Annotated in this window: 48 protein-coding genes, 2 pseudogenes and 1 riboswitch (1 of these 51 running past the window's edge); of the genes and pseudogenes, 22 read left to right on the forward strand and 28 right to left on the reverse strand. The window is 56.2% G+C overall.

Going from position 1 to position 57,671, the window contains the following annotated elements; translation table 11 throughout:
* A pseudogene (locus IQ273_RS00640) lies at positions 1-260 on the forward strand (IS4/IS5 family transposase); the annotation flags it as partial.
* Between the two features lie 152 nt (positions 261-412).
* Here IQ273_RS00640 and IQ273_RS00645 read toward each other — a convergent pair.
* From IQ273_RS00645 to IQ273_RS00655, 3 genes are all read right to left on the reverse strand, one after another.
* Complete coding sequence (locus IQ273_RS00645) at positions 413-2,032, reverse strand: 2-isopropylmalate synthase (protein ID WP_194021073.1); 1,620 nt, start codon at positions 2,030-2,032, stop codon at positions 413-415.
* 213 nt (positions 2,033-2,245) lie between these two features.
* Positions 2,246-3,583 carry an SLC13 family permease gene (locus IQ273_RS00650; RefSeq protein WP_194021074.1) on the reverse strand — a complete coding sequence of 446 codons (1,338 nt, stop codon included), beginning with the start codon at positions 3,581-3,583 and terminating at the stop codon, positions 2,246-2,248.
* A 108-nt stretch (positions 3,584-3,691) separates the two neighbouring features.
* Positions 3,692-3,845, reverse strand: a riboswitch (cyclic di-AMP (ydaO/yuaA leader).
* 113 nt (positions 3,846-3,958) lie between these two features.
* Entirely contained in the window at positions 3,959-5,383 is a 1,425-nt protein-coding gene (locus tag IQ273_RS00655; RefSeq protein ID WP_194021075.1) for an MFS transporter, read from the reverse strand.
* 312 nt (positions 5,384-5,695) lie between these two features.
* Here IQ273_RS00655 and IQ273_RS00660 point away from each other — a divergent pair, with 312 nt between their 5' ends.
* A complete protein-coding gene (locus IQ273_RS00660; protein ID WP_194021077.1) occupies positions 5,696-6,220 on the forward strand; it encodes a phosphoribosyltransferase in 525 nt (174 codons plus the stop codon).
* Here IQ273_RS00660 and IQ273_RS00665 read toward each other — a convergent pair.
* From IQ273_RS00665 to gloB, 6 genes are all read right to left on the reverse strand, one after another.
* Positions 6,192-7,376 carry a tetratricopeptide repeat protein gene (locus IQ273_RS00665; protein ID WP_194021079.1) on the reverse strand — a complete coding sequence of 395 codons (1,185 nt, stop codon included), beginning with the start codon at positions 7,374-7,376 and terminating at the stop codon, positions 6,192-6,194. The genes IQ273_RS00660 and IQ273_RS00665 overlap by 29 nt on opposite strands.
* 167 nt (positions 7,377-7,543) lie before the next feature.
* The gene (locus IQ273_RS00670) at positions 7,544-8,206 is read right to left on the reverse strand and encodes a hypothetical protein (protein WP_194021081.1); all 663 of its coding nucleotides are present in this window, start codon (positions 8,204-8,206) and stop codon (positions 7,544-7,546) included.
* Positions 8,207-8,308: 102 nt separating this feature from the next.
* Complete coding sequence (locus tag IQ273_RS00675) at positions 8,309-9,949, reverse strand: CHAT domain-containing protein (protein WP_194021083.1); 1,641 nt, start codon at positions 9,947-9,949, stop codon at positions 8,309-8,311.
* 57 nt (positions 9,950-10,006) lie between these two features.
* Positions 10,007-12,277 (reverse strand): protein phosphatase 2C domain-containing protein, encoded by a 2,271-nt coding sequence (locus IQ273_RS00680; RefSeq protein ID WP_194021085.1) that lies wholly within the window; start codon positions 12,275-12,277, stop codon positions 10,007-10,009.
* 338 nt (positions 12,278-12,615) lie between these two features.
* A complete protein-coding gene (locus IQ273_RS00685; protein WP_194021087.1) occupies positions 12,616-12,963 on the reverse strand; it encodes an NAD(P)H-quinone oxidoreductase subunit M in 348 nt (115 codons plus the stop codon).
* Positions 12,964-13,088: 125 nt separating this feature from the next.
* Positions 13,089-13,862, reverse strand: a complete 774-nt coding sequence (gene gloB, locus IQ273_RS00690) for a hydroxyacylglutathione hydrolase (RefSeq protein WP_194021089.1) — start codon at positions 13,860-13,862, stop codon at positions 13,089-13,091.
* Positions 13,863-14,099: 237 nt separating this feature from the next.
* Here gloB and IQ273_RS00695 point away from each other — a divergent pair, with 237 nt between their 5' ends.
* Together IQ273_RS00695 and IQ273_RS00700 are read left to right on the forward strand one after the other, a co-directional pair.
* Entirely contained in the window at positions 14,100-14,306 is a 207-nt protein-coding gene (locus IQ273_RS00695) for a hypothetical protein (RefSeq protein WP_194021091.1), read from the forward strand.
* 177 nt (positions 14,307-14,483) lie between these two features.
* Positions 14,484-15,539 (forward strand): potassium channel protein, encoded by a 1,056-nt coding sequence (locus IQ273_RS00700; RefSeq protein ID WP_313897989.1) that lies wholly within the window; start codon positions 14,484-14,486, stop codon positions 15,537-15,539.
* A 65-nt stretch (positions 15,540-15,604) separates the two neighbouring features.
* On the opposite strand, the gene ileS is transcribed toward IQ273_RS00700, so the two are convergent.
* From ileS to IQ273_RS00725, 5 genes are all read right to left on the reverse strand, one after another.
* Entirely contained in the window at positions 15,605-18,487 is a 2,883-nt protein-coding gene (gene ileS, locus IQ273_RS00705) for an isoleucine--tRNA ligase (RefSeq protein WP_194021095.1), read from the reverse strand.
* Between the two features lie 160 nt (positions 18,488-18,647).
* A complete protein-coding gene (locus tag IQ273_RS00710; protein ID WP_194021097.1) occupies positions 18,648-19,670 on the reverse strand; it encodes a Ycf66 family protein in 1,023 nt (340 codons plus the stop codon).
* Positions 19,671-19,811: 141 nt separating this feature from the next.
* Entirely contained in the window at positions 19,812-20,837 is a 1,026-nt protein-coding gene (locus IQ273_RS00715; RefSeq protein ID WP_194021099.1) for an anti-sigma factor antagonist, read from the reverse strand.
* Positions 20,838-21,050: 213 nt separating this feature from the next.
* On the reverse strand, positions 21,051-23,744 hold the full coding sequence (gene acnA / locus IQ273_RS00720) for an aconitate hydratase AcnA (RefSeq protein ID WP_194021101.1): 2,694 nt from the start codon (positions 23,742-23,744) through the stop codon (positions 21,051-21,053).
* A gap of 119 nt (positions 23,745-23,863) precedes the next feature.
* Complete coding sequence (locus IQ273_RS00725; RefSeq protein ID WP_194021103.1) at positions 23,864-24,808, reverse strand: J domain-containing protein; 945 nt, start codon at positions 24,806-24,808, stop codon at positions 23,864-23,866.
* Between the two features lie 171 nt (positions 24,809-24,979).
* Here IQ273_RS00725 and IQ273_RS00730 point away from each other — a divergent pair, with 171 nt between their 5' ends.
* From IQ273_RS00730 to IQ273_RS00740, 3 genes are all read left to right on the forward strand, one after another.
* Entirely contained in the window at positions 24,980-25,348 is a 369-nt protein-coding gene (locus IQ273_RS00730; protein WP_194021105.1) for an NINE protein, read from the forward strand.
* Positions 25,349-25,407: 59 nt separating this feature from the next.
* Positions 25,408-25,938 carry a ComEA family DNA-binding protein gene (locus IQ273_RS00735; RefSeq protein ID WP_313897990.1) on the forward strand — a complete coding sequence of 177 codons (531 nt, stop codon included), beginning with the start codon at positions 25,408-25,410 and terminating at the stop codon, positions 25,936-25,938.
* A 233-nt stretch (positions 25,939-26,171) separates the two neighbouring features.
* Positions 26,172-26,654 (forward strand): cupin domain-containing protein, encoded by a 483-nt coding sequence (locus tag IQ273_RS00740; protein ID WP_194021107.1) that lies wholly within the window; start codon positions 26,172-26,174, stop codon positions 26,652-26,654.
* 48 nt (positions 26,655-26,702) lie between these two features.
* On the opposite strand, the gene IQ273_RS00745 is transcribed toward IQ273_RS00740, so the two are convergent.
* Positions 26,703-27,728 carry an NAD(P)-dependent alcohol dehydrogenase gene (locus tag IQ273_RS00745; protein WP_228052190.1) on the reverse strand — a complete coding sequence of 342 codons (1,026 nt, stop codon included), beginning with the start codon at positions 27,726-27,728 and terminating at the stop codon, positions 26,703-26,705.
* Positions 27,729-27,870: 142 nt separating this feature from the next.
* Here IQ273_RS00745 and IQ273_RS00750 point away from each other — a divergent pair, with 142 nt between their 5' ends.
* Entirely contained in the window at positions 27,871-28,554 is a 684-nt protein-coding gene (locus IQ273_RS00750; protein ID WP_194021109.1) for a TetR/AcrR family transcriptional regulator, read from the forward strand.
* Positions 28,555-28,623: 69 nt separating this feature from the next.
* Here the strand turns inward: IQ273_RS00750 and IQ273_RS00755 are convergent.
* A pseudogene (locus tag IQ273_RS00755) lies at positions 28,624-28,839 on the reverse strand (anthrone oxygenase family protein); the annotation flags it as partial.
* 555 nt (positions 28,840-29,394) lie between these two features.
* Between IQ273_RS00755 and IQ273_RS00760 the strand changes: the two are divergent.
* From IQ273_RS00760 to IQ273_RS00770, 3 genes are read left to right on the forward strand one after another with little or no spacing between them, the layout of a single operon-like run.
* Entirely contained in the window at positions 29,395-31,662 is a 2,268-nt protein-coding gene (locus tag IQ273_RS00760) for an ATP-binding protein (protein WP_194021155.1), read from the forward strand.
* Positions 31,659-32,138, forward strand: a complete 480-nt coding sequence (locus IQ273_RS00765) for a response regulator (RefSeq protein ID WP_194021111.1) — start codon at positions 31,659-31,661, stop codon at positions 32,136-32,138. Before IQ273_RS00760 ends, IQ273_RS00765 begins: the two co-directional genes overlap by 4 nt.
* Positions 32,135-35,818: a response regulator gene (locus IQ273_RS00770; RefSeq protein WP_194021113.1), complete on the forward strand. Its 3,684-nt coding sequence runs from the start codon at positions 32,135-32,137 to the stop codon at positions 35,816-35,818. The genes IQ273_RS00765 and IQ273_RS00770 overlap by 4 nt, the downstream gene beginning before the upstream one ends.
* 79 nt (positions 35,819-35,897) lie before the next feature.
* Here the strand turns inward: IQ273_RS00770 and IQ273_RS00775 are convergent, their stop codons facing one another.
* The 3 genes from IQ273_RS00775 to IQ273_RS00785 are packed head-to-tail and all read right to left on the reverse strand — an operon-like array spanning position 35,898 to position 40,517.
* Positions 35,898-37,034, reverse strand: a complete 1,137-nt coding sequence (locus IQ273_RS00775; RefSeq protein WP_194021115.1) for a CO2 hydration protein — start codon at positions 37,032-37,034, stop codon at positions 35,898-35,900.
* 18 nt (positions 37,035-37,052) lie between these two features.
* On the reverse strand, positions 37,053-38,672 hold the full coding sequence (locus IQ273_RS00780) for an NADH-quinone oxidoreductase subunit M (protein ID WP_194021117.1): 1,620 nt from the start codon (positions 38,670-38,672) through the stop codon (positions 37,053-37,055).
* Between the two features lie 9 nt (positions 38,673-38,681).
* Entirely contained in the window at positions 38,682-40,517 is a 1,836-nt protein-coding gene (locus IQ273_RS00785) for an NAD(P)H-quinone oxidoreductase subunit F (RefSeq protein ID WP_194021157.1), read from the reverse strand.
* 680 nt (positions 40,518-41,197) lie between these two features.
* On the opposite strand from IQ273_RS00785, the gene IQ273_RS00790 reads away from it, so the two are divergent.
* From IQ273_RS00790 to IQ273_RS35625, 6 genes are all read left to right on the forward strand, one after another.
* Entirely contained in the window at positions 41,198-41,506 is a 309-nt protein-coding gene (locus IQ273_RS00790; RefSeq protein WP_026072292.1) for a carbon dioxide-concentrating mechanism protein CcmK, read from the forward strand.
* Positions 41,507-41,657: 151 nt separating this feature from the next.
* On the forward strand, positions 41,658-41,996 hold the full coding sequence (locus IQ273_RS00795; protein ID WP_017296879.1) for a carbon dioxide-concentrating mechanism protein CcmK: 339 nt from the start codon (positions 41,658-41,660) through the stop codon (positions 41,994-41,996).
* Positions 41,997-42,002: 6 nt separating this feature from the next.
* Positions 42,003-42,305, forward strand: a complete 303-nt coding sequence (locus IQ273_RS00800; protein WP_194021119.1) for a EutN/CcmL family microcompartment protein — start codon at positions 42,003-42,005, stop codon at positions 42,303-42,305.
* A 167-nt stretch (positions 42,306-42,472) separates the two neighbouring features.
* On the forward strand, positions 42,473-44,482 hold the full coding sequence (locus tag IQ273_RS00805) for a ribulose bisphosphate carboxylase small subunit (RefSeq protein ID WP_228052191.1): 2,010 nt from the start codon (positions 42,473-42,475) through the stop codon (positions 44,480-44,482).
* Positions 44,483-44,510: 28 nt separating this feature from the next.
* Positions 44,511-45,188 (forward strand): hypothetical protein, encoded by a 678-nt coding sequence (locus IQ273_RS00810; RefSeq protein ID WP_194021121.1) that lies wholly within the window; start codon positions 44,511-44,513, stop codon positions 45,186-45,188.
* A gap of 36 nt (positions 45,189-45,224) precedes the next feature.
* A complete protein-coding gene (locus tag IQ273_RS35625; RefSeq protein ID WP_194021123.1) occupies positions 45,225-46,100 on the forward strand; it encodes a BMC domain-containing protein in 876 nt (291 codons plus the stop codon).
* A gap of 147 nt (positions 46,101-46,247) precedes the next feature.
* Here the strand turns inward: IQ273_RS35625 and IQ273_RS00820 are convergent, their stop codons facing one another.
* The 3 genes from IQ273_RS00820 to miaA all read right to left on the reverse strand — a co-directional run bounded on the left by IQ273_RS00820 (position 46,248) and on the right by miaA (position 47,847).
* Positions 46,248-46,586 carry a type II toxin-antitoxin system PemK/MazF family toxin gene (locus IQ273_RS00820; RefSeq protein ID WP_194021126.1) on the reverse strand — a complete coding sequence of 113 codons (339 nt, stop codon included), beginning with the start codon at positions 46,584-46,586 and terminating at the stop codon, positions 46,248-46,250.
* A complete protein-coding gene (locus tag IQ273_RS00825) occupies positions 46,573-46,797 on the reverse strand; it encodes a ribbon-helix-helix domain-containing protein (RefSeq protein ID WP_194021128.1) in 225 nt (74 codons plus the stop codon). The genes IQ273_RS00820 and IQ273_RS00825 overlap by 14 nt, the downstream gene beginning before the upstream one ends.
* A 72-nt stretch (positions 46,798-46,869) precedes the next feature.
* Positions 46,870-47,847 carry a tRNA (adenosine(37)-N6)-dimethylallyltransferase MiaA gene (gene miaA / locus IQ273_RS00830; RefSeq protein WP_194021130.1) on the reverse strand — a complete coding sequence of 326 codons (978 nt, stop codon included), beginning with the start codon at positions 47,845-47,847 and terminating at the stop codon, positions 46,870-46,872.
* Positions 47,848-47,972: 125 nt separating this feature from the next.
* Between miaA and gyrB the strand changes: the two genes are divergently transcribed.
* Complete coding sequence (gyrB, locus tag IQ273_RS00835; protein ID WP_194021131.1) at positions 47,973-49,913, forward strand: DNA topoisomerase (ATP-hydrolyzing) subunit B; 1,941 nt, start codon at positions 47,973-47,975, stop codon at positions 49,911-49,913.
* A gap of 135 nt (positions 49,914-50,048) precedes the next feature.
* On the opposite strand, the gene IQ273_RS00840 is transcribed toward gyrB, so the two are convergent.
* A complete protein-coding gene (locus IQ273_RS00840) occupies positions 50,049-50,870 on the reverse strand; it encodes a fatty acid desaturase (protein WP_194021132.1) in 822 nt (273 codons plus the stop codon).
* A gap of 142 nt (positions 50,871-51,012) precedes the next feature.
* Between IQ273_RS00840 and IQ273_RS00845 the strand changes: the two genes are divergently transcribed.
* Entirely contained in the window at positions 51,013-52,218 is a 1,206-nt protein-coding gene (locus IQ273_RS00845; protein ID WP_194021133.1) for a methionine gamma-lyase family protein, read from the forward strand.
* 89 nt (positions 52,219-52,307) lie between these two features.
* Here the strand turns inward: IQ273_RS00845 and IQ273_RS00850 are convergent, their stop codons facing one another.
* The 3 genes from IQ273_RS00850 to IQ273_RS00860 all read right to left on the reverse strand — a co-directional run bounded on the left by IQ273_RS00850 (position 52,308) and on the right by IQ273_RS00860 (position 53,617).
* Positions 52,308-52,793, reverse strand: a complete 486-nt coding sequence (locus IQ273_RS00850) for a photosystem I reaction center subunit XI (protein WP_194021134.1) — start codon at positions 52,791-52,793, stop codon at positions 52,308-52,310.
* Positions 52,794-52,938: 145 nt separating this feature from the next.
* Positions 52,939-53,064: a photosystem I reaction center subunit IX gene (psaJ, locus tag IQ273_RS00855; RefSeq protein WP_017301046.1), complete on the reverse strand. Its 126-nt coding sequence runs from the start codon at positions 53,062-53,064 to the stop codon at positions 52,939-52,941.
* 52 nt (positions 53,065-53,116) lie between these two features.
* Positions 53,117-53,617 carry a Photosystem I reaction center subunit III gene (locus tag IQ273_RS00860; RefSeq protein ID WP_194021135.1) on the reverse strand — a complete coding sequence of 167 codons (501 nt, stop codon included), beginning with the start codon at positions 53,615-53,617 and terminating at the stop codon, positions 53,117-53,119.
* 194 nt (positions 53,618-53,811) lie between these two features.
* On the opposite strand from IQ273_RS00860, the gene tsaD reads away from it, so the two are divergent.
* The 3 genes from tsaD to IQ273_RS00875 all read left to right on the forward strand — a co-directional run bounded on the left by tsaD (position 53,812) and on the right by IQ273_RS00875 (position 55,839).
* The gene (tsaD, locus tag IQ273_RS00865) at positions 53,812-54,933 is read left to right on the forward strand and encodes a tRNA (adenosine(37)-N6)-threonylcarbamoyltransferase complex transferase subunit TsaD (RefSeq protein WP_194021136.1); all 1,122 of its coding nucleotides are present in this window, start codon (positions 53,812-53,814) and stop codon (positions 54,931-54,933) included.
* A 47-nt stretch (positions 54,934-54,980) separates the two neighbouring features.
* Positions 54,981-55,385, forward strand: coding sequence for a hypothetical protein (locus tag IQ273_RS00870; RefSeq protein ID WP_194021138.1), 405 nt, complete (start codon positions 54,981-54,983; stop codon positions 55,383-55,385).
* A 106-nt stretch (positions 55,386-55,491) separates the two neighbouring features.
* Positions 55,492-55,839, forward strand: coding sequence for a metal-sensitive transcriptional regulator (locus IQ273_RS00875; RefSeq protein WP_313897992.1), 348 nt, complete (start codon positions 55,492-55,494; stop codon positions 55,837-55,839).
* 6 nt (positions 55,840-55,845) lie between these two features.
* Here IQ273_RS00875 and IQ273_RS00880 read toward each other — a convergent pair whose 3' ends face one another.
* Positions 55,846-56,259, reverse strand: coding sequence for a hypothetical protein (locus tag IQ273_RS00880; protein WP_228052192.1), 414 nt, complete (start codon positions 56,257-56,259; stop codon positions 55,846-55,848).
* 237 nt (positions 56,260-56,496) lie between these two features.
* Positions 56,497-57,671, reverse strand: partial view of an adenylate/guanylate cyclase domain-containing protein gene (locus IQ273_RS00885; RefSeq protein WP_194021140.1) — the 3' portion only. Its footprint extends 406 nt past the window's final position; the window shows 1,175 of its 1,581 coding nt (coding positions 407-1,581); the start codon falls outside the window, past its right edge; the stop codon is at positions 56,497-56,499.

Below are 57,671 nucleotides of genomic sequence, written 5' to 3' on the forward strand. Positions count from 1 at the left end.
ATTTCTACGTGGTCAATGAATTGCCAGGCACCTATCAGGGCATGATGATCGCCATTCCACCTCACCTCTGGCAAGGCTTTGCCGGAATGCCGGTCGTTGAGTTAGCCGATTTCCTCCAGGTCTTAGCCGCCAAGGTCAAGCTCAAACGCTTTCTCAAAGCCCCTCCGCAAAAGAAGAAGAAAAAGAAAAAGAAGCCATCGCCCAAGTATGACCCGAAACACCCTCATGTCTCGACGGCTAAGCTTTTATCTGGCGACTAAATAACACCTAGACAGAAATCGTTCAAAAGCCCTATAAAAATTACGGTGCGGTAGATGAAGGCGATCGCTCCCCTAAACTGGGGTAGGAGGCTGAAACGGTGCTATTGGAAACGTCTTCCAACCATGAATCAGCCTCTGATACTCGGAAGGTTTTACAGCGACGCCGTTACCGCATCGCGCTGAGGGTGAATCACCTTTTCGCCCTGCAGCGAGGCGTACAGCCGATTGAGGGCGTGGAGGTAGGCATGGGCCGAGGCCACCACAATGTCGGTATTCGCGGCGTGACCCAAAAACACCCGGTCCTCATGGCGAACGCGGATGGTGACCTCGCCCAGGGCGTCGATGCCCGCTGTCACTGACTGCACCGAGAACTCAATCAGCTCGTTGGGAATATCCACCACCCGGTTGATCGCCTTGTACACCGCATCCACCGGGCCGGTACCGATCGCCGCATCCATCAGCTCCTGCCCATCGGGGGTGCGCAGGGTAACGGTAGCGGTGGGCTTGGCGCTGTCGCCGCAGGAGACCTGCACCAGATCGAGGTGGAAGTGCTCGGGAGCCTGCTGGGTTTCGTCGTTGACAATCGACTCGATATCCCAGTCGGTGATTTCTTTTTTCTTGTCGGCCAGCTCTTTAAAGCGCAAAAAGGCGCGGTTGAGAGCTTGGTCATCTAGCTCGTAGCCCAGCTCGCTCAGGCGAGTGCGAAAGGCGTTGCGGCCCGAGTGCTTGCCCAGCACGATCTGGTTATCGGTGAGGCCAATGGAGGTGGCATCCATGATCTCGTAGGTGAGCTTGTTTTTGAGCACGCCATCTTGGTGAATGCCAGATTCGTGGGCAAAAGCGTTGGCCCCCACGATCGCCTTGTTGGGCTGCACAAACATGCCGGTTAGGTTCGACACCAGGCGTGAGGTCTTGTAGATTTGGCGGGTGTCGATGTTGGTCAGCGGCTCTTCCGAGTCGGCGGGGCGACCGAGGAAGGGGTTGTAGAAGGCGCGGCGCACGTGCATGGCCATCACCAGTTCTTCCAGGGCCGCGTTGCCCGCCCGCTCGCCGATGCCGTTGATCGTGCATTCGAGCTGGCGAGCACCATTTTTGACGGCTTCAAGGAAGTTTGCTACCGCCAGGCCCAGGTCGTTGTGGCCGTGGACAGAAATTACCGCCTGGTCGATGTTCGGCACGTTTTCTTTAATGCCGCGAATCAGGCCGCCAAATTCGGTGGGGGTGAGGTAGCCCACGGTGTCGGGAATGTTGACGGTGGTGGCACCAGCTGCGATCGCGGCCTCTAGCACTTGATACAAAAATTCAGGGTCAGAGCGACCCGCATCCTCAGGCGAAAACTCGACATCGTCGGTGAAGGTTTTGGCGTAGGCCACCATCTCAGGGGCGATCGCCAGCACCTCCTCCCGGCTCTTGCGCAGCTTGTACTGCATATGAATGTCAGAGGTGGCGATAAAGGTGTGAATGCGCCCCTTGGCGGCGGGTTTGATTGCCTCTCCGGCTCGCTCGATATCGCCTTTGGTGGCGCGGGCCAGACCGCAGATGGTGGGGCCAGTTTCGCTGCCCACCTCACGGGCGATCTTCTGCACCGCTTCAAAATCGCCGGGGCTAGCGAAGGGGAACCCAGCCTCAATGATGTCTACTCCCAACCGCGCCAGCTGCCGCGCGATCGCCAGCTTCTCTTCGACATTTAGGGTCGCTCCTGGCGACTGTTCGCCGTCGCGCAGGGTGGTGTCGAAGATGAGAATGCGATCGGGGCTGGGCGGGTTGCTCATGGTGACTCCCACAAAGTAGACAACGAGGGTGTTAGATCGAGATTAGGGCCTTTCTCAGACAATGACTACCAAAGGCAGTTCCAGCGCTGGAATAGACCCGATAAATGTATCAATTCTAACCATTCTACCCGCCTCCAAGTCGGATTCGCTACGACTTGGGCGGGAGTATTTTGAGCGATCGCTGACACGACTCAGGCCGTGCCCTAGCCTCACCTATAGCAAAAACCGGATGCCTACATAGGCGCTAATTACCACCAGCTGCAGCGCCATCAGCGGTAGGCCATAGGTCAAAAACAGGCGAAAGGAGATCGGCTTGCCGTGCTGTTCGGCAATACCCGCCGCCACAATGTTTGACGACGCCCCCACCAGGGTGCCGTTGCCGCCCAGGGTGGCCCCAAACATCATGGCCGCAAACAGCGGCAAAATCTCCGGCGGAATTTGCCCGGCGAAATCGGGCGACAGCAGCTCTGGCCCTACCAGGTTCACGTTCACCAGGTATTCCTTCAGCAGGGGCACCATGGCCACTACCAGGGGAATGTTGGGGATCAGGCTGGAGAGAATGCCGGTGATAAACAGGAGAAGCATGGCCCCTAGCGCGATGTTTTGGCCGATCACCACCCCCAGTAGACCTGACGCAGCACTGATTACCCCAGTTTCCTGCAGCCCACCGATCAACACAAACACGCTCATGAAAAACACCAGGGTGCTCCAGTCGACATCGCGCAGAATGTTTTGCACGGTGTCGATGCCGCTGTGATGGGTCAGCAACAGGCAGAGGGCCGCCCCCAGCAGCGCGATCGCCGCAGGCGAAATGGGCACTGGCAGACTCTCACCCACCACAAACAGCACCAGCACCATAGCCACGATCGCGCCGCCCAGGGCCAGCATGCGGGGGTGGTTGACCACAGGGCGGGGCAGGTGGTCGAGGTCATCCAGCTTTTTGTTCCAGGTGTTGGGAAAGAGAATGGGCAGCATGACGACAATGGTTGCGATCGCCACTACGCCCCCCAAACTCAGCTTCAGCAAATAGTCCAAAAAGCTCATGTTGATCGAGCTGCCCACGATAAAGGTAGCCGGATCGCCCACAATGGTGAGCAGACCAGCGCTGTTGGCCACAAACACCATCAAAATGAGCAGCGGCACAAAATTGATATTTAGCTCTGCCGCCATCGGGGGAATCAGCGGGGCCAGCAGCATCACCGTAGTAGCGTTGGGCAGCATGGCGCAGATCGGGGTCGTAATCGCCACAATGCCGAGCAGCAGTCGTTTGCCCTCGCCCCTCGCCATAATTACCATCTGGGTGGCCAGGTACTCAAAAATTTTGGTGGGCTCAAAGGCCCGCACCATCACCATCACCCCAAAGAACAGCGCCAGCGTAGCATGACTCTGGCTGATGTAGGCGATCGCCTGCTCCAGCGTCAGCACATGCAGAAAAATCAGCAGCATTGCCCCCAAAAAAGCGGCAATAGTCAGATGCAGACGCTCGGTAGCGATCAGGGCCAATACCCCAAAAAAGACCACCGACGCGGTGATCTCAGACCAGGTTTCCATAGCCTGTCTCCTGTTGTAGTGCTAAACAAAATCCCTCCGATGAAAGTCATTCACCGAGGGTTAACTGTTGTAGGAGAACTACGGATAGCGCTAGAAAATGCTTCCAGTACGTTCTCTCCCAAGGCCGACGGAGTTAGCTGACGGGCGAGGGGTGAGAGATCCCCTTCTCTAGCGATGTGATTCGCCCTGAGATAAGCCCCAAAAAGTGGTTCCTCCGCTCCAGCAGACCTGTAGCAGGTGCTGAATTAGGCAGCGTATCTATTGTATTGAATGCGAATTTAGCACATTTTGCCCTTGACCACCACAGGTTGACCTACACCTCGATCGCCGGACTGGGCCACGCCTGGATATTCGGCTGTGAATTCAGCGTAGAGCCTAGGACTCTGATACGTCTGAGTCCTGTTGTCTTTGGCGCTCGGCCAGCTGCAGCAACATTTCTTCGTGCATTTGCCGAGTAATGGGGTAAAACCGGGTTAGCGCGATCGCCGCCAGCAGCAACACCATCGGTACCGGGCCAATAAATACGCGAATAGCCAGTAACGCCTGGGGAGACTGCTCTGTAGCCTCGCTGACAAATCCCGAAAACTGCAGCGCCAGACTGACCAAAAACAGCCCCAGGGCCAGCCCCACCTTTTGCAGCAGGGTCATAAAGGCGTAGAAAACGCCCTCCCGCCGCTGGCCAGTTTTCAGCTCGTCGAGTTCGATCACGTCGGGCAGCATGGCCCAGGGCACCACATAGGCCGTGGCCACCCCAAAGCTAATCACAACGCACAACAGATATAGAAACGCCACCTGCCCCGGCTGCACAAAAAACAGCGCGATTTGGGCAATAATCCAGACGCCAATGCCGATGTAAAACGCTTCCTGCTTGCCCAGACGGCGGCTGAGCTGGTTGACCACCACCATCATCAGAATGGCGGTACCCTGCACCAGCAGCGCCGCCAAAAAGTAAGAATCCAGCCCCATCCAGAAGGTGGTGTAAAACGGGATAATGCTGGCGGTCATTTGCAGAGCCAGCCAGGCGAATAAATAAATGCCGACCACAAACAAAAAGGCCCGGTTGGCAAAGACGACCTTAATTTGGGCCGGAAACGACAGGGCAACTTCGTCTGTATCGGCGGGCTGGAGCGCGTTGCGCTGCACCGCGTAGGGGTAGGTACCCCACACGCACCACAGCAGCGGCAGCACCGACAGCACCGAGCAAATGCCCCCCAGCACCAGGTATTGCTGGCGCAGATCGTCGATCGATTGGGTAATCACCAGGCCTAGGCCCAGGGCAGCGATCGCCCCAAACAGCGACGACCCCAGCCGAAAGGCCGTCAGCTCGGTGCGCTCGTCGTAGTCTTTAGTGAGTTCGGCGGTGAGGGTGGTGTAGGGCAAATTCACCACCGTATAAAACACCTGAAACAGCAGCGAGATCACCACGTAGTACCAAAATTTGGCGGCCTCACTCTCCCACCCTGGCACTATCCAATTCAAGAAAAACGTCACCCCAAAGGGAATCGCTCCCAGCAAAATCCAGGGGTAGCGGCGACCCCAGCGGGTGCGAGTTTTATCGCTCAAGTAGCCAATAAAGGGGTCATTTACCGCATCCCAAATTCGCCCGATCGCCAGTACCGAGCCTGCGGCTACCGGGCTTAGCCCCGCCGCCGTCGTTAGAAAGATTAAGTATGAAAAGGCCAGCAGGTTGGCCGTCATGCCCGGCCCAATGTCTCCGGCACCAAAGGCCAGCTTGCCCCAGAGCGAAAACGCTTTAGGCTCAGGGCGGCCAGCACGGTTAGACGGAGCATTGGAATCCATAGGTTGAGTGCTCGGTAAATGGAGAAATCAAAGGCGGTGCTATCAATGGTTGATGTACAAACCATTTCAAGTCCAGAAGTAGAGTTCTGCTGTTGGGAAAACTCCAGATCCCAAGCTGGACTTGGTATAACAATTCAAACGGCGTCCTCAGTGTATTATTTCCCCATCGCAAAACGCCCTACACTGAGTCCAGCTTAGGAACTGTAGCGCTTCTCTGGACAAAACTCTAGCTAGATAGAGAGTTGGCTTAAAGAGCTGGGCAAACGCAGGACAGCAGTTGGTACGCTAGGGCGATCGCCTAGGAGAATGGCTATGGCTGATTTTTATGTAAGCTGGGACGATTATCACCGCGATATTGAAAAGCTGGCCGTCCAGATTTACGAATCGGGCTGGGAGTTCAACCAGATTGTTTGCTTGGCCAAGGGCGGGCTGCGGATTGGCGATACCCTCTGCCGCCTGTTTGACGTGCCGCTGGCTATTTTATCTACAGCCTCCTACGGCGGATCCGATGGTCGCACTCGGGGAGCTATCACCTTCTCCCGCGATTTGAGCATGACCACCCCTAGCCTGGGCAGTCAGGTGCTGATCGTTGACGACCTGGTCGACTCGGGCTACAGCCTGAAGAAATCGATGGACTGGCTACGCCACAAGTACGGCTTCTACATTGAAGATCTGCGCACGGCGGTGCTGTGGTACAAGGCCGAATCCATTATCAAGCCCGACTACCACGTGGTCTACCTGCCCGACAACCCCTGGATTCACCAGCCCTTTGAGCGCTACGAAACCATGACCCCGGCTGAACTGGCAGCTAATTATCAACCGGAACCTGCTTCCTGAGTGGGGCAAGCTGGGCTGGAGACTGAACTGGGGCCGCCGAAGCCTCTGGCTCTCCGTAGAGACGCTGGTAGCCCCAGTAACCCACCAGCAGCGTGACCAGCGTGAGGGAGGCAATTCCCCCGGCGCGGCACAGGCCCTGAATGGCCTTGGAGGCCCGCAGCGCGGTCAGGTAGTCGCCACGCTGGTAGGCCTGGCGCAGGTTCATAGCGCAGGCCAGAGCGGGAATGCCCAGCGGCGGAAAAATCACGAAGGCTGTCAGCAGTACCCGATGCCAACGAGCCGGAGGGCAGGGCTGTCCCTGAAAGAGCTTGTAGCTGCCCCGCCACTCGACCACCGTCTGGTCCTGCACCTGCCCGGTGAGTTCAAAGCTTTGCACTTCGTCTAGCTGCCATTTGATAATTAAGGTGCGAATTTGGTCGGGCAGGGTGAAGTAGTTGATGCCGACCCCCACCGGGCGGTACACCTGAATCCGCAGGCTGTCGTCCTGGTGCTGGGCTACAACAGCAATCTGCCGTAGGCCTAGCTCTGTCTGCAGGCGCTGGGAAAGGGCGCGATCGCGGTGGGCCTGGTACTGGTGCTGTAATTTTAGCCGCGCCTGATCGAGGTTGAGATCGTTACAGAGCACCAGTTCCCAGTCGTTGGCAGCGGCGGCGGGCTGGCCTAGCTGTTCGTGGGTGTAGCCTCGGTGAAGGTAGGCCTCAGCCAGATTGGGGTTAGCGGCAATGGCGGCATTAAAGTCAGCCAGGGCAGCGGTGTAGTGTTGCTGCCGAAAATACAGCAGCCCCCGGTTGTAGTAAATCAGGGCGTGGCCAGGCTGCTGTTCCAGACCCCGTTGCCAGTCGGCCAAAGCCAGGTCATCCTGCCCCTGGTGGCAGTAGAGCAGGCCACGGTTGCCGTAGGCGCGCACACTGGTGGGGTCGAGGGCGATCGCGGCGGTAAAATGGTCTAGCGCCGACGCCGTATTCCCCATGTGCCAATGGGCCTTACCCAACTCAATATGAATATCGACCGGACAGGGATAACCGTCTAGCGCCTGGGACAAAATCGCCAGTGCCGCATCGACGTTACCCTGACGAATCAGGGTAAGAGCCTGCCGATAGCGATACCGAGCCTGCTGACGGCGCAACCAGGGGGTAAGGTAAAGTCCCATGAGCATTGAAAATTATTTATGCAAAGAAGCTAATCATTCTCATGATTCCCCGAGAATCTTGCCTTGTCAGTGAAGCGTTACGAGATCGTAACGTGCCGCTCAATTGATTTGGTGCAATTTGGTGACTGGTGCCGCTGATTAATGCTATCGGCATCGTCTGCTCACCTGCCTAGTTAGCAGAGGGGGGGATCGCTAGCCCTTTCGTCAATCTCAGCTGCCTTGAGGGCTACCGAGGCAATCGTTAGGGTTAACCTTGCCTGCTCTAGGTCAGACAGCGAGGCCCATTCGGTAGCCGGAATCGCCCGCAGGTTTAGCTCTAAAATTTCGCCCCGGCCATCGCGCAGCGAGTAGGCCAAGGGCCGGGCCAGCACCGCCAGGTCGTCGATGTTCCAGCCAGGTAAGATATCGCCCACGCACTGCACCAGCTGATCGATTAGGGGCTGACCGCTACGGGCCAGGGTAGTAGCTGACGTAGCCAGGCTTTGTAATAGCTCACCGGGTAGCCGTCCCTGAAACTGACGCAGCTGATCGAGCACCGAGGTAGCTGCTGCCAGGGCCAGGCCTGGCGTGGATTGAGCAGCGACTTGAGCCCCGTTCATTTGAGTCGTGATTTGGGCCGCTAGGGTTTGCCATCCCGCTGCGATCGCGGTATTGAGGTCATCATCGGCCAGAGCATCAAACTCGGTCTCTAGGCCAGTTAGATAGCCCTCTGCCTCTGGAGCTAGCGGCTGCCAGGGGTACGCCGGTTCAGCATGAAGAATCGTGGCAAGCAAATCGTGTTCGGCGGCCATAGCGGGCTCAGAGGCAGAATTGGGGTTGTGGGATGGCTGGGTCATAGCATTATCTATAGATGCACGAGAGGATAACAGTACCTGATGTCAGTGGATACATTGTGCCGCTGGAGGATTCCGTACGGCGTGAACAATTTGCCGTTTTTACTAGCAGGGTGGGGGAGAGTTGGGGCTACCCTCCAGGGTAAATTCCATCAGTTCGCCATCTTGACTACCAAATCGCAGCGCCGTACCCAGGGCCAGGGGCACCTCGCTCCGGTGTACAAGCTGCCAGGAGCCACCATCACCGTAGTAGTAGGAGCCGTTGCGCGACATATCCCGCAGGTAATAACATGTCTCCGGTACCCCCTGCTCAAATTGGGTGCGGCTGAAAATTTCGGCATGCTGCCCTGACACCCAAGGCTCTAAAATCACCAGGTCATTGTCAGGTAGCCGCCCCACCCGCAGATAGCCATCATAGAGTCGCCACATTCGAGACGGATTGTTTAGGCAGCGCAGCACCACCGACTGAGTCGACTGTAGATCTTGACCCGGCAGCTGGGTCACCGCCAGCCCAACCTCGTGCAGCAGGTGTCCGTCAAACTGAGGATGCTGATAGAGTACCGGCAACGTCCAGGCAGTATGGTTAAACCGATAGGCCGTCAGCAGGTGCTGTCGGGCCAGGGCAACGGCCTGGGCGATCGGCTGCCGCTCGGCCAGGCCCCGAGCCAGCACCTGAATAAAGCTCAAGGCCTCGTGGTCGGCGATCGAGTCGCGCATCGCCAGTACCGCTGGCACACCGTGGTGCAGCAGCACCTCCGCCAGGCTGCTGCGGGGAATCACCTGCTGCTGAAGCAGGTCGGGCTGGGCTCCCCAGCAGGTGTTAAATACCGCCAGGCGAATGCCGTTGGGAGCTAACCCTTGGGCCAGTTCAGTGCCACTCAGGCTGCCCCCCTGGCGCAAAAACAGCAGTCCCCCATCGGGGGCGGGTACCCCATGCCCCGCATAGAAAAATACGTTAAAGTACCCGGTTTCTAGGGCTTTTAGCAGCGTTTTGGCATCGGGTTCGATCAGAGTTTGCACTTGGCAAACGACTGGGTTAGCCCCCTGATAGCTAAGGCGAGAGGCGCTGAGCTCTAGCAACTGCTTGAGGGCTTCGGCCTCCTGGGGCAGCTGCAAGACGTTCTTAGCACCCTCTGCGCTGCCCGGATCATCCTGCCCTAGCACCAGCAAAATGCGCAGAGAGGTGTCTGGTTCAGCCTCCAGCAGCGGACCTACAGCGCTGGCGGTACGGCTGAACAGCACCTGCGGCCCCAGCGATAGGGCCGGGCAGCCAGGCTGAGGCTGCATAATTTCCCAAGGCAGGCTAATTAGCTCGTGGGGACGCACTTCTAGCCGTAGTTTGAGCGGACGTTTTTGGCCAATGGCCATGCCCAAGCTGCGCTCTAGGGTCTGGCGAATCGGGCCGTCAAACAACCATTCCCACAGGCTTACCCCTAACCCCTGCATCAATCGACCGGTTTTGCCCCCCGTCTCCGCCGCTGGGGCAACCCGGTCGAGCAAATCATCAAGGTGGAACTCTGGGACGTAGGCCGAGGGCACGTGGGGCACCTGAGGCAGTCCCCGCAGCGAAAAAAACTGCTGCCAGTTCTCCCAAAGCTGGGCCATCTGGCTATCCCATAGGCGATCGTGGTGGGCATAGCCGCCCGGAAACGGGCTTTCTAACACCCAAATGGCATAGTGATTAGACTCGACCTGGGTGAGGCGATCGATGGCAAGGCTGAGGGTGAGAGCATCGGACGACAGCATAGGCAGGCCGAAATCAACAGGGCCAAAAAGGTGGATTTAGGAACTGAAGCAAGCCGGTTAGGGCAGGCAGCGGCCCGATTGGGCTGGGGTAACCAACTCTAAAAAGGCCGCTGCTCTGTAAAGTTGGCGGGTCTGTACCCAGCCTTCATCGCCGGGGGCTAGGAGCTGCTGGCTTAGGTTGGGGTTAGCCGCTGATATGGGGGGCTGGCTAGTCTCCTGGGGACGCTGATCTAGCGATGCCCCGGAAGGAATAGAGCAAACCCGTAACCGTACCCAGTCGACATTGTCAGCTGTGGTTTGGCGACTGACAACCCTAAGAACACTACCCGTCGCCACTGAGGCGTTAGCCACCCCAGCGTCGGCTGGCGGCCCTGGCTGCGATCGCAGCAGCAGGCCGTTGGTCTCAAGGCCAGGGGTTGCAGCCTGCTGTGACTGCCAATACGACCCCACAGGCACGTCAACGGTAGCGGCCAGAGCGGTGGCGGGCAGCGGTTGTCCCGCTAGGGCCGCGATTGACCAGCTTGTTTGCAGGGGCTGTAGCGCCACTGGGGCTTGGGGCCGTCGGTCCCAGGCCAGGGCCACTGCCCCCAAACCAGTCAGCACCACGGCTATACCCCCCAAAAACGGACCCCAGGCCATGCCTGAGCGGGCAGGCCTGACATTGGCCTGTGTCGTTGGGGAAACAACTGGAGTGGATGGCGGCACGGTCTTTGGAAACGCAGCGGGGACGGTATCCGAATCGTGATCAAGAGTCGGATTGGCCTGCCGCAGCGGTCCGGGAGGGAGGGTCGGTAGGGCACCCGGCTGCGGGATAAACCGCATCAGCCCAACGGTGACATTGTCGTGACCATTGAGTCGATTGGCTTGCTGTATAAGGGCTTCGACCGTAGGGCTAATCGGGCCAGGGGCGCTTGTCAGGGGCGCAACTAGGTAGGGGGCCAGGGCTTCAACGCGATCGTAATCGCTCAGTCCGTCAGAGCACAGTAGTAGCACTGCTCTGTCGTCAAGCAGCAGATGCTGCACCGTGGGGTAAAGCAAGTCAGAGTCACTAATGCCTAGGGCCTGAATCAAGGCCCCTCCACTGGGTAGCTGCGCCGCTTCAGAGTAAAGGGCATAGCCCATCTGGGCTTCACGCGAAGCGACATCATCGTCGACGGTAATTTGGTAGCAGGTGCGGGGGCTAACGCGATAGGCTCGACTATCGCCCACGTGGGCAATGGAAACGTAGGGGAAATGCACCAAAGCCACTACTACCGTCGTACCCATGCGGGCTCGGGCCGATCGCTGTTCGTCGTTGTTGCGAGCTGCGATCGCGTCGTTGGCCAAAATTAGCGCCTGTCTGAGGCGCTGGGCGATCGCAGCCAGAGACAAATGGGGCTGCTGAGTCAGCGGTTCAAGCTCCTGCTGTAGCAGCTTGATTGCGGTTTGCGAGGCCACATTACCCTGTTCGTGACCACCGATGCCGTCGCACACCAGCAGCAGGGGCGGCGTCTCAACCCCCTCTGTCTGCCCAGTCAACCGCTGCTGGCGGGGATCCTTTTCTGGGTAGCAGGCGTCTTCATTGCGATCGCGGGTAGGCCCCTGGTCAGTATCGGCTGCCCAGTCTACCGTCACCAACAGCCCCTGGCCCAGGGTTTGAATCGCTCCCTCAATCTCGGCCAGCAAATCTTTGGCAGAGGCTATGTGCCCGTCCTTGAGAGCCTTGACTAGCCACTTCAAGTAAGGACGCACCGACGGCTGGGCTGTCGCTACCAAGTCATGCCACCGCTGGCCAAGCTGGGTCAGCGTAGGGCTAGCGCCATCGGCCACCAGGGTCGTGAGCCGCAGCAGGGCTCCATCGGCCCGAAGTCCGTCTAGATCTAGCAGGGTTGCAACCACCCGCTCGGTGGCCAGTACAGGCCATAGACTGGCAACCTGCCGTAGCCAATTCAGCTGCTGCAAGGCCGATCCCTGAGTCCAGATTTGGGCTAGGGTGGGCAAAAATACCGCTTCGATCTGCCCCCCTGAGGTTGAATCTAGGGAAGAGCCTGCATTTTCAGCCGCCGGATACGTGATCCGAACGCCAATGGGAGCCATGTCGAGCATCAGGACGGGCGTCGACAGCCCCGTTTGTTCTGGAGTCAGGTAGGCATAGGGCCGAGGAATATGCTGAGCCAGAGAAAATAGCTTTAGATAGTTCAGCACCGAAGCTGGAATCTGCTCCAGAGACGGGGTGGGATGATCGGGCCGAGTGTCTAACCAGATCTGATGCCCGGCTGGAGTTGATTTTGAACCGTCATTCCAAACCAAAAATCGGCCTGCAATCAGTGAGCCAGAATGGGTTGCCACAGGCCCATCGCCCACCGCTAGCAAAAAGCGGTATGGCAAAGGAGTCTGGCAAACCTTACAGTGGCTGGCAGGTGGGGTCGAGATCGACCGACAGGATGGATTAGAACACTGGATCACGATCCTCGGGGGTAGATAAACAGCTTATAGTTTCTACTGGTATATCTCTAAATGGTATCTAACCCCCGAGGACCTAACCCTAGTTTGAACCGCTTGGAGACCCTAATCCCTAGCTCTAAAAGCATTTGCCAAACAAAACTAGTCAGACAAAATCAGTTGCTACCACCGTTTCTAATTATCAAGGCAGCCTGATCTGGGCTAGAGGCCAGTTGCAATCGGCCTTAGCTAGCCGACTCCTCGGTTTCAATTCGGGGTAGGCCCATGCTGTAGTTGAGGGCACGGCTTTTAAGGTTGTAGCTAATCTCTCCCTTCTGCAAAAGCTGGCGCACAAAATGCTCTAAATCGGAGCCAATGCGGCGTAAGTTGTAGTCGGTCAAATCTTCTCCAGCAGCGGCATCGACTAGGCGGTCAAACTCGGCGTAGACGGCTTTAAGCGCGTCTTCGGACCAGTTGAACTCATTATCGGGGTCGATGTCTAAGGTGAGTTTATCGTCGCTAGGCACCAGTTCGTTGTTAGCAACGATGGCGGTATAAATATGGACGTGCCGGGTCGTTGATTTGAGCATCATAGCCAGGTTTTGCCCCTTGTGTAGTCTGTCTAAGGTGGTTTGCCCCAGAATAATGGTTCATCCTGGGGCTGCTCTTGTGATTGTATAGCACCCGCTCCCTAGAGTAGGAAAGATAGTAGAAGGGCCTAAAACAGGTCTTTTTTACCTCGCAGTCGGGCAAAGGTCTGCACACCTGATGTGCTGCCGGTAGTCTGCTGTAGGGCAGCAGTGTCCCATCTGAGAAAGGGGTTGGTCTGCTTCTCAAGGCCTAGGTCAGTGGGCACCGTGGGCTGGTCTTGGGCGCGGGTCGCCTGTACCTGCTTCAGGCGATCGCGCAGGGCAGCATTGTCACTATCGACCGTAATGGCAAACGTGAGGTTGCTGAGAGTGTACTCGTGGGCACACCACACGCGGGTGGCGTCGGGCAGCCGCCGCAGCTTGCCCAACGACTCAACCATTTGCTGGGGGGTACCCTCAAACAGTCGACCGCAGCCCCCAGCGAACAGCGTATCGCCGCAAAATAGCTCGCCCCAGCCGGTATCAGTCGTAGGGGCAAAGTAGTAAGCAATGTGGGCGCGGGTATGGCCAGGCACAAAGAAAACCTCGGCTTGGCGATTGCAAAACTGCACCCTATCTCCCTCCTGCAAAAAGTAGGTTTGTTCTGGAATGCGGCCCCGGTCTTCGGCCCCGCCATAGACCAAAGCTGCCGGAAACTGCTCTAGCAGCTGCCGGTTTCCCCCTACGTGGTCGCTGTGATGGTGGGTATTAAAAATAGTGGTTAGCGTGGCCCCCAGGTGTTCTAAGGTTTGGAGGACTGGAGCAGCATCGCCAGGATCTACCACGGCCGCCTGGGCAGAGGTGGCGTCGTAGAGCACAAAGATATAGTTGTCGCGAAAAGCCGCTACTCGATAAATTTCCATAGTATTTCTCTTGATCTGCACTGTTTTTTGGAATGACTCCGTAACTTCTCTGTGGAAGATCTACCCTTAACCAGGCTTTAATACAAGTTTACTGAATCTTTACTGGCGGCTCAACCGTAAGGTTTAGGGATTGGGCATGCTTAAGGAAGATGAAAATGTAGCGATCGCTACAACATCTCCCATGAGCTTTGGCCTGGGCCTCTACTATCGTCACTCCTGCATCGAGGATTTGCAATCATGGTGTCGTCTCTACCCCAAAACCCTGCTTCAACTATTCAAGCCCTCGTCAGCACCGTCATACAACAGGGTACGTTGAGCCGTCGTGACCACCTCATTCTATCGACGGCCATGCTCAGCAACCCGGCGCTCACCCCCAGCGATCGCCAGCACATCAACCAGGTGTTCGACAGTATTCGAGCTGGGCGAGTGCGGCTGACTGACTAGGTTTACCTCCAGAATAGGGGATCCGCGCTCTGGTTCACCCCAGGGCGCTTTTTGCGGCTTCAGCTTTTTGCTCCTACAATTTAAAGCAGTCCATAGGGCAGCTATGGCCGCCGATGGGTGATGTCACTGCGTCGTCGGGTCAAGTTTCAGAGGGCCAAGTTTCAGGGGTTAACACCTGTGCGTCAAAAACGCCCTCGCTATGGCGAAACCGTTGTTGAAGAAAACTATCGACGCACCCGACTACATCTGATTCGCGGCGCGATCGCCTTGGTCGGTGTGCTGCTCCTGGGGGTGATGTGGTATCGCCTGGTTGAAGGGTGGAGCTGGCTCGATGCCACCTATATGGCGGTGATTACCCTCTCAACCGTGGGCTTTGGTGAGATCAATCCGCTTAGCCCCAGGGGAAGGTTATTCACCATCTTGCTAATCATGATGGGTGTGGGTGTGATTGCCTACATTCTCAATAGCCTTACCGATGCCATTGTGCAGGGACACTTTCAGGCTGGGTTTCGATTACTCAAGCGGCGCAGGCTGATGGAATCATTGCAGGATCACTATATTATTTGCGGGTTTGGGCGCACTGGCCGCCAGGTGGCCGCCGAGTTTTCTGCCGAAGCGATTCCGTTCATTGTGGTTGACTCCGACAATGCAGTGATTCAGACGGCGCAGCAGTTGGGGTATAACGCCCTCGAGGGCGATGCGACCCAAGATCAAATATTGCTCCAGGCCGGGGTAGAGCGATCGCGCTGTCTGGTAGCGGCCCTCCACTCCGACGCTGAGAATCTCTACATTGTGCTCTCGGCCAAAACCCTGTCGCCTCAGATTCGCGCTATTGCCCGAGCCAGCAGTGAAGAGGCCATTATCAAGCTCCAGCGGGGTGGAGCCGATGTGGTCGTGTCGCCCTACATCACCGGCGGCAAGCGCATGGCCGCCTCGGCGGTGCGGCCTCAGGTCGTAGACTTCTTAGACGGCATTTTGACCGGGGCCGAACGGTCAGTCTATGTGGAAGAGTTTTTGCTGCTGCCCGAGAGCTGCCCTGTGATTGGCAAGACCCTGGCCGAGGCCCAGCTAGGCCGTCAGTCGGGGGCGCTCATTTTAGCCATTCGCCGGGCCGACAGTACGCTGATTTTCGGCCCCACTGCCGACACCCGCCTCTACCCTGGCGATATGGTGATCACCATGGGCAACGCCGACCAGCTGCGGCTGCTCAGCCAAATCTTGAGCCCCATTTAGCGGCAGGTCAAAGAAAATCAGGGTAACCCGCTGACGACCTATACTGCACTGCTGTACGACAAAATCTAGAACGTTCCGGCTAGAGCCTCGATGCAGCGATCGCAGATCGTCGGGTCTTCGCTACTCTTGCCCACATAGGTGGAGTAGTTCCAGCAGCGATCACACTTTTTACCCTCGGCATCTACCACGCCAATGCCCAGGGCATCTGACTCGGCGCTGCACTTAATGCCCGCTAGCGGATCGGGCGAGTCTAAGATCTCGACTTGAGAGACCAGGAACAGGTAGCGCAACTCATCTACATGGTTTGCACCGGAGGCGATCGCATCGGCAGGATTCATCGCTGCCAGCTGTGCTCGTAGGTCAGGGTCAGCCACATACAGCAGCGCTTTAGCCTCCAGGGATGAACCGATATCCTTGGCCGTGCGGGCCTGTTCTAGCACCCGGTTCACCTCCTGGCGGATGGTGCGCAGCTGGCTCCAGAGATCTAATATGGCGGGCTGCTGCCACTGGTCGTCTAGTGTTACCCAGCCCGCCTCAAAGACCGATTTGTGGGCCATGGGGTAGGGCAGGTTTTGCCAGATGTCTTCGGCCATATGGGAGAGCACCGGGGCGATCGCACGGGCCAGGTTTTCGATCGCGATCGCCAGCACCGTCTGGCAGCTGCGCCGCCGAAATGAGTCTGCCGCGCTGATGTATAGCCGATCCTTAGCGATATCTAGGTAGAAGTTCGACAGATCGACTGCGCAGAAGTTTTGCACCGTTTGAAAGAACCGGAAGAACTGATAAGTCTCGAAAGCATCGGTGATGTCGGCAAACACCTCGGTCATGCGGTGTAGCATGTAGCGATCCAGCTCCGGCAGCTGGTCGTAGGGTACCGCATCTTTAGCGGGGTCAAAGTCGTGCAGGTTGCCCAGCAAAAACCGCGCCGTGTTGCGGATTTTGCGGTACACATCCGACATTTGCTTGAGGATATTGCCGCCCAAAGGCACATCAGAGGAATAGTCCACCGAGGACACCCACAGGCGCAGTACATCAGCCCCATAAGGTGGATCCTGCTTTTGGTTTTTGCCGCCGTTGATCACAATGGCCGGGTCGACCACGTTGCCCACTGACTTGCTCATTTTGCGTCCCTGTTCATCCAGGGTAAAGCCGTGAGTGAGCACGGTTTTGTAGGGAGCGCAGCCATTCACCGCTACGCTGGTCAGCAGGCTCGACTGGAACCAGCCCCGGTGTTGGTCAGAGCCTTCCAAATAGATATCTACGGGATATTTCAGTTCGTCGCGCTGCTGGGCTACCGCCGCCCAGGATGAGCCAGAGTCGAACCACACATCCATCGTATCGGTGCCCTTGCGGTAGGTGCGGCCATTGTTGCGGTACTGCTCCGGTAAGAGTTCCGCCTCCGACAGCTCCCACCAGGCATCGGAGCCTTTGTCGGCAAAGATAGCTTTGATGTGGGTCAGAATATCTTCATTCAGCAGCGGCTCGCCGGTCTCAGTATCGTAGAACACTGGGATTGGCATGCCCCAGGTGCGCTGACGCGAGATGCACCAGTCGGAGCGATCGCTCACCATTGAGGTAATCCGGTTTTCACCCGTAGCCGGAATCCACTGTACGCCCTGGATGGCCTTCAGCGCCGCCTCGCGGAAACCCTCTACCGAGGCAAACCACTGCTCAGTAGCGCGGTAAATTGTCGGTTGCTTGGTGCGCCAGTCGTAGGGATATTTGTGGCCATAGGGCTCGTGCTTAAGTAGAGAACCCGCCTTTTCCAGCGCTTCAATGAGGGCGGGGTTGGCGTCCTTGAGCACGTTGAGACCCGCGAAAGGACCGGCGGCGGCAGTCATGTCGCCCTTTTCATCCACCAGGCTGAGTATCGGCAGGCCGTAGCGCTGACCAACCTTAAAGTCTTCCTCCCCGTGGTCAGGGGCAGTGTGTACTAGACCGGTACCGGATTCGGTGGTGACATAATCGCCACCAATCAAAATGGAGCTATCGCGATCGAACAGAGGGTGGCGATAGGTAGAATGTTCCAGGGCTGCGCCCTTGATTTCGGCTTTGAGGGTGAGTTTTGAGCCCAGCACCTGAGCCATGCGATCGCACAGATCTTTTGCAATGATCAAGTACTTGAACGGTGTTCCAGAATCCACTTCCACCACGGCGTAGGTCAACTCTGCGTTCACTGCTACGCCCAGGTTGGCTGGGATCGTCCAGGGAGTTGTGGTCCAGATCGCCACGCCCAGCTCGTCCAGGTAGGGTTCCAGCGCGTCCTTTGCCTCGGCAGACGCGCTCACCATTGGGAAGGCCGCGTAGATGCTGGGGGACGTGTGGCCTTCAGGATACTCCAGCTCGGCCTCGGCTAGAGCCGTTTGGGAGGTCGGGCTCCAGTGCACAGATTTCAGGCCACGATAGATGTAGCCCTTCAGGTACATCTGGCCAAACACCTCGATCTGGGCCGCTTCGTAGTCGGGGGTCATGGTCAGGTAGGGGTGTTCCCAGTCACCCCAGATACCGTAGCGCTTGAAGCTCTCCCGCTGGCGATCGATAGTTTTGAGCGCAAAGGCCTTTGCCTTATAGCGCAGCTTGATGGGGGTAAGGTTGGCCCGCGCTTCTGGGTCCATGGCCTGGAGCACCTTCAGCTCAATCGGTAGGCCGTGGCAATCCCAGCCGGGCACGTAGCGCACCCTGCGACCTTTAAGCAGCTGGTACTTGTTAATCGTATCCTTCAAAATTTTATTGAGGGCGTGACCAATGTGTAGGTCACCGTTGGCGTAGGGCGGCCCATCGTGCAGCACAAACACCTCACCGGGGTTGCTGGTCGACAGGGTTTCATAGATTTTGCTCTCGGCCCAAAAGGCTTGAATTTCGGGTTCGCGCTTAGTGGCGTTAGCCCGCATATCAAAGCTGGTCTGGGGCAGAAGAACGGTATCTTTGTAGCTTTTAGAGTCTGTCACAGCCTGAGGTCGACTAAGGGTGAAGGATGATTGAAAGATTCTCGCGCCATTATGGCAGAAGGCGTATTGAGCCATCTATATACATTAGGCCAGGTTGAGGGCAATTGCAGGGCTAATCTGGTTAATCGGGGTCAGCGGTGGCAGAATCTTCGCTGTCGGCCTAATTTTCGTCATCGGCCCAGTTGGTGTCCTCAGTATCTGCCCAGACCTCAGCACCACGGCTGGGTGAGCCAGTTGGGGTTTCTGTTATGGTCTCTTCGACGGGGCTAGACTGGTCCTCGGCGGCAGCGGTCTCGTGGCGATCGCTCGGTTCAGGCTCGTCAAAACTCTCGGTCGCCTCGGTATCGACAATGGTGATACCTGGCGGCTGATCTAGGCTAGCTCTCTCTTTGGCAAGGGCATCGGTTTTAGCCGCAGGTTGAGCCTTATTTTTAGCAAGCGGCGAGGGACGCGGCGGAATTTCGATCACCGCCCGCTTGGGTTTAGGCGCGGTCTTGGCTTTTACCACATCCCCCACCCACGCTTTGAGACCGGCCAATCTGGCTCCAAAGCTAACGGGCTTTTGCTTTGCTGCGATCGGCGGCGGCGGCTGTGGGGCTGGCGGTCGAGGCAATCGTTTAGCTCTGACAGGTGGCGAAGCTAAGGCCTGATCTGATTCTACAATGGCAGGCTCGGGAGCCTGGCCTGCGGTAAGGGTAGATCGACGGGGGCTGGGTACCAATTCGTCTACGAACTCGTAGTCCACATCTTTGAGGGATGAAACTCGAATCTCGCTGATGGCGATCGCCGGATCACCCGGTTGTCTTTCTGCTTCCGTTTCAGGTAGCCAGCGGCCTAAAGGCGTTGCGTTAAGCAGGCTCAACGCCGACTGCTTGAGCTGTCGACCAAAATCAGGCCAGGAGTCGGGCGTCAGGGGAGTTTGTAGATCTAGCGGGGTGCGCTTGCGGCGCAGGGTCAGGGTTTGCCAGCCCAGCCAGCCCAGCAGCACAATACTGGCCAGGTGCCCCAGCAGCTCGGTGGGCGATGTCTGAACGGCGCTAAACCACAGCACCAGGCCATAAAATGCGCCTACCCCGCTCCAAAAAAAGTCGTGGCGACGATGCACTTCCGGAAAGAAAAAGGCGGCTCCGTACAGGGCAACACTGCCTAGCCAAACCGCGATCGCCAGAACCTGTACCCCCATGCCGCTGGTGTATCCGCAATCTCAATACCACTACTCTATCGCGGCTTGCCAAGACCGAATCCTAATTTGGCGATCGCGGAACAGATCCCTCTCACCTATCCACTTACCGACGCACCCATCAGCTCTCTGCCAACTCACGGGTTAAGACGCCCCTGCTTTCTTAGAAAACAGCACCAAAACAGTTTTGATAATCAGCTGAATATCGTAGGCCAGACTCCAGTTCTTCTGGTAATCCAGATCCATCCGAATCACGTCCTCAAACTTTTTCACCGTAGAGCGACCGTTCACCTGCCACTCGCCAGTCATGCCGGGCTTAACGTCCAAACGCTGCCACTCGGGCACATTGTACTGCTCAATTTCATCCGGGGTGGGCGGGCGAGTGCCTACCAGGCTCATGTCGCCTTTCAGTACATTCCAGAACTGAGGCAGCTCATCTAGACTGGTGCGACGTAGAAAACGGCCTACCTTGGTAATGCGAGGGTCGTTTTCATTTTTAAATAGCGGCCCTTCGACCTCGTTTTTAACCTGGGCCTTGAGCGCTTCGGCATCGATTACCATCGAGCGAAACTTCCAAATTTCAAAGCGCTTGCCCATCCACGAGCACCGCACCTGCTTAAAGAAAATAGGGCCACCGTCTTCGAGCTTGATAGCTAGCACAATCGGCACCGACAGCACTGCGGTGATGACTAGCCCGACTAGAGCGCCCAAAATATCTATAATGCGCTTGCCCTTAGAGGTCACTGACGGGTGAGCGGTCAGCGCCACAAACCGCATTTCGGGTTTGGGGGCAGGGGCCTCTGGCTCCCCTGGCACCGCCTCAAAGGTGAACAGCTGCTCTAGGTCGGTGAGAGCGAGTACCATGCGCACCTGTTCCTGCACGCCACGCAGCACCATATCCATGCTTTTAGCTTTGCAGGTACGGTAGCAAATGACTAAAGCACCCAGGCCGCTACTGTCGATAAATTCGGTTTGGCTGAGGTCAATGATGATGGACTTAGGGACTGGCTGACTGAGGCAGTGGCGCTTGACCTGTTGCTCAAACTCAACCGCCTCAACAACGGTTAGGGTAGATGGCACTCCAACGACACAAACGGTGTCTAGATCCTCGGTGGCAGGCTGATGGGCAGCTACTTGTGGATCGTGATCTGGAGCAATGGATGAGGTCATACCGGCATCCCTGGTAATGGTTAGTGCAGTGGTTACTGTGAGGGTTCCCCCAACAATGGAAACTATAGAAGCCTCTCCCAGGGGTTGCCCTGCCTCCGGCCTCAACTTCAACGAGTCTTAATGAGTCGTTGAGGAGTTGGTTAGGAACAGCTTTGTGTTCCTTCCCTTGACGGAGGCAGGGCATTACGGTTCCAGATTACGCCCTGTTGCTCCCTAAGCTACCAACAACTGCCGCAGTACGTAGGGCAAAATGCCGCCGTGGCGGAAGTACTCTACTTCATCCAAGGTGTCGATGCGGCACAGCAGAGGCACCTTGGTGGTGTCACCCTCGGCTCGGTGAATTACGAGATTGACCGTCATTCCAGGTTGAATGCCGCCGCTCAGGCCGGTCAGGTCAAAGGTTTCGCTGCCATCTAGGTGCAGCCCACCCCGATGTACCCCATCAACAAACTGAAGCGGCAGTACGCCCATGCCCACCAGGTTAGAGCGGTGAATGCGCTCGAAGCTCTCGGCTACCACGGCTTTGACACCCAGCAGCAGGGTGCCTTTAGCGGCCCAGTCACGGGATGACCCGGTACCGTACTCTTTACCTGCAATTACCACCAGAGGAATACCGCTGGCCTGGTACTTCATGGCTGCATCATAAATGGACATATCGGTGCCGTCGGGCATATACCGAGTGACTCCGCCGGAGGAACCGGGCACCATTTCATTTTTAAGACGAATGTTGGCGAAGGTGCCGCGCATCATTACCTCATGGTTGCCCCGCCGTGACCCGTAGGAATTGAAATCAGTAGCCGTCACGTTGTTGCCCACCAGATAGCTACCCGCTGGGCTGTCGGTCTTAATCGCCCCGGCCGGGGAAATGTGGTCGGTAGTAATGCTGTCGCCCAGAATGGCCAGAGGGCGAGCGCCAATGATATCGGCAAAGGCCTGGCCGTTGACGCTGGGGGCCATATCGGCAAAGTAGGGCGGGTTTTGGACGTAGGTGCTGTCGCCGCTCCAGGTGTAGGTTTGGCTTTCTGGGGTGGCGATCTGCTGCCAGTCGGCGGTGCCGGTAAACACATTGCCGTAGCGGCTGCGGAACATCTCGGGGGTGAGTGCCTCAGCCATCACGGACTGGATTTCAGCGCTGGTGGGCCAAATATCTTTTAAGTAAACTGGGCGGCCTCCGGTATCTTGGCCAATCGGGTCGGTTTTGAGGTCGATGGCCAGGCTGCCTGCGATCGCATAGGCAACGACCAGCGGCGGCGAGGCCAAATAGTTGGCTTTGGTGTGAGGGCTTACTCGGCCCTCAAAGTTGCGGTTGCCGGAGAGCACAGCTCCTACCACCAGGTCATTTTCTTCGATGGCGCTGGCAATGGGGGCAGGCAGTGGCCCCGAGTTGCCAATGCAGGTGGTACAGCCGTAGCCCACTAGGTTAAAGCCCAGGGCGTCTAGGTCACTTTGTAAATTCGCCTGTTCTAGGTAGTCAGATACGACTTGGCTACCGGGGGCTAGGGAGGTTTTGACCCAGGGCTTGACGGTCAGCCCTTTTGCTCGTGCTTTGCGAGCGACCAGACCAGCGCCAATCATTACCGAGGGGTTGGAGGTGTTGGTGCAGCTGGTGATAGCGGCGATTACCACATCGCCGTCGGTAAGGGCATAGTCGGTACCGGCTACCGGTACCGACTGCTTTTCGCTGTAGTCTTTGCCGCTAAAGCCGGGGAAGTCAGAGGACTTGAACTGATCGGCCAGTGCCGCTAGAGTGACGCGATCTTGGGGCCGCTTTGGCCCAGCCAAAGACGGTTCCACCGTGGCCAGATCCAGCGCCAGGGAATCGGTAAAGACTGGGTCGGGAGCGTTGGCCTCGCGCCAGAGGCCCTGGGCCTTGGCGTAGGCTTCGACCAGGGCCACTCGCTCAGGGTCACGCCCTGAGAACTCTAAATAGCGAATGGTTTCGCTATCGATGGGAAAGAAGCCGCAGGTAGCACCGTACTCAGGGGCCATATTGGCGATGGTGGCGCGATCGGCCAGGGTGAGGTGGTCAAGGCCATCGCCGTAGAATTCGACAAACTTGCCGACGACACCTTTGGCCCGCAGCATTTGCACCACGGTGAGCACCAGGTCGGTGGCGGTGGCCCCCTCGGGCAGCTGTCCGGTGAGCTTAAAGCCCACCACTTCGGGGATGAGCATGGAAATGGGCTGGCCCAGCATGGCGGCCTCGGCTTCAATGCCGCCCACGCCCCAGCCCAGCACCGAGAGACCGTTGATCATGGTGGTGTGGCTATCGGTGCCGACCAGGGTATCGGGGTAGGCGACGGTTTCGCCATTTTCGTCCTTCGTCCACACCACCTGGGCCAGGTATTCGAGATTGACCTGGTGGCAAATGCCGGTACCTGGCGGCACTACCCGAAAGTTGTCGAAGGCGCTCTGGCCCCAGCGCAAAAAGGCGTAGCGCTCAAAGTTGCGCTGAAATTCTTTCTCAACGTTTTCGCCAAAGGCGTCAGCGCTGCCAAAGGAATCTACCATCACCGAGTGGTCAATGACCAAATCTACGGGGGAGAGGGGATTAATTTTGTTGGGATCGCCACCCAGGTTCACCATGGCGTCGCGCATGGCGGCCAGATCGACTACGGCAGGCACGCCAGTAAAATCTTGCATCAGCACTCGGGCAGGCCGGTAGGCAATCTCGCGCGAGGAGGATTGGGTCTGAAGCCAGTCGGCCACGGCCTGCACGTCTGCCGCCGTGACCGATCGCCCGTCTTCGTAGCGCAGCAGGTTTTCGAGCAGTACCTTCAGGCTAAAAGGCAAACGACTGACGTCCCCCAGGGTAGTAGCAGCGGCAGGCAGGCTGTAGATGGTGTAAGTGGTGCCGCCGACGGTGAGGTGGGTTTTGGCGTCGAAACTATTCACAGGGCTGTTCACAGGGCTTGGGCTCTCCGAATCACGACAGGCATCATGGTTAGCGTTGCGATCTTATTACATCCACTGCCCCGCTGTGCTGTAGGCTGTGTTGCCAATCGCGCCCCAGGGAACAATCTGCCCTAGCGGCTTATGCCTTTAGAAAAGAGACCGCCAAACAGCGATCGCTTCTCAGGCGTGGGTACAGTTGTTGACCCAGAGCCCTTAACCTGGCGAGGCTGAGTGTCTGTTACCGTCACCTTGAGCTGCTGGGCATACTTGAGGGCGACGGCGTTTTTAGGGTTGAGGCGCAGGGCCTGCTTAAAGTGCACCTTAGCCATGCCCGTCAGTTTACTGAGTAGATAAGCCTGCCCCATTAGGCAGTGGTAGCTGCTGTTTTGAGGATCAATTTTGAGCGCGTCTTTGAGTTCTTGAATAGCAGCCTGGACATTTTTACCCTTGAGATACTCTTGGGCGCGGCCATAGTGGCGGTCGGCGTACATTGCCTCTGAGGCCGCCTTGCCGTTGGAGGGCGCGGCAGCCAGCGATTCAGATGCGAGGGTAGCGGTGGTGATCAGCCCAGCGCGCTTTTCGCGAATGACGGGTGCTCCCATTTTGCGGCGCAGGTAGACCAGATTCAGCTCACTGAGCTGCTGGGTACAAGCCTCAAAATCAGACACCGACTCATACTGGCGATCGCACAATTGGTCAACCGCCTGCTCGTAGAACACATCAATCTCGGGCTCGGGCAGCGCCAGCAGCTTTTTACTTTGCTTACCTGTGGGGTTGAGCTGCTGGTCGCGGCTCAGGCGACGCACCTTGAAGCGCAGCATGGCCAACACTTCATTGCGGCTCTTGTCTTGCTTCAAACGCTGGTAGGCGGGGTTGACCAGCTTCGGCAAAACCTGATCGGCAAACTGGCGCAGATCTGGTGCCACATTCATCAACGCATCGGGATGGAGCTGTTTAGCTACGGTTCGATAGCGCTTGAGAATACGGCGCTCGTCTGCAGCTATTGATAGCCCCAGCAGTGCGTAGGGGTCGGTGAAACGTTTTAGCCACTCAGGGGAGAAGGCAGCGTGGGACATTCAGGGGCAGAACTAGGGGGCTCTTTGTTATCTTTACGGATCAATGCTAACCCCATACTAGAATCCGGAGGTCAATGTCGATTCTTTACGCCGGGCTTATACTGGTTTCACAAGCTGGTTCAAAGTCGGTTCAAAGGTTTAAATTTCACGGGCTTCAAAGGTGGCGAAGCAATGTTGGCACAGCGTTCCCGTCGAACAGCCGTTTTTCTAGCGTGGGCTGGGGTTTTCACCCCGGTGTCAGGCTTTCATAAGTTTTACCTGGGACAGCCCTTTTGGGGTGCTCTCTATCTACTACTCAGCTGGACGCAGATTCCTCGGGTTGCCTGCGCCATTGAGGGTTTTCTGCTGATGACTCAGCCCGCCGACGCTTTTGGCGCGATCGATGTTCCGGCTAAAGAGGCTAAGGCAGGTCTTGATCCGAAGCAAATCAACGCCTTGGCAGGAGCCCTGCGAGAGCTAGATACCCTGCGCCAGGAAGGACTGATCTCAGAGCTTGAGTTTGAGCAGAAGCGCCGCCTGCTGCTCGATCAGGTAACCTAGCCAGAACATACAGGCAGAGAACACAAGCAAAGATCAGTCGGTAAGTGGGTAGGTACTTTGTGCTGAAGCGTTGGCAAATTCTGAGGGCGCAGCTCGATCCCCTCGCTAGTCGCCTGAGCCAGGACCCAAACTATCGGCTGCGGTCTTACCAGGAGGTAGAACAGGCGGCCCAACTGGGTTTTAACATCGACGTGAACCGGGCCACGGTAGACGACTGGCTGCGCTTGCCGGGGCTATCGATTCGCCAGGCCCAGGGGTTGGTGCGCCTGCGTCAGGCTGGGGTCCAGTTCCACTGTTTAGAGGATGTGGCGGCGGCACTGGGGGTAGCTTCAACCCAGCTTGCGCCGCTGGTTTCAGTTCTGACGTTTTGCTACTACGACGACTACAGCGGTGCCCTACCCTGTCTCAGCCTGAACCAGGCGACGGCGGCCCAGCTCTGTGCGGTGCCGGGGATGCCTCCGGGGCTGGCCCAGGCGGCAGTGCAGGAGCGATCGCGCCATGGACCCTACCAAGACCTAGCCGACTTGCAGCGCCGGTTAGGTCTAGCCCCCGATCTAGTTCAGGCTTTGATTTATTACCTGCGCCCCTAGCAGATTTGCCTGCAAGACTTTAATGAAAAAGCCCAATTGACGCTCAAAATGTTGCATGCGGCCTTCTAATTCTAAATCCTGTTGGGTTACCCTCAGTACCTCTGGGCGAACGCAATTCGCCCCTACAGTTTTGCCTTTTGGAAATCGGGAATGTGTGATTCGGATTTGAGATAAGACATAGCAAGGTGCTGCTAGGTTTTCAACTATGCGTCACCTTTAGAAAGGATTTTAGTATGGATAAATACGTCGTTACCCACGAAGAAATTGAAGCTTATGCCGGTTTAGCTAAGACTCACTTTCTAAATGAGAATGCAAAACGCATCAATAAATCGCTTGGCGATCTAACTGGGTTAACCGGGCTAGGCTTTCACATTATTGAGATCGCACCGGGGTACGAATCGACCGAACTCCATCAGCACTATCACGAAGATGAGTGCGTTTACATTCTAGATGGAGAAGCAGAAGCCACTATTGGAGATGCCAAATACTCCGTTAAAAGCGGTGATTTTATCGGGTATCGTGCCGGTGGCGAACCTCACACGCTCAAAAATATTGGTAATGATATCCTCAGATGTATTGTCGTTGGTCAACGACTAGAGCATGATGTGGCAGATTACCCGCTGAAACAAAAACGGATTTATCGGAACCAAGGATTGAAATGGAATCTCGTCGATTTAGACCATATTTCTGAACCAGCTGCCGGCAAAAAGGCTTAAAGCCTTCTAAACCCAGCTGTTGAGGAATGGTCGCTATTCGACTCTTAATTAAATGCTGATCGCCACTTTTCCCTGCACCTGTCGCTGTTCGAGATAGCGAATCGCCTGGGGAACGTCTTTGAGGGGATAGGTGCGATCGATATAGGGAGTGATCTTGCCTGCTGCCAAGAAATCGCTCAATGTCTGTAAGTCTGCCTGATTGGGCTTTGACTCTAGAAACTTCACGCGGCGATCGCGGGTTTTGCTAACCCAGGGGCCGAGCAGCATCGCCTGAAAAAATCCAGCCGTGGAGCCCCCCACCATGACGTAGGTGCCCCCAGCGGTCAAGGCGGGTAGAAAATCAAAAAACGGGCGGTAGGCGGCCGCGTCCACAATCAGGTCGTAGGGCTGCCTCGGTTGAGTAGGGTCTGTCTGGGTGTAATCGACGATGTGATCAGCGCCGAGCGATCGCACCATATCTACCTTTTGCGGGCTGCATACCCCTGTCACCTCTGCCCCCAATGCCTTGGCTATTTGCACCGCAAACGACCCCACCCCACCGGAAGCCCCATTTACCAAAACCCTCTGACCGGGCTGAACCTGGCCTACATCCCGCAGGGCCTGGAGGGCGGCAAGTCCAGATACCGGCACGGTAGCCACCGATTCAAAAGAAATATTAGCGGGTTTGCGCACCAGGGCCGATTCCGGTGCACAGACATACTCAGCAAACGTGCCAAACCCCGATTCTGACAGGTCGCCAAACACCTCATCTCCCGGCTTAAATTGGGTGACCGCTTCGCCTACGGCTTCTACCTCGCCAGCCATATCTGTCCCAAGAATTTTGATGGCGGGTTTGCGTAGACCACCAAAGATCAGGCGAATCAGAAAGGGAGTGCCGCGCATCAGGTGCCACACGCCTGCATCTACGGCAGCGGCGCGAACTCGCACCAGAACTTCGTTGGCCTGGGGCACGGGCTTATCCATTTCTTCCAGCGTCAGTACATCCGGTGAGCCGTACTCGGTTTGAGCGATCGCTTGCATCTGGCCACTGCTTTGGGTGTTCTCTGGCATCGGGGCGAAGGCATTCGTCATCATACAGTTCTCCCACGTTAAGAGGCCTTGGCCAGGCACAAGCTCGGCTTCCGCACCTCAACTTACACTGTAAGCTTAACTTACGGCGTAAGTTTGTCAAGATGAATGACAGACTTTATCTGCTGTAGACACCAGGAAAGCATTAATGGCTAAGGCAGTCGGCTCAGAACCAGCCCCGCAGCTCCCCCTGAGTCGGGAACGGGTGTTGCGGGTCGCTTTGCGTCTGGCGGATCAGGGTGGAATTGAGGCCCTGTCTATGCGCAAGCTGGCCGAGGAATTGGGGGTGAAGGCGATGTCGTTGTACAACCACGTCGCCAATAAGGAAGACATTGTTGACGGCATTGTCGATGCTGTGGTTGGCGAAATTGAGCTGCCTACGCTCAAAACAGACTGGAAAACGGCCATGCGGCAGCGGGCGCTTTCGGCCCATACCGTGCTGTTGCGCCACCCTTGGGCAACGATGGCGATCGTGTCGCGGGTCAATGTGGGGGTGGCAATGCTGCGCTATGTGGATGCCACGCTGGGCTGTTTAGTAGAAGCAGGCTTTTCCTATGCTATGGCGGATCGTGTTTGGAATGCGATCGATAGCCACATCTATGGGTTCACCCTCCAGGAACTAAACTTTCCGTTTGAGGCGGCGGAGTATTCAGCTGTGGCAAAAGACTATGTAGCCATGATTCCGGCAGATCAATACCCCTATTTGAATCAACTTACCCACCACGTTATAGAAGGGCGGCACGATGGTTTACATGATTTTGAGTTTGGCCTAAATTTACTCCTCGATAGTTTGGAGAAATGGTGTATTCAGGCCCAAGAATCGATCGCCTAGATCCGCCCAGAGAGTTGATCGGCCGGTGAGTTAAATGACGGTCAGCCCAACTTTGATCGGATCAAATTCTCAGTTGGGTATCCCCCATCGCTGAAAGAACGAGAGGGTAAACAGAACAGCGGCCAAAACAGCAGCAGCGGTGCGGATATGATTCCAAAATGTCCAATCTGTCAGGTACTTAGCCCAGAGGGTTGCCCCTTCTGCACTATCAGGATTGACCACGGCCAGGGCATCATTCAGCGGAATATTGCCCGCGATCGTCACGCCGATAGTGCCGATAACATATCGTTGAAGTTAGAAAAACCATTTGCTCGGGCAGGTATAGTCGTCGCCACAAGGGTTAGGACATTCTTTACAGCGGCCTACTAGCGATGGCTATAGGCCAGGTCGCCGCCCCAGTTTGGCGGTTGGCAGTTGAACTGTCCTAAGCGAACTGGCTAAAGCTATAACTCCATACTTAGACAACACGGCACCAGACCGCGTAGCCCGAAAAACCCTGAGAAACTATGGAAGCTCTCTTGGGGAGAAGCAAGCTCCCGCCATTTTTGGCAGCAATTCTCATTTTGGCAAAAAGCTGTTCCAGCCCTAGGAATGCCGGTATGGTAATGACATCTGAGCAACCCAACAGCAGTTGAACTTCCAAAATAAGAATTGCTGCATTTTGGTCAGATGTGACTGTTTCGAGCCCACTGCGATCGCTGCAAACGCGTCACCTTATATCCTCTTACATATGCCAAGATCTATCTTTGGATGGATTTCTGCCTTTAGGTAGACTCTAAAACCGCTCTGATCATGGCTACATGAGAGAGAGATATGGCCCCATGCAAAAAGCTGACCATAATGGTAGACCCGATTGATCTAACAAACTGCGATCGCGAACCCATTCATATTCCTGGGGCCATTCAGCCCCACGGGGTGCTGCTGGTATTACACGACCCCACCCTAGAGATCTTGCAGGTGAGTAGCAATACTCGAACGCTACTCGGCTTAGCACCCGAAGATCTGCTAGGCCAGTCCCTTTCCAAGCTGTTTAGCGCCGGCCAGATTCAACAAATTCGGCAGGGCTTAGCCGAAGACTTTGAAAGTCTTAACCCCCTCCAACTCTCCGTCGATCAGGGGGAGCGATCGCGGCATTTTGATGGCATCGTTCACTGCATTGACAGCGTTATTATTTTAGAACTGGAGCCCAGAGGCGACCTCCAAAGCCCAGACTTTATTGATTTTTATCACCAGGTCAGGGGCGTCATTACTCACATTCAAAAAGCGCCATCACTACAGGCTATGGGCCAGGTGGTGGTGAAAGAAGTGCGGCGGATGACCGGGTTTGACCGGGTAATGGTGTATCAGTTTGACGAAACCGGCGCTGGTAGCGTGATCGCCGAAGATACCCATCAAGACGAGCCCTATCTCGGACTGCGCTATCCTGCGACAGATATTCCCAATCAAGCACGGCATCTCTACACCCTAAACTGGCTGCGGCTGATTCCCCAATCGCAGTATGAACCGGTGCCGTTAGTACCAGCCCTCAACCCTGTTACCCAGGCCCCGCTCAACTTAAGCCTTGCGGTACTGCGCAGCGTTTCGCCCCTGCATAGGGAGTACCTGCGAAACATGGGGGTAGCCGCCTCTATGTCTATTTCTTTAATTAAAAATCAGCAGGTTTGGGGCTTAATTGCCTGCCACCACAATGAGCCCAACTATATTCCCTACGACATCCGCACCGCCTGCGAATTTATTGGGCAGGTAATGTCGGTCGAATTGGACAATAAAGCCGCCAGTGAAGACATTGACTACAAAATGCACGTAAAGTCGCGGCTAACCGAGTTCGTCAACGCCTTGTCCCAGGCAGACCATTTTTTAGACGGTATGGCGCGGCTCGATACCCAACTGCTGGGGCTAGTAAATGCTACCGGGGCGATCGTCTGTAGCGGCAACCAGTGTATTGGCTTTGGCCAAACCCCCCATGACGATGACATTAACGCCCTGCTCGACTGGATTAAACCTCGCTTTGACCAGGGTCTGTTTAAAACCCAGTGCTTGATGCAGGACTATCCTGCCGCCGCCGCGTACAAAGACATTGCTAGCGGGGTTTTAGGCCTAGAAATTTCGAGTATTCATCGGAATTTTATGCTTTGGTTTCGACCAGAGGTAATTCAAACGGTGAACTGGGGCGGCAACCCCAACAAGCCCGTCGAGATTGCTGCCGATGGCAGTTTGCGCCTGTCGCCGCGCCAATCCTTTGAGCTGTGGCAAGAGACAGTGAAGGGCACCTCTCTGCCCTGGAAAGCCAGCGAAATTGAGGCGGTGCAAGAGTTACGCAACCTGATCGTTGGCATTGTGCTGCGGCAGGCGGACGAGTTGGCGCTGATGAACTACAAGCTACAGCGCAGCAACGAAGAGCTAGACTCCTTTGCCTATATTGCCTCCCACGATCTCAAAGAACCGCTGCGGGGAATTCACAACTACGCCAACTTTTTGATGGAAGACTATAGCGAAGTTTTGGATCAAGATGGGGTGGCTAAGCTGCAAACCCTGGTGCGGCTGACCCAGCGGATGGAGGACCTGATCAATTCTCTGCTCCATTTCTCTCGCCTAGACCGGGCCGAGCTGCAGCCTCAACCGGTGGATTTGAATGACCTGGTGCAGCAGGTCACCGCCACCCTAAAGATTGCCCGATCGCAAAACGACATCGAGTTTCGGATTCCTCAGCCCCTGCCGCAGGTACCCTGCGATCGCACTCAGGTCACCGAACTCTTCACCAACCTGATCAGCAACGCTATCAAGTACAACGACAAAGCCCACAAATGGATTGAAGTTGGGGCGATTGACCCCTCCGAGGCTCCCCCTCCCGATAGCAGCCCGATCACCGCTAGCCCTGTGTTCTACGTGCGCGACAACGGCATTGGCATTCCGCCGCAGTTTACAGACAAAATTTTTCAGATTTTTCGCCGTTTGCACGGGCGCGACGATTACGGCGGTGGCACCGGGGCGGGGCTGACGATCGCCCGCAAAGTGGTCGAGCGCCACGGGGGCCGCATTTGGGTCAAATCTACCCCAGGGGAAGGCAGCACCTTTTTCTTAACGCTATCGCCGGAGAAAACAATATGACCTTGAGTTCGACGGTTTCTTTAGCGCCACAACACCCGATGCTCGTGGTCGAAGACAGCGACGAAGACTTTGAAGCCATTCAGCGGTTTGTGCGGCGATCGCCCATCTCCATTCCAGTGCAGCGGTGCGTTACTGGCGAACAGGCTCTGGCCCAGTTGTCTCAGACCGTTCTAACCGATGGGCCTACAGCGGCTCAGTACCCCGGCTTAATCGTCTTAGACCTGAACCTTCCGGGTACCGACGGCAGAGATGTCTTGCGCCAAATCAAACAGGATGCCACGCTGAAAACCATTCCCGTGATCATTTTCACCACCTCCAATAATCCTCAAGATATCCAGGATTGCTACCACCTGGGAGTGCGCCGCTATATTGTCAAACCGATTGACTATGATCAGCTGAAACGAGATATCCAATCCCTGATTGATTACTGGTTTGAAGTTACCCATCGACCTGAGTCGCCGGAGCCATCGTCATGACACAAGCGCCTCTCACTCTCCTGGTTGTGGAAGATTCTCCCGAAGATCGAGAGCTTTATCGGCGCTGCCTCAAGCGAGATCAGAACCATACCTACACGATTTTAGAAGCTTCCCTGGGCCAGCAGGGCCTAGAAATGTGGCGGCAGCATCAGCCCGATGTAATTTTGCTGGACTATCGGTTGCCCGATCTCGATGGTCTTGACTATTTGGCCCAGCTCACCGCAGAGTCGCCGCAGCCCTGCCCGGTGATTGTGACCACCGGGCAGGGCGACGAAACCATTGCCGTTAAGGCGATGCGAGCGGGTGCTCAAGACTATTTAATCAAAGGTCAAATTACCCCAGAGGGGTTGCGACTGGCGATCGAGGGGGCGATTTCCCGAGTCCAGCTACAGGTTCAGCTGCAGCAGCGCATCGATCGCCAGCGGGTCGTCTCTGAAATTACTGGCAAAGTGCGGCAGTCCCTCGATCTTCACGAAATTTTGCAGACCACTGTAGATGAAGTGCGGCAGTTTCTGCAGGCCGATCGCGTATTTGTGTACCGCTTTCAGCCCGACTTTAGTCAGCCCGATTTTAGCGGGATGATTGCCGTGGAGTCGGTCAGCGAGGGCTTTACCGCAATTTTAGACCTACACATTGAAGCTGGCTACTTCAGAGTCAACTCCGGCGAAGACTGTGACCAGGGACGGATTCAGATCATTGAGGATGTTTATACCGCCGGACTCACCGACGGTCACCTGGAGTTTCTAGAGCGGTTTCAGATCCGCGCCAGTCTAGTGGTTCCCATTCTGCAGGGGGAGGCCCTATGGGGTCTGTTGGTGGTCAACCAGTGCTCGGGGGCTCGCCAGTGGCAGCCCTTAGAAATCGACCTGCTTAAAGATTTATCGACCCAGGTGGGCATTGCCCTGCGACAGGCAGAACTGTATCAGCAAACCCAAACAGAACTGGCGCAGCGCAAACAGATAGAAGCAGAGCTGCGGCACAGTGAAGAACGCTTCCGCACCTCCGTTGAAAACATGCTCGACTGCTTCGGGGTGTATTCAGCGGTACGCAATGACCAGGGAGAGATTGTCGATTTTCGCATCGAATACATCAACCAGGCGGCCTGCGACGGTAACCAAATGGCCAAGCAAGATCAGGTCTCTCGCAATTTGCTGGAGGTTTTGCCAGGGCACCTTGAGAGCGGCTTGTTTCAGGAGTACTGCCAGGTAGTCGAAACGGGGGAGCCGTTAGTTAAAGACAGCCTAATTTATGAGGATGTGTTTGGGCAGCAAAGACTCATCAGGGCCTTTGATATTCGGGCCGCCAAGCTGGGGGATGGATTCGTTGCCACCTGGCGAGATATTACCGCCCGGAAGCAGGTTGAAGAAGCCCTGCGGCACAGTGAACAGTTGCTGCGGCTGGCCCTGCAGGGAGCCAACGCCGGCTCGTGGGATTGGGAAATTCCCTCGGGCCAAATTTTCTGGTCACCGGAAAACTATGACCTCTATGGTATTGAGCCCAAAGCAGCAGGCCCTCAATATGAGGACTGGTCTAACGCGCTGCATCCAGACGATCGCAACAGAGCCAATGCAGCAGTGCAGCAAGTAGTCGAACAACGGCTGCCGGAGTTCAATACCGAATTTCGGATTGTGCATCCCCAGCGCGGTGTTCGCTGGCTGCTGGGTCTGGGTCGCCTCAGCTTCGATAACCGGGGGGCACCGATTCGCCTCAGCGGCATCAACATTGATATCACGGCCCAAAAACAGGCCGAGTTGACCCTAGCGCTAAACGAAGCTCGCCTGCAGGGTTTTGTCGATGCCAATGTGGTCGGCATTTTGCAGGGAGACATTTACGGCAGTATTCATCGGGCCAATGACGAACTGCTGCGGATTATTGGCTATAGCCGCGATGAATTGAATCGCGGCGAGCTGCGCTGGACTGATATGACCCCCGCCGAGTATTTACCCCTTGACCAACAGGCCATTGCCGAAGCCCGCGAGAACGGGGCCTGTACCCCCTACGAGAAAGAGTACATCCGTAAAGATGGCAGCCGAATTCCGGTCTTGCTGGGGTATAGCCTGGTGGGCGAGGCCCGAGAAGAGACGGTGGCTTTTGTGCTGGATCTATGCGATCGCAAACGCACTGAACAGCGACTGCGCCGCAGCGAAGACCGGCTACAAATGGCCCTTACGGCAGCCCAACTCGGCACCTGGGATTGGCGTATCCAAGCCAATCACCTGATTTGGGATAACCGTTGCAGAGCTATCTTTGGCCTTACTGCCAACGCCGAGGTGAATATAAAAGTTTTTTTTGCGTGTCTCCATCCGGAGGATCGCGAGCCGATCGATCGCGCTATTCAAACTGCGCTAATGCCAGAAAACGACGGGCATTTCGATGTAGAGTTTCGCACCGTGAGTCGCTCAGACTGGCCAAGTCGCTGGGTGGCCTCTAAAGGACAGGCTTACTTTAGCGCCAGCGGCACCCCCCAGCGATTCATCGGCACGGTTCGCGACATCACCGACCAAAAACAGGCCGAAGCCGAGCGCGAAAAACTATTGCACCGAGAGCAGGTCGCCCGGGCCTCTGCTGAACGGGCCAACCGGGTCAAAGATGAGTTTTTGGCGGTGCTTTCCCATGAATTGCGATCGCCCCTCAACCCCATTTTGGGCTGGACCAAGATGCTGCAAACCCGCCAGTTAGACAAAGACAAAACGCAGCGAGCGCTGGAGACCATTGAGCGCAACGTCAAATTACAAACCCAGCTGATTGATGACCTTCTAGACGTGGCCCGTATTTTGCGCGGTAAGCTCAAGCTCGATGTCGTAGCTACTGATTTAGCCGATGTTATCAAAGCTGCAGTAGACGTTGTGCAAACCTCTGCCGAAGCTAAGTCCATCTCGCTAGGGTTTGTCTTTGTAGAAAACTGCCAGGTCAGGGGAGATGCGGGGCGTTTGCAGCAAATCATTTGGAATTTGCTCTCAAATGCCATCAAATTCACGCCTGCTGGCGGGCAAATTGAGGTTCGGCTACAGACAGCTAACAATCAAGCCCAAATCACTGTAATCGACACCGGCAAAGGCATCAGTTCTGAGTTTTTACCCTATATTTTTGAATCATTCCGCCAGGAAGATGTCTCCATTACGCGGCAGTACGGTGGCTTGGGCCTCGGGCTATCGATTGTCAAATATCTGGTCGATGCCCACGGCGGCACTATTTCTGCCGCCAGCCCTGGCGAAGGGCTAGGGGCGACGTTTACCATTTGCCTGCCGCTGCTTCAAGCTTCTCACACGACCACTATAGCCAACCGTTCAGCCACGTCCGATCTTCAGGGTGTCAAAGTGCTCGTCGTCGATGACAGCCCAGATACGCGGGAATTGTTGCAGGTCGTCTTAGGAGCCTATGGTGCCGAGGTCGATACCATGCCTTCTGCTGAGGCCGCTTTAGCGTATCTTGAGACCGCTTCACCCGATGTGCTGGTTTGCGACATCGGTATGCCCGATATGGACGGCTATCGCCTTTTGCAACACATTCGCGCCTCAGCGGCTTACCAGGGGAAGCATTTCCCCGCTATTGCTTTAACGGCCTATGCCCGTGAAGAAGACCGCCAACGGGCCTTTGAGCATGGTTTTCAAAAACACATGGCTAAACCCATCGAGCCAGAAGCCCTGGCGATCGCCGTCGCTGACCTGATCAAAACCTAATGTCTCATGCAGATCTACAGGTATAGCAATCACCCCTTGGGTTAGGACACAACAGCCCCGGTGGTGGTGGCTAGCTTTCCTAAAGTTGAACCACATCCAAACGAGAGGTGGCCAGACGATCCATCCACGAAGCCAGAAAATCGTGGTTAGCAGACTGTTCTGCCAGGTTCGCTGTATCGGCAGGGTGAGGCAGCAGCCCCTGCAGCGAGGCGCTGGTGACGCAAAACATCGATTTTTGGAAACTCTGGCAGATTTTAACCCGCACATCGTCGAGGCCGCGCCCTTGAGACTGGTAGAAAGCGGTCAGGTAATCGGGCAGGTAGTGGCGCATATCCTGCATTAGCAGGGTAGGAGGAATGCCCGCACCGCCGATGGGTAAGGGGTCGGCGTAGAGAGCACCGTAATCAAAGCGGCCCTGGTCGACCGAGATTTGATTGGCCTGGGCGTTATAAGAGACTGTGCCTAAAAACGGGGTGCCCCGAAAAAACACAGCCTCGACATAGGGCACGGCTACATCCATCAAAAAGGTCAGCCCCGCCGACTTGGGCAGCAGGTCGTAGCGGCTGCCATTCAGCTCGACGGCGTAGGTAATCGGGTTAGCAGCTGCAGCCACCAGCCCGGCTTTGATAAAGGCCACCACCTCAGGAATGGTTTTCACCTGGCCCGCGTCATAGGCATCGGACAGATCGATGAATAAGTCGCTCATGACCCGCCAAAACTGACCCAGGGCGCTGTAATAGGCGAGCTGGCGCACCTGCTCGGGCAAAAAGTCGGGGAACAGGCCATGCAGCCCCCGCATGGCTGGATTTGACTTGATTTTGGCCGCGATCGCAGCCCTACACCGCTGCAAAAAATCGTCGCTGTCGAGGTATTCGTCTAGCTTGCCGCCGCCGTGCCAGAGCATGGTTTTCATGCAGTACTCGGCATATTCAAAGTTGATTCGATCGTGCCACCAGTGGCGCAGCAGCTGGGGCAGCGTGACCTTACCGTTAAAGTACTTGAAGAACGGGAACAGCACTAAAAACTGGTGGTCGGCAATGTAGATCAGATTTTTAGAGTAGGCGTCGAGCACTACCCCATAGCTCTTGAGAATGCCGACCACCTCCAACATGTTGGTTTCAGAGTCAGGCAGCAGAGCCTCAGCCCCCAGCAGCTTCTGAATAAAAGGCTCTAGGGGGTGGGCGGTAGCAGTAGCCAGAGGTAGGGTTTTGGTCATGGCAGAGAGACCTGGGCGTTAGGGGTCAACAGGAACAGGGGCATTCGACAGGGGCATGGTTAGGGCCGGAGCGATCAAAACGGTATCGCCCAGGGTATCGGCCACAGTGGCAGGCGAAGTAGCGGGGGCGAACCGGGTTCCGGCCTGTACAAACCCCTGGTAGGGCTGGTGCAGCACCAGGGTAGTGTGCTCGCTCCAGCGGGCTAGCCAGTTGGGCTGTAGACCAAAGGCCACAATTAGGGCGGACAGGCCCAGAGCAGGGGCGCGATCGCGCCAGCTCACCTGGGGCAACACAATATCAAGCTGGGGAGTATTGGCTGGGGGTGCGATCGCCAATCGACCAAAAAAGGCCCGGTTGACCAGCAGCAAAAAGTACACCGCCGTCAGCCCCGAGCCCACCATACACAGCAGCGTCTGCACCGGAAAGATCAAAAAGCTGCCCCGAAATACTAAAAACTCCGAAATAAATCCCACCATACCGGGAATGCCAGCGCTGGCCATAACCCCCAGGATCATCATCGATCCGACGAAGGGCAGCCCCCGCTCGGGGTTGAGCAGGCCGCGCAGCACGGTCAGGTCGCGGGTGCCAGTGGTTTTGTACACCACCCCCACCAGCAAAAACAGCAGCGCCGAAATCAGCCCGTGGCTAATCATTTGAAACACGGTTGCCACAATGCTCAGCGGAGTCGAAGCCGCTGCCGCCAGCAGCACGTAGCCCATGTGGCCAATCGAGCTATAGGCCACCATTTTTTTCATGTCTGTTTGGGCGATCGCGGCCAGCGACCCATAGAGCACGCTGATCACGGCCCAGGTTGCCATCCAGGGGGCCAAAGCCATCCAGGCATCGGGCAGCAGCCCCAGGCCAAACCGCACCACGCCGTAGGTGCCCAGCTTCAGCAGCACCCCCGCCAGCAGCACCGATACCGGAGTCGAGGCCTCCACGTGGGCGTCGGGCAGCCAGGTGTGAAACGGGAACAGCGGCACCTTAATGCCAAAACCCACCAGCAGCGCTACCAGCAGAGTCACCTGCTGGGCCAGGGGCAGGGCGGCGGCCAGGCCGCTGTCGTAGTCAAAGCTAGTGTTGCCCGATAGCCACACCAGGCCCAAAAACGCGCCCAAAATCAGCACTCCCGACAGGGCGGTATAGATCAAAAACTTAGTGGCCGCATAGCCGCGCCGCGCCCCGCCCCAAATGGCAATAAGCAGGTACAGCGGAATTAGCTCTAGCTCATAAAAAATAAAAAACAGCAGCAGGTTGGCGGCCAAAAATGCCCCGGCTACCGCACTGTTAATTACCAGCAGTAGCACATAGTAGAGCCGCACCCGATGCAGTTTTGGATCGCTGATATAAATAGCCACCAGGCCCAGCAGGCTATTCACCGCCAGCAGCGGCAGCGACAGGCCGTCGAGCCCCAGGCGATAGCTGAGTCCTAGCGGCTCGACCCAGGGCAGCAACTCCTCAAACTGAAACCCCGGTGTACCCAGTTCAAACCGAGTCGCCAGTAGCCCAACCCAACCCAGGGTAAACGCCAGGGCCGCACTGCTGATTAGCTTGGCGGTCTTCGACTCCAGGGTGCCGGGCCACAGGCACAGCACCAGGACACCCACCAGTGGAATTAAAATTAGCGTGCTTAGCATGGCCAATGGTTACCAAAGCGTCCAGGTCATGAAAATTCCGAGCAGCCCTACCCCAGTAATAATGGTTAGTAGGTAGAGCTGCGATTGGCCAGAGGCACTGTATTTGAGGCTTTCGCCCCCAAACAAAGAAGCCAGACCGACGCCGTTTACCAGACCATCAACCACGTACTGGTCAAACCAGTTGCTAAACCGGGCTAGGCTCGATACGGCGGCCACCACGGTTTTGTCGTACAGCCGCTCGGTGTAGAAATCGTAGGCTAGCAGGTCTTGGGCAATGCGCAGGGGACGATTCAGCGATCGCGCCAGCGACTTAGATAGCGACACTCTGGCTCCTATGGCTACCCCCACCCATCCCGATACCAGTACCAGGGCTGTAACCGGCGGGTTGATGTATTCCCAAGGGGGCAGCAGCGTCAGCTTGCCCATAATCAAGGGCACTAAAAGCGTTACCACTGTCAGGGTAACCATGGGCACCGCCATCGGCCAGGGCACCTCAGGGGCACGCCGTGTCTTAGGCTGGGCATTGCCCAAAAATACCAGGCGAAATACCCGAGTCAGATTCAGAGCGGTAAGGGCGTTGACGGCAATAAATACCCCTGCCAACAAGGGATACTCGCCACTGAGAAAGTCAGCTCCCATGCGCAGCCCCCAAAAGCAGCCCAGGGGCAAAACCCCCACCATTCCCAGCGCACCGGTTACGTAAGCCAAAGTAGTAGCAGGCATTTTCCTGCCCAAACCGCCCAACTCAGTCATGTTTTGGCAGTTGGTCGTGGTAATAATTGACCCCACCGCCATAAAGATTAGCGCCTTGGCCACCGCGTGGGTAAGCAGCAGCGTAAACGCCACCCCAGGCCACTCGGTACCCGCCGCAATAAACACTAGCCCCAGGTAGGCGCTGGTGGAGTAAGAGAAGGTGCGCTTGAGGTCCACCTGGGCTAAAGCTACCAAGGAGGCACCGATCGCCGTTACTGTACCAATCGCGACCAGGGTGCCTAAGGCGACGGGCGACAGCACCACAATCGGCTGCAGCCGAATCAGCACGTAAGCCCCGCAGGTGACCACCACTGAGTTTCTCAAAATAGAGGCAGGGTTGGGGCCTTCCATGGCTTCATCAAGCCACAGATGCAGCGGAAACTGGGCGCACTTACCAATTGGCCCAGCAATCAACGCCAGCCCTAGCAGGGTGGCCATCGCTGGTGAAAGCCCCTCTATCTTGACCCATTCGTATAGGTCATTAAAGTTGAGGCTGCCTGCCAGCGAGGCCAGAGCCACCACCCCCATCAGCAGCAGCACATCGCCAATGCGCTTGGTCAAAAAGGCGTCTCGGGCAGCGGTAACGACCAGCGGCTGGGCATACCAAAAGCCCACCAGCAGGTAAGTAGACAGCGTTAGCATCTCCAGCAGCGAGTAGGAGACAAACAACGACCCGCTCAGCACCAGCCCGCTCATAGCCGCCTCGAAAAAACCCATCAGGCCGTAGAACCTGGCTAAGGCCCAATCTTTTTCTAAGTAGCCCAGGGCAAAGACTTGGGCCAGCAGGCTTAGACCGGTAATTAGCTCCAGGGCACCCAGGTTGAGCACCGAAATGTCAAGGGCCAGGGTGAGGTGCAGATCGGCAAAGTCAAACCACGAAAACAGCAGCTCTTGAGACCCCTGATTCCAAATGCCCCGAAAGGCTAACAGTCCGTGACCAAACGCCAGCAGGGTCATGGCGATGTTCAGGTAAACCGCCGGGCGAGGGCCAGTACGGCGCACCAAACCTGTCGACCAGGGCAGCGATAGCAGCGCCCCCACTAGGCCATAAACGGGTAGTAGCCAGCTGGTTGCTACAAAAAACTGGGTCATTCCGACGCTCTCTGACAACACCTCACCCTTTGCACCAATGGTGCTATTTCTATTCTCTGTCTCAGGGGCTACCCGTAGGGTACAGAAGCACCTCAGGGCGATCGCCCCTAGCGGCACTACCGCAGCAGCCCCAATCCCCAGACTCTTCTGAGACAACGGCCACATTACTTAGGATGAGCTTTCTCAGCTTGGGTAGGGGCGAAAAACGCCGCACCTTGAGCCTTAAGGTCCGCTATGACTTAGATATTCTACCTGATTCCCAATCGGCCTCTCAGCCTAGAAACGGTGAGTTTCTAGGCCAATCTGTAAAAATGCTTAAAGTCAGCGATTAATCACCAAAACCCGCCTGAAGCTCCTAAGAGCGGGGGCAGCCCCTGAATTAAAGAGTGAGCGATCACTCTCACCCAGGTATGGATAAATTACGATAGAAAAAGCTTTGTTTCATAAGATTTAATAATATTCAACATTAGCAACAATCATTGGGGCTTATATTGCAAAAGTGACTATGGACACCTATGCTTAATCTGTCATCAAGAATTTTTGGGCAACCCAACGTTTTTGCTTTCCAGAGGCGATTCCCGTTTTTTTAATTTTTCGGGAGTTGTTTTTCGTGCCCGAATAACTGGTAAAACGTGTTAGGTGAGCCTAGGGTTGCCTAAATATATAAGGAGATATCGACTATGCCAATTGCTGTTGGAATGATTGAAACGCTCGGGTTCCCAGCCGTGGTAGAAGCAGCTGACGCGATGGTAAAAGCGGCCCGGGTTACTCTGGTGGGCTACGAAAAAATCGGCAGCGGGCGCGTCACGGTGATCGTACGGGGCGATGTGTCTGAGGTTCAGGCTTCTGTATCGGCAGGTGTTGAGTCTGCCAAGCGCGTCAACGGTGGTGAAGTGCTTTCTACCCACATTATTGCCCGTCCCCACGAAAACCTCGAGTTTGTGCTGCCCATTCGCTACACCGAAGCGGTAGAGCAGTTTAGAACTTAGGTTCCACGCTTCTTTAGGGTTTCAGGCTCGTCAGTTTGAAAGGTATTAGGTCTGCTCCAGTACTATTAATTAATTACGAGCAGCAGGTCTAGCCCAGCATTCGGTTAAGTTTCTCTATATCTCTATCTCTGCAAACAAAGGATACAAAAGAATGGCAATTGCTGTTGGCATGGTTGAAACGTTAGGCTTCCCCGCTGTAGTAGAAGCGGCTGACGCGATGGTAAAAGCAGCCCGGGTTACCCTGGTAGGGTACGAAAAAATCGGCAGCGGGCGCGTTACCGTCATCATTCGCGGCGATGTATCTGAGGTTCAGGCTTCGGTCGCGGCTGGTATTGAGAATGTCAAGCGGGTTAACGGTGGCCAGGTCCTGTCCACCCACATTATTGCCCGTCCCCACGAAAACCTTGAGTTTGTGCTGCCCATTCGCTACACCGAAGCGGTAGAGCAATTTAGAGAAAGCGTCAGCGGTATCCGCCCCTACGGCAGATAGGTCGTTATGCTTTTGGCTAAGGTTCGCGGCACGGTAGTCAGCACCTGTAAAGAGCCCAGCTTGAGTGGCGTGAAGTTTTTGCTGGTGCAGCTCATTAGCGAAACGGGCGACTTGCTGCCCGACTATACCGTTGCCGCCGATGTGGTCGGGGCCGGTCCTGGCGAATGGGTATTGATTTCCCAAGGCAGTGGAGCCCGCCAGCACATCGGCTACGAAAATCGTCCCGTGGATGCAGCCGTAATTGCGATTGTCGACACCGTTAGTCTCGACAGCGGCAATCTCTACAACAAACGGGACGATTTTAGCTAGCCGCATTTAGAGCGTTTTTGGGGCGTTACTTAAGGCGTTAAGAGCGTTTTAGGATGTTCTAAATCGGTTTGGTACGGCTGGATAGCGGTTAAGCTAGCTCTTTGGCTACATTGACCGGGCTTTAAAATGCCCGATCGCTCAAGGGTTCTTTTGGAGGATGTGTAGCAATGGCGATCCGCACACCAGCGGCATCTCCGACCCAGACGGCAGCTCTAGGGCAGGGGTCTGGGCCACAGGTATCTCGGGTTCACCCTCTAGCCCAGGTGCACGGGCAAGTGATGGTAAACCCAGGAGCCATGCTGGCAGCCGGGGTCACGGTGCAGGCCGACCCCGGTGCCACAGTGCGTCTGGGTTCAGCCTGTGTTTTGCAGGAGGGTACCACAATCTATGGTCGTACCCAGGGGCGAGTGCTGGGCGACGATCGCACAGCCTATGCAGTTTGGGTGGGCGATCGCGCCTTTTTAACCTACAAAGTTCTGGTGCAAAGCCCGGTCTATATTGGTCCCGACTGCTTTATTGGCTTTCGCTCAACTCTATACAATGCTCGCTTAGGGGCTGGCTGTATCGTGATGATGCACGCCCTAGTGCAGGATGTGGCAGTACCGCCGGGTAAGCTGGTGCCTTCCGGTGCGGTGATTACTCAGCAGCACCAGGCCGATAGCTTGCCCGATATCAGCCCTGCCGATCGGGCTCTGGCCAACGAGCTTTCAGAAACGTCGGGCTTTGCGACCCCGGCCAATTGGCGCGAGCCGACCAGCTCCGCTTCCTCCTACCGCGCAGCAGACTCAAACGAACGTGATGGATTTGGCACTATGACTTCTCAACTGCTACCCCCCGACGTTGTCCAACGGGCTCGTCAATATCTGGCTCAAGGATTGACCATTGGTACTGAGCACGCCGACTCTCGCCGCTACCGCAGTGGCGTTTGGCAAACCTGTAGCCCCATTCAGTCGCCGCGAGAGTCAGAGGTGTTCGCTGCCCTAGAAGCTTGTTTGAGAGAGCACTCGGGGGAGTATGTGCGCATGTTTGGAATTGATCCAGGGGCTAAGCAGCGCATCGCCCCTGTAACGATTCAGCGAGCCGACGGCAAGGGCGTGGCTGTCAGTGGTGGTAGTGTAGCCAAAGCGTCAAACACTAACAGTTCCTATCGGCCAGCTTCGGCGGTTTCGAGCGGCCCTCTCTCTGCGGAGGTGGTCAACCAGGTGCGCCAGTACCTCAGCCAGGGCTACCGCATTGGTGCCGAACACGCCGATACCCGACGCTACAAAAGTAATGTATGGCAAACCTGCATGCCGATCGAAGCGTCTCGCGAAGGCGAGGTGTTTGCTGCCCTAGAGCGTTGTCTGGCCGAGCATAACGGTGAATACGTGCGGCTGTTTGGGATTGACCCAAAGGCTAAGCGCCGAGTGGCACCCGTAACGATTCAGCGCCCCGACGGCAGTTCTCCAGCCATTAGCCCCGGATCACTATCTAGCCCATCGGTAAATCCGCCTAACTACAGCACGTCCCCGAGCTTTGGTTCCTCCCCAGGCTATGGTGGCCCTGGGTCGGTTGCTGGAGATGCGGCCCAGCAGGTACGCCAGTGGCTCAGCCAGGGCTATCACATTGGGGCTGAGCACGCCGATATTCGCCGCTACAGCAGCAACGTCTGGCAGACCTGCGCTCCCATCACCAGCAACCGCGAGGGTGATGTTATGGCAGCCTTGCAAACCTGTATGGCTGAACATCCGAACGAGTACGTGCGCGTTTTTGGCATCGATCCTAGGGCCAAGCGTCGAATGACGCCGATTACCATTCAGCGGCCGGGTAGCCAAGTATCGTATCAGCATTCCCCGACTCCGGCGGCCCCGGCACCCACCAGCTTTAACCGCTCCAGTAGTAACGGCTCCAGTAGTAATGGCTCGGCTCCGATGGGCGGGCTTTCTCAAGACGTGGTGCAGCAGGTGCAGCAGCTGGTAAATCAGGGCTGTCGGCTCAGTCTTGAGCACGCCGATGCGCGCCGCTACCGCAGCGGCGCTTGGCAAACCGGCGGCTCCCTAGGCGGCAGTCGAGTCTCCGATGTGCTGTCTGCGCTAGAGTCGCAGCTCCGTCAGCACCCAGGGGAGTACGTGCGCCTGATCGGCACCGATCCGAAGGTAAAGAAACGAGTGCTCGAATCTACGATTCAACGCCCCTAACCCACTCCTGACGCAAAGATCTTAGACCGTGGTAGTACCCGCCCTGGCCAGTAACCCGTCTACCAACGGCCATATCCAAGGGAATGTGGATTTGGCACCGGGGGTATCTATGGCTCCCGGTGTACTGCTGGGGGCATCGCCAGGCTGTCGTTTGGTGATTTCGACGGGGGTCTGCTTGGGTGCCGATGTCGTGGTTCAAGCCCGTCAAGGAGACCTGGTGCTTGAGCCTGGGGTGAGCCTGGGCAGCGGCGTGCTGGTCGTTGGTCATGGCTCCATTGGGCAGCATACGTGCATTGGCTCGAACAGTACAGTCGTTAACCCCACTTTGGGGGCTTCTCAGGTTGTGGCACCAGGTTCTCTAGTGGGCGATCCAAGTCAACCTGTCTCGCCACCAAATTCTTCTGAGGGCGGGTCTAGCGTTGGCGCAGCCTCTCCGGTGAAGCATCGTACTCATGTCGCCAACGGGAACGCTGGATATGGGTTGAGCAACGGTAGTCGGCACGGCAACAGCCTGGATGAGAATGCTCAATACGGCACCTCTAACGGCAACACCTCCAACGGCAACACTTCTAGCAGCAACACCTCTAACGGCAGCCGCCTGAATGGTTCCTCGGTCTATGGTAAAACCCAGGTGAATCATCTCCTGTCTACCCTATTTCCCCATCGTCAGGCGCTCAATGGCGCTACCTCAGAAGACAAGCCGTAGAATGGAGAAGCAGACATCCCTGTGCAGAGGCACCCTATGCAACCCGACGGCAAACTAGCCTCGCCCCTTGACCTCAAGTCTGGTGCGCCCAAGCGGCTGACCCTGGCAACGCCCGCACCCCGCCCCACAGAAGCTCAGCGGCGCGATAAGTATCGCGGGGCTGCTCTGGGTATGGTCTCAACGGAGAGTTTTCCGGCGGTGGTGGGTACTGCCGACGCCATGCTCAAAGCCGCCGATGTACTGCTGGTGGGCTACGAAAAAACCGGCGGGGGCCACTGCACCGCTATTGTACGAGGGGGTGTTGCTGATGTACGTATGGCTGTCGAGGCTGGGGTCGAAACGGCCCAGGAATTTGGTCAGTTTGTCTCGTCGACCCTGATCCCTCGCCCCTTGCCCAACCTGGAGGCGGTGCTACCCATCTGCGCTCGCTGGGACGAGCTGCGCAGTGAAGCCGGGGGTAAACTGGGTAGCCAAGCCATTGGTCTACTCGAAACGCGGGGCTTCCCAGCGATGGTAGGGGCCGCCGACGCGATGACCAAGAGCGCTGATGTGCAGCTGATGTCCCACGAGGCGATTGGCGAAGGGCTCTGCACAATTCTAATTCGGGGGTCGCTGCCCAACGTGGCGATCGCGATCGAAGCCGGTATGCATGAAGCCGAACGCATCGGCGAGCTTCACGCTGTCATGGTCATTCCTCGCCCCCTCGACGACCTGGTTGAGTCGCTGCCCATTATGGAAATGGAAGTGGAGCAGGCGCAGCCCGAGCCCCTACGCATTCCCCTCAATCTGGAAGTTAAGCAGGAAGAGGTCGAAGCCGAGCCGGTGCTAATCGAAGCCGCCGCAGAAGAGGCCGAACCGATCGCCTTAGAGCTAACAGTAGAGGATCAAGAGCTAGCTGATGAAGAGCTTTAGTAGAGAACTGGACACGGCTAGTTGATGCCTCAATTGTGAAGCACTCCCCGATGACCCTATAATTTCCCCACAGACTCAACTTAGTGGAAATGCCGCCTGGGGTGTTAGGCAATGCTGAGCTTTCCAAAATCAGGCCTGGTGAGCGAACTACCGAAGATCTAAATGTAGCTTTACGGCAGCCTCTACATTTTGCATGGGGCCAATGCCCAAACGACCGACTTGGCGACCCACAATGCGCTGTTTTGCAATCGTGCGGATTTGCTGCACCTGGGCTTTAAAGGGTTTAGGCAAACCTGTGTCATCCACAGCTAAAAACACTTCAAAAGGGTAGACCCGGTTTACCTGGGAAGTTAGCGGCACCACCGTTACGGTAGACGCGGCTCGATTGTTCGCATTGTTGCTGACAATTAATACCGGACGCTGCTTCGCGATTTCGGAACCAATGACTGGATTTAAGTCAGCGTAGTAAATCTCACCACGCCTCATCAGTTAATCCATCAGCGACAGTGACTTCCCAATCCGGGTCTGATTCTTCCGCAGCGAGGGCATAGGCTTCCTCAAGCTCTCGTTCGCGCAATAGTTCTAAGGCTTTTTCAATCACCTGCGATCGCGACTTAAAGGCGTGGCTATGCCTGTAGTCTTCCACAAACCTCAGCAGCGGCTGAGGAATTGAAATAGATAGCTTAGCAACCTGCATAGGGAAACTAGTAGGAAGGATGGTCGTACTGATAGTGTAGCCTGACCATCCCACTGCTCCAAAACGGCGAGCTTACTTTAGATTTACCTGACTCCAGTCTTTGATCTGCCGCCACACCCGATCTACCAAATCTTTGGCCTCGGCATCGAACCACTGCACCGTTGCCCGATTGCGAAACCAGGTGCGCTGACGCTTGGCAAACTGGCGGGTGTGCTGCACAATTTCGGCCTGGGCGGTGGCTAGGCCAACCTTTCCCTGCACGTGGCGCAGCATTTCGGCATAGCCCAGAGTTTGCAACAGCGGCAGGTCGGGGCCGTACTTCTCCACCAAATGCATTACTTCTTCTTCAAAACCAGCGTCGATCATCGCCTGGGTACGCTGGGTGATGCGACGTTCTAGGGCAAGGGGATCGCAGTCGAGGCCGAGGTAGAGCACCGGATACGCAGGGGGCGCTTCGCCTTGGAGCGCCGACATGGGCTGTCCGGTGACGTAGAACACCTCCAGGGCACGTATCGTGCGCACCGAGTCGTTGGCATGGATGCGCTGGGCCGCGATCGCATCTAACCCCTGGAGCAGGCTGTAGCAGTAGGGCTGGCCCAGCGCTTCGAGTTGGTGGCGTAGATTAGGCTGGGGTGCAACCGGGGGAATGCGCAGTCCCTTTACCACCGCATCAATATAGAGGCCTGTGCCGCCTACCAGTAGGGGTGAGGTGCCCAACCGGTGAAACTGCTGAATCAATGCCTGGGCCTGGTGCTGATACTGGGCCAGCGTCAGAGTTTCGGTGGGGACGCAAATATCAATTAAATAATGAGGCACCTGCTGGCGATCGCAGATCGAAGGTTTTGCGGTGCCAATATCAAACTCTCGGTATACTTGTCGGGAGTCAGCGCTGAGAATGACGCCCCCTAAACGCTCAGCCAGAGCGACTGCCAAGGATGACTTACCGGTGGCAGTGGCACCGCCAATTACCAGCAGAAACGATACAATTGAACTATTGAGCGTGCTGCTCTGTGGCAATAACTCTAGCCGAGAAATTTTTGATGGTTGCATCCCTAGTTCATTCTTCGTCTGAAGCTGCCCTAGAGTCCGCTGTGGCAGCTTTGTGCTATAATTTTCTAGTATTTTAGTCTACTGGGTAGCCGGGTGGCCTTAGGCCCATTTTTGGAGCGTACAACATGACAACCAACTACGGTGCTGAGCAGATTCAGGTTCTAGAAGGGCTTGAGCCTGTTCGTAAGCGGCCAGGTATGTACATCGGCAGCACTGGACCCCGTGGGCTCCATCACCTAGTGTACGAGGTTGTTGATAACTCCGTAGACGAGGCTCTGGCGGGCTACTGCGATCGCATTGATATTTCCCTCAACGCCGACGGTTCGGTCTCAGTTACCGACAACGGGCGCGGCATTCCCACCGATATTCACCCTCGCACCGGAAAGTCGGCCCTCGAAACGGTAATGACCGTGCTCCACGCTGGCGGTAAGTTTGGCGGCGGCGGCTACAAGGTATCTGGTGGCCTCCACGGCGTGGGTATTTCGGTAGTGAATGCCCTTTCCGAATGGGTTGAGGTGACGGTGTGGCGCGAGGGTAAGGTGCACAAGCAGCGCTTTGAGCGTGGCGTACCCATCGGCGAACTGGCAGTCGAAAAAATTGCCGAAGAGCGTACGGGCACTTCGGTGAGCTTTTTGCCCGACACCGAAATTTTTCACAACGGCACTGAGTTTGACTACGATACCCTATGCGGACGGCTGCGAGAACTGGCCTATCTCAACGCGGGTATTCAGGTCATTTTTACCGATTACCGTCTAGATGTCATTAAGTCCGATCGGCCTAGGGTCTCAACCTACCACTATGCTGGCGGCATTATCGAGTACGTGCAGTACATCAATAACGACAAGCAGCCCATCCACGACGAAATTATTCACATCTCTTCCGAGCGCGATGGAGTACAGGTAGAGGCAGCGCTGCAGTGGTGTATCGATGCCTACTCCGACAACCTGCTGGGCTTTGCCAACAACATTCGCACCATCGACGGCGGCACTCACTTAGAGGGTCTCAAAGCCGTTTTGACTCGCACCCTCAACAACTTCAGCCGCAAGCGCAACAAGCGCAAAGACGCCGACTCCAATCTGGCGGGTGAAAATATTCGCGAGGGCCTAACGGCGATTATCTCGGTCAAGGTGCCCGACCCTGAGTTTGAGGGCCAGACCAAGACCAAGCTAGGCAACACCGAGGTTCGCGGCATTGTCGACTCGCTGGTAGGCGAGGCGTTGACCGAGTATCTCGACTTTCACCCCAACGTAGCAGACGCTATTTTGGAGAAGGCTATTCAGGCCTTTAACGCTGCTGAGGCCGCCCGACGAGCGCGAGAGCTGGTGCGCCGTAAGTCGGTGCTGGAGTCGTCTACGCTGCCTGGCAAGCTGGCTGACTGCAGCAGCCGTGACCCTAGCGAGTCTGAAATTTTCATCGTGGAGGGCGACTCGGCAGGCGGCAGCGCAAAGCAGGGGCGCGATCGCCGCTTCCAGGCCATTCTCCCTCTGCGAGGCAAGATTCTCAACATTGAGAAAACCGAAGACTCCAAAATCTACAAAAACACCGAGATCCAGGCGCTAATTACTGCTCTGGGCATGGGCATTCGTGGCGAAGAGTTTGACTCATCGCAACTGCGCTACCACCGCATCTGCCTAATGACCGACGCCGATGTAGACGGTGCTCACATTCGTACCCTGCTGCTAACCTTCTTTTACCGCTACCAGCGTGACCTAGTCGACCAGGGTTACATCTATATTGCCTGCCCGCCCCTTTACAAGGTGGAGCGGGGCCGCAACCACTGGTACTGCTACAACGAGCGCGAGCTGCAAAATCTGATTACCAACGAGTTTCCGGCTAACGCCAACTACACGGTACAGCGGTTTAAGGGTCTTGGTGAAATGATGCCTCAGCAGCTGTGGGAAACCACCATGGACCCCACTACCCGCACCATGAAGCGGGTCGAGATCGAAGATGCCGCCGAGGCCGATCGCATCTTTACGATCTTGATGGGCGATCGCGTTGCCCCTCGCCGCGAGTTCATCGAAACCTACGGTCCCCGCATGAAGCTAGAAGACCTCGATATCTAGGGTGCCTAATCAGTTGGGCCAAGGCTTTGTAGACATTCTTGTCCAACCTGGCTAAGGGCTCTTTAAAAAAGCAAAAAGGATGGGGTGAGCTGATTGGCTTACTCCATCCTTTTTTCTTTTGGTCTGCATCTGAACCTAGCTTTCTGTAGAGCCAGCCAGCTTCACTTTCTTGGCCAGACCCACCATCTCTAGAAAACGAATGGTCATCCAGGTCACGTCAATTTCCCACCACTTTAGGCCATGACGAGCCGAATATTGATAGGCGTGGTGGTTGTTGTGCCAGCCCTCACCGTAGGTAACCACGGCCACCCACCAGCAGTTGGTCGATTTATCATCGGTTTCATAGCTGCGGTAGCCGAACTTGTGGGTAGCACTGTTGACCAACCAGGTACAGTGATAAACCACCACCAGGCGCACAAAGATTCCCCACAGCACGAATGGCCAGCCGCCAAGGGCATAGAGCACAACCCCTAAAGCGACTTGAAGCAGCAGAAAATACTTTTCGCAAAATAGATAAAACGGGTCGTCTTTGATATCGCGAATGAAGCGATCGACATCATGCCGAGCCGGAACGTCACGCAGCATCCAGCCCATGTGGCTCCACCAAAAGCCTTTGTTAGAGTCGTGGTGGTCAAGGTTTTGGTCAGAATAGGCGTGGTGGTGGCGGTGTAGCCCCACCCACATAATGGGACCATGTTGGCAGGCTAGGGTGCCGCAAAAAACAAAGAAGTACTCTAGCCACTTAGGCACTGTAAAGCTGCGGTGTGAGATCAGGCGGTGCCAGCCCAGGGTAATGCCTAGGCAGCCGGTAAACCAGTGCAGCAGCAGCGCCACACCAATCGCGGCCCAAGAGAAATTGCTGGGCAAGAAGGCCAAAGCAGCAATACTGTGGACGGCGATCATAAACAGGAGAGTGACCCAATCGCGGGACAAACGCTCAGTAGTTACAGCAGTCATGCAAAAGTCTCAGAATTTTGGACAGTAGCCCGAACAAGAACTTTGGACAAGAATTTTGCTCAAGCAGAGTAAATGTAGGGGAAAATAGTGACCCCTGTTTCTTAACGGAAAAATTAAACCATTGCAACAATCAAACCCGAAGATGCCGCCAGAATCTATACTCCTTCCGATTTTTTATAGGATTGATGCCCAGGTTAAGCAAAACCTAGAGCGGGTGCTGGCAGCGTTTCGGCGACACCGGGTAGGCAGCCACCATTTTAGTAGTGTATCTGGCTACGGACACGACGACATCGGGCGAGACACCTTCGATCGCGTGTTTGCCGACGTTATGGGGGCGGAGGCGGCTCTGGCTCGATCGCAGTTTGTGTCTGGCACCCATGCGATCGCCTGTGCCCTGTACGGTGTTCTTCGCCCTGGCGATGAAATTTTGGCAGTGGCAGGCACCCCCTACGACACCCTGGAAGAAGTAATTGGTTTACGAAGCGCAGGCCAGGGATCATTAGCAGAGTTCGGTGTATCCTATCGAGAATTACCGTTGACCGCTGCCAACACCATTGACTGGATTGCCCTGGCGACATCGGTGGGGCCAAAGACCCGACTGGTACACATCCAGCGATCGTGTGGCTACAGTTGGCGGTCAACCCTCACCATAGCCGAAATCGAAAAAATAGTACGCGTCGTAAAAGAGCAGAATCCCAACCTTGTCTGTTTTGTCGATAACTGCTACGGCGAATTTTTAGAAGCCTGTGAGCCTGCCGCCGTTGGAGCCGATTTAGTCGCTGGGTCGCTGATTAAAAACCCCGGCGGCACGATTGCCCCCACCGGTGGTTATGTAGCAGGTCGAGCTGATCTGGTGGCCGCCGCCGCCTGCCGCCTGACCGCCCCCGGTATTGGGGCCAGCGGCGGATCGAGTCTCAACCAAAATCGGCTGCTGTATCAGGGATTATTCTTGGCCCCTCAAATGGTGGGCGAGGCGATGAAGGGCAACTACCTGCTGGCTTCCACCTTTGCGGCTTTGGGCTACCCCGTTAACCCCGCTCCCAGTGCCCCGCGCGATGTAATCCAGGCCATTCGCCTGGGCTCGCCGGAGAAGTTAATAGCCTTCTGTAAAGCCGTACAGCGCCATTCACCCATTGATGCCTACGTAGAACCTGTTCCTGCCGCCATGCCTGGCTACGACAGCGAGCTAGTAATGGCAGGCGGCACGTTTATCGACGGCAGTACCTCAGAACTTTCTGCTGACGGTCCCCTGCGGGAACCATACATTGTTTATTGCCAGGGCGGTACCCACTGGACCCACGTGGCCCTGGCTGTTGAGGCCGCTGTTGAGGCGATCGGGCCGCTGTAGACTGTCTTTACAAAAGCACCCGAGGGGCATGGATTGAAATCCATACCCCTCGGGTGCTTTTCAAATTGAGGGATTGTTAAGGGGGAATCCTAGCTGTGGCCGCCGCTGACCAGGGTGGTCAAAATCGGCATATTAGCCGCTAGCAGGTAGGCGAAGGTAACGCCACCAATGCCGCCAATTAAAAAGCCTCCCGCAAACTCGCTCCAACCCTCATTGGTTTCAAGGGTAGCGGGAGGAGTAAAGGGAGTGGTGGTCTTGGTTACGGCGGTGTTAACGCCAGCACCAGAGTAGAGGGACAGGCAGGCGGTCAAAATCACGATTAGGGCGGCAGCGCTTAGCAACCCGGCCAGACCTGGAATTTCAGAATCGCGCAGGGGGCCGAGCAGGGCAAAGGGGCCGTAGAGGAAATAACCGTGGGCCATACCAATTTCCAGGCCGCGACGCTGGGGCGATAGCCCCTGACGGTAGGCTGGCAAGTTGCCAATAAAGGCTTTAGAGAAACCAGAGGAATTGATCGGCGTTTCTAGATTGCCGATTTGTGGATCCCCAGCGGGCTGAATAACTTCTGTCGTCATAGGGGTTTTCTCCAACTCAAACAAGGTCACAGCAAATGAAAAAGACGGTTTCTAGACGCCCTTAAGTCTCCAAAAACCATCTTCAAAGCAGTCTCAGAGCTTCCTCAGAGAATCCTGATCCAGGACTCCCTAACGAGGTCTTTCCCTAAGGGTGCAACAGCAAATCGGGAAAGAAACGGTTGAACTCGATCAAAATACCGGCGGTAATGACCATCCACACAGTGGCTAGCACAGGCGCGGACGATAGATACCGAAGCAGGTTGTTGTCCATGGTCTAATTCGTTCTCCTGGGTCGTAGTTGTGGGAGCAAGCAGGGGAATTACCTAGCGAGGAGATACGGTGATCTCGTCTTCTTTGGCAAACATGGCCCCGCTGGCAATGTCTTTGAAGGCAGCTAAAGGCCAAGCAAACCCAGTCAGAGCGCATTTGATAGCCAGAGGCACGTCAATAATGATCTCTTTGTCTTCAGGGTTCTTCTGACCGCGCACTGTGATTACGTAGGCCCGACCAACCCAGCCAATCCAGCCTGCAATGTACAGAAACAGCAGACTAGGAATCAAAAACTCCCCAGCGTGGGCCAGGTCGCCGTCTACCACTAGGTGGGGTAGACCGTCGCTGCCACACAGCAGAGTGGAGCTACCGTAAAAATCAAACCGAGCCTTTGCCGATGGGGTCTTGGCATTGGCAGCCCGCTTGAGAAAAGCTTCGTTTTGGCCACAGGGGGTTAGCCCTGCCACATTGTCGCCAGCCAAGCTAGCGGAGGCCGGGGGGGCAAACCCGAACCAGAGAAACACTACAAGCGCTACAGCAAAAAACCGTCGCATAAACTGTTCCTTTTAATTACCTAAGAAACTAGGGCGATTTGAACGTAAAGTTAAGTTTTTTGAACAAAAATTCACCCAACTTGGTCGCCATAATAACCTGCAGCCGAACCGCCGTAAAGCTAAGATCGGTGGGGTGTTTACATCTCTACAAATTACGACTTGGCTTACGTTCATCCCTTTTCAGCAGCAATCCAATGGCGACAATCTTAGCTCTCGAAACCAGCTGTGACGAAACGGCCGTGGCGGTGGTGCGCGATCGCACCGTTTTGAGCACCGTCGTCGCCTCCCAAATCGACATTCACCAGCCCTACGGCGGCATTGTGCCCGAGGTGGCCTCGCGGTACCACGTCGCTACCCTGGGCGATAGTCTGCGCGTAGCCCTGGAGCAGGCTGGGCTGGGCTGGGCCGATATCGATGCGGTGGCGGCCACCTGTGCACCGGGCCTGGTCGGTGCCCTGCTGGTAGGGCTAACCGCTGGTAAAACCCTGGCGATGGTGCGCCAAAAGCCTTTTCTAGGCGTGCACCACCTAGAGGGCCATATCTACGCCAACTACCTGGCCAGCCCCGATCTCCAGCCTCCTTACCTGTGCCTGCTGGTGTCGGGAGGGCACACCGGCCTCATCTATGTAAAAGGTTGTGGTCAGTACCAAACCCTGGGCCAAACCCGTGACGATGCGGCGGGGGAGGCTTTTGATAAAGTGGCTCGATTGCTGGGGCTGGGCTACCCAGGCGGTCCTGCGATCGATAAACTGGCGCAGACGGGCAACCCTAAAGCCTTTCCGCTACCTGAGGGCAATATTTCGCTGCCGGAAGGGGGCTTTCACCCCTACGACTCCAGCTTTAGTGGGCTAAAAACGGCGGTGCTGCGGCTGGTCGAAAAACTCAAAGCCGAAAGGGTAGACCCGCTACCCGTCGCCGATCTGGCCGCTAGCTTTCAGGCTACAGTGGCCCGCAGCCTGACTCGACGGGTGGTGGCCTGTGCCCAGGCCTACGGGCTGACTACTGTGGCGGTGGGCGGTGGCGTAGCGGCCAACAGTGGCCTGCGCCAGCAGCTTCAGCAGGCGGCGGTCGCCCACGGCTTGCGGGTGATCTTTCCGCCCCTCAGCCTGTGTACCGACAATGCCGCCATGATTGGCTGCGCTGCTGCTGACCACCTCAACCACGGCGATCGCTCTAGCCTGAGGCTGGGGGCGCAGTCGCGGCTTGATCTGGCCCGAGTGATGGAACTCTACGTGCCCAACTCAGGGCGTTCATTGGGCAGCCCATCTGAAGGGCTTGACGCTACACTAAGGGAGCAGCGGCACGTTTCTCTGTGATGCTGCCTATTGCATTGAGCTTAATTGCAGCAGCCTGGATGAGTTTTATGATTCAATCCTACCCGTTACGGCGCTGGCCTCAAGCTGTGGGGCTAGGTGGCATTGCTTTGGTGGCACTGCTGGCGTTTGGGTGTAGCCCCAATCCTTCAGATGCTGGTGTTAGCAGTAGTTACGAAGCCCAGCTTGCCCAGCATTTGACTGCCACAGGTGGGGTCATGTACGGGGCTTACTGGTGCCCCCACTGCGCCGACCAAAAGGCCATGTTCCAGAATGCTGTCGATCAGCTGTCCTACGTAGAATGTGCCGCCGATGGCGATAATCCTCAGCCTGAGCTTTGTCAGCAGAAGGGCATTGAAGGCTATCCCACCTGGGAAATTGACGGTCAGCTGTATCCAGGGGTGCAGTCGCTCGATGAACTTGCTGATCTATCGGGCTTCTCGGCCCCTCAATAGCGTTTTTCCAGTGTTTTTTGTAGCTTTGGTAAGCCCACCGCCATCAGTCGATAGCTTGCTCAAGCCTTGATCAACGTTTCGATTCTCTATAAGTCACGTACAGCCGTTGCATAACCCTAGCTCCCATCCCCACCCCCACCTGCACGAGGTTGATATCACCGCCGACAGCGGCGCTCATCCCCACGTGCACGATCCGGAGTCGCTGCGGCGCATTGTCAATCGCCTGGCTCGCATCGAGGGCCACATTCGTGGCATTAAGACCATGGTGCAGGAAAGTCGCCCCTGCCCTGACGTGCTGGTGCAGGTAGCGGCAGTGCGGGGGGCACTCGATCGCGTGGCCCGCATCATTCTCGATGAGCATTTAACTGAGTGTATTGGCCGCGCAGCCGAAGACGGCAACATCGAAGAAGAAATTGCTGAACTTAAAGCAGCCCTCGATCGCTTTTTGCCCTAGCTCTCTTTAGGCTGGTATGAACCGGGCGTGCTCGTGCAGCAGGCGACGCTCAAACTGCCGTACCCAGTGGCTAAAGCGATCGCTCTCTTGGGCGGTAGCAAACGTTAGCGGCTGACGTAGCAGCAGGGCAATGTATTCTTCTTTGGTGCGCACCACAATGGCGCTTTGCTGCTCTAGCTCGATGCAGATGTGAGAAAAGCCCTCTAGCTTAAGGGACGACATCAGCAGAGACTTGAGCCCCAGTGCCTGAAACACCAGCTGCACCCAGCTGGTACTTTCGTTGTCAGCGGTAATGAAATATTGCTGGGGCAGGCCGCTGAAGTCGAAAATTGCGACCCCAATAATATTTTCCAGCATGGCGTCTTGGGCGGAGATTGAAGACGCGGGCTGCGCCGGTACAGATGCCTTAGCCGTAGTCATAGACTCAGAAAGGTAACACAGGATGCTAAATGAAACAGGCTGGGCGAAGACCAACCATTGGAGGAACTCCAGTTAGGTTTAGCATACCCGGCTGAGCCACTGAAATCGTGGCTAAAGATGCAGTCTGGAAAGTTTGGCAGTATAAGACCTTACATCGGAGGTCATCGACTACCGATACGCTGGATGAAGACCGTGAGGGTTTGGGTCAAGCGATCCAATCAGTTTAGCCTGATAAGTCTATCTTGAAGCCGGTTTAGGCACAGGCCGAGCCACCGTTACCGAGCTTTTTTGCCGCAGAAAATAGGTGCGCATGTGCCCTTTGCCCTTTACCCACACTTCCCCACGCAGATCTAGGGCGTGGGTATCTTTGAGGCATTGGTAGGTGGTCTCGGTTACCTGAATGTGCTCGGCCACTCCAAATGACTCCATGCGGCTGGCAGTGTTGACGGTGTCGCCCCACAGATCGTAAATGAACTTCTTGGTGCCAATCACCCCAGCGACCACTGGTCCCGTATTAATGCCAATGCGCAACCGAAAGGACTGGCCGGTGCGATCGCTAAAAGCCTGGGCCATCGCCTGCATATCTAGAGCCATATCGGCCACGGCCTGGGCATGGTCACCGCGCTCGTGGGGTATGCCCCCTACCACCATGTAGGCATCGCCAATGGTTTTGATTTTTTCGAGCTGATGCTGCTCGGCCATGTGGTCAAACTGGGAGAAAATATCGTTAAGCAGCGCCACCAAATCCTGAGGACTGAGATGCTCAGAGAGCTGAGTAAACTCGACAATATCGGCAAACATCACGGTGACCTCGGCAAAGTGGTCGGCAATCGTGCTGCGCCCCTGTTTGAGCCGAGTGGCAATGGGCAACGGCAAAATATTTAGCAGCAGCTGTTCCGACTTTTCTTTTTCTTCCTGCAGGGCAAGCCTGGCCTGCTCGCGCTCAGCCACTACGCCCGCCAAGATCAGGGCCGTAAACGTCAGCACGCAGATATAGGCCTGTAGATATAACAGCGCCAAATTGTGGTCTGTAGAAGCCCCTATCTTGATGATCCCCCAGGTGGCGATCACGGTGACTATGGCAGAGCCTAGAGCAGCCCAAAAAGGACTTAACCGCAGCGCTGCCCACATCACTACGGGAAAGATCATGTAATTTAAGCTGTAGTGGCTATCGGAGCTACAGAACACATACCAGCTCAGAGCGATCAAAACGGCCAGCCACAGACCGATGAGAGGTGGCGCGTAGAAATTGCGAAGCCGCCGCATCCCCTGGTGCCAGGTAATCATTAGGGAGGTAATTAAAACGACCCCAGTCACGTTGCTAATCCACCAGCTAAACCAGGCTACGGGATAGGTCGCCCAGGCCATGGGGGTTGTGAGGCAAAAGTAGGTGATGCCTACCGTAGCGCTGA

This window comes from Nodosilinea sp. LEGE 07298, assembly GCF_015207265.1.
Classification (GTDB): domain Bacteria; phylum Cyanobacteriota; class Cyanobacteriia; order Phormidesmidales; family Phormidesmidaceae; genus Nodosilinea.

Bases quoted from the DNA above. Each gene is read 5' to 3' on its own strand.
- IQ273_RS00645 (WP_194021073.1), bottom strand. From the start codon at position 2,032: ATGAGCAACCCGCCCAGCCCCGATCGCATTCTCATCTTCGACACCACC.
- IQ273_RS00650 (WP_194021074.1), bottom strand. From the start codon at position 3,583: ATGGAAACCTGGTCTGAGATCACCGCGTCGGTGGTCTTTTTTGGGGTA.
- IQ273_RS00655 (WP_194021075.1), bottom strand. From the start codon at position 5,383: ATGGATTCCAATGCTCCGTCTAACCGTGCTGGCCGCCCTGAGCCTAAA.
- IQ273_RS00660 (WP_194021077.1), top strand. From the start codon at position 5,696: ATGGCTGATTTTTATGTAAGCTGGGACGATTATCACCGCGATATTGAA.
- IQ273_RS00665 (WP_194021079.1), bottom strand. From the start codon at position 7,376: ATGCTCATGGGACTTTACCTTACCCCCTGGTTGCGCCGTCAGCAGGCT.
- IQ273_RS00670 (WP_194021081.1), bottom strand. From the start codon at position 8,206: ATGACCCAGCCATCCCACAACCCCAATTCTGCCTCTGAGCCCGCTATG.
- IQ273_RS00675 (WP_194021083.1), bottom strand. From the start codon at position 9,949: ATGCTGTCGTCCGATGCTCTCACCCTCAGCCTTGCCATCGATCGCCTC.
- IQ273_RS00685 (WP_194021087.1), bottom strand. From the start codon at position 12,963: ATGATGCTCAAATCAACGACCCGGCACGTCCATATTTATACCGCCATC.
- gloB (WP_194021089.1), bottom strand. From the start codon at position 13,862: ATGGAAATTTATCGAGTAGCGGCTTTTCGCGACAACTATATCTTTGTG.
- IQ273_RS00695 (WP_194021091.1), top strand. From the start codon at position 14,100: ATGGTGTCGTCTCTACCCCAAAACCCTGCTTCAACTATTCAAGCCCTC.
- IQ273_RS00710 (WP_194021097.1), bottom strand. From the start codon at position 19,670: ATGGGGGTACAGGTTCTGGCGATCGCGGTTTGGCTAGGCAGTGTTGCC.
- IQ273_RS00715 (WP_194021099.1), bottom strand. From the start codon at position 20,837: ATGACCTCATCCATTGCTCCAGATCACGATCCACAAGTAGCTGCCCAT.
- IQ273_RS00725 (WP_194021103.1), bottom strand. From the start codon at position 24,808: ATGTCCCACGCTGCCTTCTCCCCTGAGTGGCTAAAACGTTTCACCGAC.
- IQ273_RS00730 (WP_194021105.1), top strand. From the start codon at position 24,980: ATGTTGGCACAGCGTTCCCGTCGAACAGCCGTTTTTCTAGCGTGGGCT.
- IQ273_RS00740 (WP_194021107.1), top strand. From the start codon at position 26,172: ATGGATAAATACGTCGTTACCCACGAAGAAATTGAAGCTTATGCCGGT.
- IQ273_RS00745 (WP_228052190.1), bottom strand. From the start codon at position 27,728: ATGATGACGAATGCCTTCGCCCCGATGCCAGAGAACACCCAAAGCAGT.
- IQ273_RS00750 (WP_194021109.1), top strand. From the start codon at position 27,871: ATGGCTAAGGCAGTCGGCTCAGAACCAGCCCCGCAGCTCCCCCTGAGT.
- IQ273_RS00760 (WP_194021155.1), top strand. From the start codon at position 29,395: ATGGTAGACCCGATTGATCTAACAAACTGCGATCGCGAACCCATTCAT.
- IQ273_RS00765 (WP_194021111.1), top strand. From the start codon at position 31,659: ATGACCTTGAGTTCGACGGTTTCTTTAGCGCCACAACACCCGATGCTC.
- IQ273_RS00770 (WP_194021113.1), top strand. From the start codon at position 32,135: ATGACACAAGCGCCTCTCACTCTCCTGGTTGTGGAAGATTCTCCCGAA.
- IQ273_RS00775 (WP_194021115.1), bottom strand. From the start codon at position 37,034: ATGACCAAAACCCTACCTCTGGCTACTGCTACCGCCCACCCCCTAGAG.
- IQ273_RS00780 (WP_194021117.1), bottom strand. From the start codon at position 38,672: ATGCTAAGCACGCTAATTTTAATTCCACTGGTGGGTGTCCTGGTGCTG.
- IQ273_RS00785 (WP_194021157.1), bottom strand. From the start codon at position 40,517: ATGACCCAGTTTTTTGTAGCAACCAGCTGGCTACTACCCGTTTATGGC.
- IQ273_RS00790 (WP_026072292.1), top strand. From the start codon at position 41,198: ATGCCAATTGCTGTTGGAATGATTGAAACGCTCGGGTTCCCAGCCGTG.
- IQ273_RS00795 (WP_017296879.1), top strand. From the start codon at position 41,658: ATGGCAATTGCTGTTGGCATGGTTGAAACGTTAGGCTTCCCCGCTGTA.
- IQ273_RS00800 (WP_194021119.1), top strand. From the start codon at position 42,003: ATGCTTTTGGCTAAGGTTCGCGGCACGGTAGTCAGCACCTGTAAAGAG.
- IQ273_RS00805 (WP_228052191.1), top strand. From the start codon at position 42,473: ATGGCGATCCGCACACCAGCGGCATCTCCGACCCAGACGGCAGCTCTA.
- IQ273_RS35625 (WP_194021123.1), top strand. From the start codon at position 45,225: ATGCAACCCGACGGCAAACTAGCCTCGCCCCTTGACCTCAAGTCTGGT.
- IQ273_RS00820 (WP_194021126.1), bottom strand. From the start codon at position 46,586: ATGAGGCGTGGTGAGATTTACTACGCTGACTTAAATCCAGTCATTGGT.
- IQ273_RS00825 (WP_194021128.1), bottom strand. From the start codon at position 46,797: ATGCAGGTTGCTAAGCTATCTATTTCAATTCCTCAGCCGCTGCTGAGG.
- miaA (WP_194021130.1), bottom strand. From the start codon at position 47,847: ATGCAACCATCAAAAATTTCTCGGCTAGAGTTATTGCCACAGAGCAGC.
- gyrB (WP_194021131.1), top strand. From the start codon at position 47,973: ATGACAACCAACTACGGTGCTGAGCAGATTCAGGTTCTAGAAGGGCTT.
- IQ273_RS00840 (WP_194021132.1), bottom strand. From the start codon at position 50,870: ATGACTGCTGTAACTACTGAGCGTTTGTCCCGCGATTGGGTCACTCTC.
- IQ273_RS00845 (WP_194021133.1), top strand. From the start codon at position 51,013: ATGCCGCCAGAATCTATACTCCTTCCGATTTTTTATAGGATTGATGCC.
- IQ273_RS00850 (WP_194021134.1), bottom strand. From the start codon at position 52,793: ATGACGACAGAAGTTATTCAGCCCGCTGGGGATCCACAAATCGGCAAT.
- psaJ (WP_017301046.1), bottom strand. From the start codon at position 53,064: ATGGACAACAACCTGCTTCGGTATCTATCGTCCGCGCCTGTGCTAGCC.
- IQ273_RS00860 (WP_194021135.1), bottom strand. From the start codon at position 53,617: ATGCGACGGTTTTTTGCTGTAGCGCTTGTAGTGTTTCTCTGGTTCGGG.
- tsaD (WP_194021136.1), top strand. From the start codon at position 53,812: ATGGCGACAATCTTAGCTCTCGAAACCAGCTGTGACGAAACGGCCGTG.
- IQ273_RS00870 (WP_194021138.1), top strand. From the start codon at position 54,981: ATGATTCAATCCTACCCGTTACGGCGCTGGCCTCAAGCTGTGGGGCTA.
- IQ273_RS00880 (WP_228052192.1), bottom strand. From the start codon at position 56,259: ATGACTACGGCTAAGGCATCTGTACCGGCGCAGCCCGCGTCTTCAATC.